At 74.0% G+C, this 55,776-nt stretch carries 53 protein-coding genes and 1 riboswitch (2 of these 54 only partly in view); of the genes, 25 read left to right on the top strand and 28 right to left on the bottom strand.

The features are described 5' to 3' along the window. Nucleotides 1–155, top strand: partial view of a RidA family protein gene (locus tag ACWEPF_RS04010; RefSeq protein ID WP_452171307.1) — the 3' portion only. Its footprint begins 238 nt before the window's first position; only the last 155 of its 393 coding nucleotides appear in the window; its start codon lies beyond the left edge, outside the window; it ends in the stop codon at nucleotides 153–155. Between the two features lie 12 nt (nucleotides 156–167). Here ACWEPF_RS04010 and ACWEPF_RS04015 read toward each other — a convergent pair whose 3' ends face one another. Continuing rightward, nucleotides 168–587: a DUF3224 domain-containing protein gene (locus ACWEPF_RS04015; RefSeq protein ID WP_345281177.1), complete on the bottom strand. Its 420-nt coding sequence runs from the start codon at nucleotides 585–587 to the stop codon at nucleotides 168–170. After that, entirely contained in the window at nucleotides 577–1,203 is a 627-nt protein-coding gene (locus ACWEPF_RS04020; RefSeq protein WP_452171308.1) for an exonuclease domain-containing protein, read from the bottom strand. Before ACWEPF_RS04020 ends, ACWEPF_RS04015 begins: the two co-directional genes overlap by 11 nt. 104 nt (nucleotides 1,204–1,307) lie before the next feature. Between ACWEPF_RS04020 and ACWEPF_RS04025 the strand changes: the two genes are divergently transcribed. Next, nucleotides 1,308–2,303, top strand: a complete 996-nt coding sequence (locus ACWEPF_RS04025) for a phosphotransferase family protein (protein WP_452171309.1) — start codon at nucleotides 1,308–1,310, stop codon at nucleotides 2,301–2,303. On the opposite strand, the gene ACWEPF_RS04030 is transcribed toward ACWEPF_RS04025, so the two are convergent. Continuing rightward, a complete protein-coding gene (locus ACWEPF_RS04030; RefSeq protein WP_452171310.1) occupies nucleotides 2,285–5,536 on the bottom strand; it encodes a BTAD domain-containing putative transcriptional regulator in 3,252 nt (1,083 codons plus the stop codon). The genes ACWEPF_RS04025 and ACWEPF_RS04030 overlap by 19 nt on opposite strands. 137 nt (nucleotides 5,537–5,673) lie before the next feature. Here ACWEPF_RS04030 and ACWEPF_RS04035 point away from each other — a divergent pair, with 137 nt between their 5' ends. Together ACWEPF_RS04035 and ACWEPF_RS04040 are read left to right on the top strand one after the other, a co-directional pair. Continuing rightward, nucleotides 5,674–6,705 (top strand): NADP-dependent oxidoreductase, encoded by a 1,032-nt coding sequence (locus ACWEPF_RS04035; protein WP_452171311.1) that lies wholly within the window; start codon nucleotides 5,674–5,676, stop codon nucleotides 6,703–6,705. A gap of 133 nt (nucleotides 6,706–6,838) precedes the next feature. Next, nucleotides 6,839–7,771, top strand: coding sequence for a S1 family peptidase (locus ACWEPF_RS04040; protein WP_452171312.1), 933 nt, complete (start codon nucleotides 6,839–6,841; stop codon nucleotides 7,769–7,771). A 24-nt stretch (nucleotides 7,772–7,795) separates the two neighbouring features. Here the strand turns inward: ACWEPF_RS04040 and ACWEPF_RS04045 are convergent, their stop codons facing one another. From ACWEPF_RS04045 to ACWEPF_RS04080, 8 genes are all read right to left on the bottom strand, one after another. Further along, the gene (locus ACWEPF_RS04045; RefSeq protein WP_452171313.1) at nucleotides 7,796–9,343 is read right to left on the bottom strand and encodes a S8 family peptidase; all 1,548 of its coding nucleotides are present in this window, start codon (nucleotides 9,341–9,343) and stop codon (nucleotides 7,796–7,798) included. Nucleotides 9,344–9,479: 136 nt separating this feature from the next. Continuing rightward, nucleotides 9,480–11,018 (bottom strand): phosphatidylinositol-specific phospholipase C domain-containing protein, encoded by a 1,539-nt coding sequence (locus ACWEPF_RS04050; RefSeq protein WP_452171314.1) that lies wholly within the window; start codon nucleotides 11,016–11,018, stop codon nucleotides 9,480–9,482. A gap of 147 nt (nucleotides 11,019–11,165) precedes the next feature. Further along, complete coding sequence (locus tag ACWEPF_RS04055; RefSeq protein WP_345281195.1) at nucleotides 11,166–11,486, bottom strand: DMT family transporter; 321 nt, start codon at nucleotides 11,484–11,486, stop codon at nucleotides 11,166–11,168. After that, on the bottom strand, nucleotides 11,486–12,226 hold the full coding sequence (locus tag ACWEPF_RS04060; RefSeq protein WP_452171315.1) for an HAD family hydrolase: 741 nt from the start codon (nucleotides 12,224–12,226) through the stop codon (nucleotides 11,486–11,488). The genes ACWEPF_RS04055 and ACWEPF_RS04060 overlap by 1 nt, the downstream gene beginning before the upstream one ends. Before the next feature lie 24 nt (nucleotides 12,227–12,250). Then, on the bottom strand, nucleotides 12,251–13,312 hold the full coding sequence (locus ACWEPF_RS04065) for an ABC transporter ATP-binding protein (RefSeq protein WP_452171316.1): 1,062 nt from the start codon (nucleotides 13,310–13,312) through the stop codon (nucleotides 12,251–12,253). A 22-nt stretch (nucleotides 13,313–13,334) separates the two neighbouring features. After that, nucleotides 13,335–14,150, bottom strand: coding sequence for an ABC transporter permease (locus ACWEPF_RS04070; RefSeq protein ID WP_452171361.1), 816 nt, complete (start codon nucleotides 14,148–14,150; stop codon nucleotides 13,335–13,337). After that, the gene (locus ACWEPF_RS04075) at nucleotides 14,150–15,106 is read right to left on the bottom strand and encodes an ABC transporter permease (protein ID WP_452171317.1); all 957 of its coding nucleotides are present in this window, start codon (nucleotides 15,104–15,106) and stop codon (nucleotides 14,150–14,152) included. The genes ACWEPF_RS04070 and ACWEPF_RS04075 overlap by 1 nt, the downstream gene beginning before the upstream one ends. A gap of 8 nt (nucleotides 15,107–15,114) precedes the next feature. Continuing rightward, the gene (locus ACWEPF_RS04080) at nucleotides 15,115–16,290 is read right to left on the bottom strand and encodes an ABC transporter substrate-binding protein (RefSeq protein ID WP_345281203.1); all 1,176 of its coding nucleotides are present in this window, start codon (nucleotides 16,288–16,290) and stop codon (nucleotides 15,115–15,117) included. A gap of 265 nt (nucleotides 16,291–16,555) precedes the next feature. On the opposite strand from ACWEPF_RS04080, the gene ACWEPF_RS04085 reads away from it, so the two are divergent. Together ACWEPF_RS04085 and ACWEPF_RS04090 are read left to right on the top strand one after the other, a co-directional pair. Next, nucleotides 16,556–17,323, top strand: coding sequence for a GntR family transcriptional regulator (locus ACWEPF_RS04085; RefSeq protein ID WP_345281205.1), 768 nt, complete (start codon nucleotides 16,556–16,558; stop codon nucleotides 17,321–17,323). Between the two features lie 228 nt (nucleotides 17,324–17,551). Next, complete coding sequence (locus tag ACWEPF_RS04090) at nucleotides 17,552–18,382, top strand: inositol monophosphatase family protein (protein ID WP_452171318.1); 831 nt, start codon at nucleotides 17,552–17,554, stop codon at nucleotides 18,380–18,382. Nucleotides 18,383–18,517: 135 nt separating this feature from the next. Here ACWEPF_RS04090 and tmpA read toward each other — a convergent pair whose 3' ends face one another. The 5 genes from tmpA to ACWEPF_RS04115 form a co-directional block, all read right to left on the bottom strand. After that, complete coding sequence (gene tmpA, locus ACWEPF_RS04095; RefSeq protein WP_452171319.1) at nucleotides 18,518–20,125, bottom strand: 2-trimethylaminoethylphosphonate dioxygenase; 1,608 nt, start codon at nucleotides 20,123–20,125, stop codon at nucleotides 18,518–18,520. 114 nt (nucleotides 20,126–20,239) lie between these two features. Beyond that, nucleotides 20,240–21,241 (bottom strand): zinc metalloprotease, encoded by a 1,002-nt coding sequence (locus tag ACWEPF_RS04100; RefSeq protein ID WP_452171320.1) that lies wholly within the window; start codon nucleotides 21,239–21,241, stop codon nucleotides 20,240–20,242. Nucleotides 21,242–21,464: 223 nt separating this feature from the next. Then, entirely contained in the window at nucleotides 21,465–21,875 is a 411-nt protein-coding gene (locus ACWEPF_RS04105) for a DNA-binding protein (RefSeq protein WP_452171321.1), read from the bottom strand. After that, complete coding sequence (locus ACWEPF_RS04110) at nucleotides 21,857–22,147, bottom strand: hypothetical protein (protein WP_452171322.1); 291 nt, start codon at nucleotides 22,145–22,147, stop codon at nucleotides 21,857–21,859. The genes ACWEPF_RS04105 and ACWEPF_RS04110 overlap by 19 nt, the downstream gene beginning before the upstream one ends. Before the next feature lie 51 nt (nucleotides 22,148–22,198). Continuing rightward, on the bottom strand, nucleotides 22,199–23,311 hold the full coding sequence (locus ACWEPF_RS04115; protein WP_452171323.1) for a pyridoxal-phosphate-dependent aminotransferase family protein: 1,113 nt from the start codon (nucleotides 23,309–23,311) through the stop codon (nucleotides 22,199–22,201). Between the two features lie 88 nt (nucleotides 23,312–23,399). On the opposite strand from ACWEPF_RS04115, the gene ACWEPF_RS04120 reads away from it, so the two are divergent. The 5 genes from ACWEPF_RS04120 (at nucleotide 23,400) to ACWEPF_RS04140 (ending at nucleotide 28,816) form a co-directional block, all read left to right on the top strand. Beyond that, nucleotides 23,400–24,485, top strand: a complete 1,086-nt coding sequence (locus ACWEPF_RS04120) for an amidohydrolase family protein (protein ID WP_345281217.1) — start codon at nucleotides 23,400–23,402, stop codon at nucleotides 24,483–24,485. 33 nt (nucleotides 24,486–24,518) lie between these two features. After that, the gene (locus ACWEPF_RS04125; RefSeq protein WP_452171324.1) at nucleotides 24,519–25,196 is read left to right on the top strand and encodes a uracil-DNA glycosylase; all 678 of its coding nucleotides are present in this window, start codon (nucleotides 24,519–24,521) and stop codon (nucleotides 25,194–25,196) included. Between the two features lie 254 nt (nucleotides 25,197–25,450). Beyond that, complete coding sequence (locus ACWEPF_RS04130) at nucleotides 25,451–26,374, top strand: SCO1860 family LAETG-anchored protein (RefSeq protein WP_452171325.1); 924 nt, start codon at nucleotides 25,451–25,453, stop codon at nucleotides 26,372–26,374. Nucleotides 26,375–26,558: 184 nt separating this feature from the next. After that, entirely contained in the window at nucleotides 26,559–27,581 is a 1,023-nt protein-coding gene (gene glnII / locus ACWEPF_RS04135; RefSeq protein ID WP_345281242.1) for a glutamine synthetase GlnII, read from the top strand. Nucleotides 27,582–27,688: 107 nt separating this feature from the next. Continuing rightward, nucleotides 27,689–28,816: a M48 family metalloprotease gene (locus ACWEPF_RS04140; protein ID WP_452171326.1), complete on the top strand. Its 1,128-nt coding sequence runs from the start codon at nucleotides 27,689–27,691 to the stop codon at nucleotides 28,814–28,816. A 15-nt stretch (nucleotides 28,817–28,831) separates the two neighbouring features. Here ACWEPF_RS04140 and ACWEPF_RS04145 read toward each other — a convergent pair whose 3' ends face one another. Further along, nucleotides 28,832–29,131, bottom strand: coding sequence for a hypothetical protein (locus ACWEPF_RS04145; protein WP_452171327.1), 300 nt, complete (start codon nucleotides 29,129–29,131; stop codon nucleotides 28,832–28,834). A 257-nt stretch (nucleotides 29,132–29,388) separates the two neighbouring features. Here ACWEPF_RS04145 and ACWEPF_RS04150 point away from each other — a divergent pair, with 257 nt between their 5' ends. From ACWEPF_RS04150 to ACWEPF_RS04165, 4 genes are all read left to right on the top strand, one after another. Beyond that, entirely contained in the window at nucleotides 29,389–29,571 is a 183-nt protein-coding gene (locus tag ACWEPF_RS04150) for a hypothetical protein (protein WP_452171328.1), read from the top strand. A gap of 41 nt (nucleotides 29,572–29,612) precedes the next feature. Beyond that, nucleotides 29,613–30,443, top strand: coding sequence for an ammonia-dependent NAD(+) synthetase (gene nadE, locus ACWEPF_RS04155; RefSeq protein ID WP_452171329.1), 831 nt, complete (start codon nucleotides 29,613–29,615; stop codon nucleotides 30,441–30,443). An 85-nt stretch (nucleotides 30,444–30,528) separates the two neighbouring features. Continuing rightward, nucleotides 30,529–32,013, top strand: a complete 1,485-nt coding sequence (locus ACWEPF_RS04160) for a VWA domain-containing protein (RefSeq protein ID WP_452171330.1) — start codon at nucleotides 30,529–30,531, stop codon at nucleotides 32,011–32,013. Between the two features lie 89 nt (nucleotides 32,014–32,102). Further along, entirely contained in the window at nucleotides 32,103–32,684 is a 582-nt protein-coding gene (locus ACWEPF_RS04165; protein WP_452171331.1) for a hypothetical protein, read from the top strand. Nucleotides 32,685–32,691: 7 nt separating this feature from the next. On the opposite strand, the gene cobC is transcribed toward ACWEPF_RS04165, so the two are convergent. After that, the gene (cobC, locus tag ACWEPF_RS04170; RefSeq protein ID WP_452171332.1) at nucleotides 32,692–34,254 is read right to left on the bottom strand and encodes an Rv2231c family pyridoxal phosphate-dependent protein CobC; all 1,563 of its coding nucleotides are present in this window, start codon (nucleotides 34,252–34,254) and stop codon (nucleotides 32,692–32,694) included. A gap of 29 nt (nucleotides 34,255–34,283) precedes the next feature. After that, nucleotides 34,284–34,760 (bottom strand): OsmC family protein, encoded by a 477-nt coding sequence (locus tag ACWEPF_RS04175; protein ID WP_345281235.1) that lies wholly within the window; start codon nucleotides 34,758–34,760, stop codon nucleotides 34,284–34,286. A gap of 210 nt (nucleotides 34,761–34,970) precedes the next feature. On the opposite strand from ACWEPF_RS04175, the gene ACWEPF_RS04180 reads away from it, so the two are divergent. The 6 genes from ACWEPF_RS04180 (at nucleotide 34,971) to ACWEPF_RS04205 (ending at nucleotide 40,858) form a co-directional block, all read left to right on the top strand. Continuing rightward, nucleotides 34,971–37,661, top strand: a complete 2,691-nt coding sequence (locus ACWEPF_RS04180; protein WP_452171333.1) for a nitrate- and nitrite sensing domain-containing protein — start codon at nucleotides 34,971–34,973, stop codon at nucleotides 37,659–37,661. Further along, on the top strand, nucleotides 37,658–38,098 hold the full coding sequence (locus ACWEPF_RS04185; RefSeq protein ID WP_380149045.1) for a roadblock/LC7 domain-containing protein: 441 nt from the start codon (nucleotides 37,658–37,660) through the stop codon (nucleotides 38,096–38,098). Before ACWEPF_RS04180 ends, ACWEPF_RS04185 begins: the two co-directional genes overlap by 4 nt. Nucleotides 38,099–38,142: 44 nt before the next feature. Beyond that, a complete protein-coding gene (locus ACWEPF_RS04190) occupies nucleotides 38,143–38,499 on the top strand; it encodes a DUF742 domain-containing protein (protein WP_452171362.1) in 357 nt (118 codons plus the stop codon). 1 nt (nucleotide 38,500) lies between these two features. Further along, entirely contained in the window at nucleotides 38,501–39,064 is a 564-nt protein-coding gene (locus ACWEPF_RS04195) for a GTP-binding protein (protein WP_452171334.1), read from the top strand. A 43-nt stretch (nucleotides 39,065–39,107) separates the two neighbouring features. Further along, entirely contained in the window at nucleotides 39,108–40,241 is a 1,134-nt protein-coding gene (locus tag ACWEPF_RS04200; protein ID WP_452171335.1) for an FAD-dependent monooxygenase, read from the top strand. Nucleotides 40,242–40,312: 71 nt separating this feature from the next. Next, nucleotides 40,313–40,858, top strand: a complete 546-nt coding sequence (locus tag ACWEPF_RS04205; RefSeq protein WP_452171336.1) for a GNAT family N-acetyltransferase — start codon at nucleotides 40,313–40,315, stop codon at nucleotides 40,856–40,858. Nucleotides 40,859–41,015: 157 nt separating this feature from the next. On the opposite strand, the gene ACWEPF_RS04210 is transcribed toward ACWEPF_RS04205, so the two are convergent. Genes ACWEPF_RS04210 through ACWEPF_RS04230 form a run of 5 tightly spaced genes read right to left on the bottom strand, consistent with a single transcriptional unit; the run spans nucleotide 41,016 to nucleotide 47,501 of the window. Beyond that, a complete protein-coding gene (locus ACWEPF_RS04210) occupies nucleotides 41,016–42,383 on the bottom strand; it encodes a cobyrinate a,c-diamide synthase (protein WP_452171337.1) in 1,368 nt (455 codons plus the stop codon). A gap of 16 nt (nucleotides 42,384–42,399) precedes the next feature. Continuing rightward, complete coding sequence (gene cobO / locus ACWEPF_RS04215; protein WP_380149053.1) at nucleotides 42,400–42,996, bottom strand: cob(I)yrinic acid a,c-diamide adenosyltransferase; 597 nt, start codon at nucleotides 42,994–42,996, stop codon at nucleotides 42,400–42,402. Nucleotides 42,997–43,000: 4 nt separating this feature from the next. Beyond that, nucleotides 43,001–45,031: a putative cobaltochelatase gene (locus tag ACWEPF_RS04220; RefSeq protein WP_452171338.1), complete on the bottom strand. Its 2,031-nt coding sequence runs from the start codon at nucleotides 45,029–45,031 to the stop codon at nucleotides 43,001–43,003. Continuing rightward, nucleotides 45,028–46,548, bottom strand: coding sequence for a cobyric acid synthase (locus tag ACWEPF_RS04225; RefSeq protein WP_380149057.1), 1,521 nt, complete (start codon nucleotides 46,546–46,548; stop codon nucleotides 45,028–45,030). Before ACWEPF_RS04225 ends, ACWEPF_RS04220 begins: the two co-directional genes overlap by 4 nt. Further along, nucleotides 46,545–47,501 carry a cobalamin biosynthesis protein gene (locus ACWEPF_RS04230; protein WP_380149059.1) on the bottom strand — a complete coding sequence of 319 codons (957 nt, stop codon included), beginning with the start codon at nucleotides 47,499–47,501 and terminating at the stop codon, nucleotides 46,545–46,547. The genes ACWEPF_RS04225 and ACWEPF_RS04230 overlap by 4 nt, the downstream gene beginning before the upstream one ends. A 69-nt stretch (nucleotides 47,502–47,570) precedes the next feature. Then, nucleotides 47,571–47,752: riboswitch (cobalamin riboswitch) on the bottom strand. 33 nt (nucleotides 47,753–47,785) lie between these two features. On the opposite strand from ACWEPF_RS04230, the gene ACWEPF_RS04235 reads away from it, so the two are divergent. The 4 genes from ACWEPF_RS04235 (at nucleotide 47,786) to ACWEPF_RS04250 (ending at nucleotide 52,388) form a co-directional block, all read left to right on the top strand. Then, a complete protein-coding gene (locus ACWEPF_RS04235) occupies nucleotides 47,786–48,313 on the top strand; it encodes a YidB family protein (RefSeq protein WP_380149061.1) in 528 nt (175 codons plus the stop codon). A gap of 321 nt (nucleotides 48,314–48,634) precedes the next feature. After that, nucleotides 48,635–49,327: a helix-turn-helix domain-containing protein gene (locus ACWEPF_RS04240; RefSeq protein ID WP_345290800.1), complete on the top strand. Its 693-nt coding sequence runs from the start codon at nucleotides 48,635–48,637 to the stop codon at nucleotides 49,325–49,327. Between the two features lie 111 nt (nucleotides 49,328–49,438). Then, nucleotides 49,439–50,557 (top strand): alpha/beta hydrolase family protein, encoded by a 1,119-nt coding sequence (locus ACWEPF_RS04245; RefSeq protein WP_452171339.1) that lies wholly within the window; start codon nucleotides 49,439–49,441, stop codon nucleotides 50,555–50,557. 340 nt (nucleotides 50,558–50,897) lie between these two features. Further along, nucleotides 50,898–52,388, top strand: a complete 1,491-nt coding sequence (locus ACWEPF_RS04250; RefSeq protein WP_452171340.1) for a hypothetical protein — start codon at nucleotides 50,898–50,900, stop codon at nucleotides 52,386–52,388. Between the two features lie 73 nt (nucleotides 52,389–52,461). Here ACWEPF_RS04250 and ACWEPF_RS04255 read toward each other — a convergent pair whose 3' ends face one another. From ACWEPF_RS04255 to ACWEPF_RS04270, 4 genes are all read right to left on the bottom strand, one after another. Next, nucleotides 52,462–53,346, bottom strand: a complete 885-nt coding sequence (locus tag ACWEPF_RS04255) for a CDP-alcohol phosphatidyltransferase family protein (RefSeq protein WP_380149066.1) — start codon at nucleotides 53,344–53,346, stop codon at nucleotides 52,462–52,464. Continuing rightward, nucleotides 53,333–54,022, bottom strand: a complete 690-nt coding sequence (locus ACWEPF_RS04260) for a phosphatidylserine decarboxylase (protein WP_345290797.1) — start codon at nucleotides 54,020–54,022, stop codon at nucleotides 53,333–53,335. Before ACWEPF_RS04260 ends, ACWEPF_RS04255 begins: the two co-directional genes overlap by 14 nt. A gap of 381 nt (nucleotides 54,023–54,403) precedes the next feature. Beyond that, entirely contained in the window at nucleotides 54,404–55,606 is a 1,203-nt protein-coding gene (locus ACWEPF_RS04265) for an acyl-CoA dehydrogenase family protein (protein ID WP_345290796.1), read from the bottom strand. A 117-nt stretch (nucleotides 55,607–55,723) separates the two neighbouring features. Beyond that, nucleotides 55,724–55,776, bottom strand: partial view of a MaoC family dehydratase gene (locus ACWEPF_RS04270; RefSeq protein WP_452171341.1) — the 3' end only. Its footprint extends 445 nt past the window's final position; the window shows 53 of its 498 coding nt (coding positions 446–498); its start codon lies beyond the right edge, outside the window — the gene reads right to left on this strand; its stop codon occupies nucleotides 55,724–55,726.

Consider the following 55,776-nt stretch of genomic DNA (forward strand, 5'->3'; position numbering starts at 1 on the left):
TCACCGACATCGCCCACCTGGAAGCCGTCCGCACCGCCTGGGACGAACACCTCGACCCCGCCCACGCCCCGGCCTCCTCCGCCGTCCAGGTCGCCGCCCTGTTCCGCCCCGACCTCCTCCTGGAGATCGAAGCCTTCGCGGTCGTCCCGGAGTAGGGCGGCCGGGCGTCAGGCCCCTGCGCCGCCGAGCTCGTACTCGAAGGTGACGCGGTGGGTGCCGTCCTGGTCGACGGTGAGGGAGCCGGCGCCGGTGATGCCGGTGAGGGCTCCGGTGCCGCTGCCGGGGACGATGACGAAGAAGGGGGAGAGCCGGTCACTGCCGGTGGTGCTGGCGGAGTGGGCGAAGTTGAAGGTGCCCTCGCGGCCGTGCAGGGTGCCCTCGAAGGACTCCAGGGCGAGGTAGGTGCCGACGCCGGTGGCGTGGTCGAAGGCGGAGGTGAAGATCGTCGCGGAGCGGCCCGCGGCCTCCCCCTCGAAGAGCTTCTCCATGGTGGCGACCCCGGCCGGGGCGCCGGTGGTGACCTCGAAGGCCGGGGTGACCTCGGCCGGGACGAAGGACTTCACGGTGAACGTCGCGTCAGCTCTCATGGGGCGGATGGTAGTCAGCCCCACCGACAGATCCGGACGCCCAGGGCGGCGGCGCGTCGGCCGGCCAGCCGCCGCGGGCCGCCACCTCCAGGACCAGGGCCCCGATGTTCCACGCGTCGTCCTCGCCCCGGTGGTGGCGCCCCTCCAGGGGGAGCCCGGCGAGCTGCAGGGCCTGTGCCATTCCGGGCCGCTTGCGCAGCCCGTACGCCTCGGTGAAGGCGGCCTTGGCGTTCACGTGCCGGTGCCCGAACGGGTACCGCACCCCGGCGGCCCGGCACTGCCGGGTGAACTGGTGCCGGTCGTAGTCGCCCCAACTCGCCCAGACCCGCTGCCCGCTGAGGTGCTCGGCGGCCAACAGGCGGCAGGCCTCGGCGAATTCGACCCCCCGCATGACCTCCGCCTGGGTCAGGCCGGTCAGTTCGGTGCAGAACGCGCTCACCGCGGACCGGGCCGGCCGCACCAGGATCCGGTGCCGCGCCACCCGCCGCCGGGCGGCCAGGTCCACCACCGTCAGCCCGATCTCGATGATCTCGCTCACCGCCCCGGGCGGCGGCTGTCCGTCCCAGCAGGTCGCCTCGACGTCGACCACGTTCAGAAGCTGCGCGTCCTCGCTCATCCGACGGAGCGTAGCCGCCGTGCCCGGCCGGATAATCCCCTTTTCCGGGGGCGGGGTTCCTCTAGAATCGCGCCCTTGCCCACCGGAGGAAGAGGGTCGAGGACGTGACGGTCGGTCAGTTGGCGGGGGTGGCCCGGGCCGTGTTCGGGCCGGAGCGACGGCTGCGGAGCGTCGAGCGGCTGCGGGGCGGCAGCAAGAAGGGCGTCTACCGGCTCCGCCTCGACGACGGCGGCACGGCCGTCGCCTACCTCTGGCACGCCTCCGAGAACTACTGGCCGACGACGCCGGACGCCGCCGAGGACCACACGGATCCGTTCTCGCACGCCTCGGGCATCGACCTCTTCCTGGCCGCCCACCGCCAGCTGACCGCCCTCGGGGTGCGCACGCCCGGCCTGCTGGCGGCGGACCGCTCCAGGACCCTCCATCCGGCCGAGTTCGCCGTGGTCGAGGACGTCCCCGGCGAGAGCCTGGAGGTCCTGCTCGAACGGGACCCGGAGGCCGCCGCACCCGTCCTGGCCCGCCTCGCCGACAGCCTCCGGCTGATGCGGCGGCAGACCGCCCCGGCCTTCGGCAAGGCCGCCCTGATCGACGGCGGCGGCCTCTCGCAGGGCAGTTCCTGCGAGCAGCTGGTCCTCGACCGGGCCCTCGCCGACCTGGCCGAGGCGGCCGCCCGCGACCCCCGGGCAGCCGCCGTCCGCGACCGGGTCGAGGCCGAGCTGCACGCGCTGGCCGCCGAGGTCCGCCCCCGGGAGCGGTACGCGCTGGTCCACGGCGAACTCGGCCCCGACCACGTGCTGGTGGACCACCGGGGGCAGCCGGTGCTGATCGACATCGAGGGGTTGATGTTCTTCGACCTGGAGTGGGAGCACGTCTTCCTCCGCCTGCGCTTCGCCGAGCACTACCCCGCCCTCCACGCCGAGGACCTCGACCCGCAGCGCCTGGCGCTCTACGACCTGGCGATGAGCCTCTCCCTGGTGGCCGGCCCGCTCCGGCTCCTCGACGGCGACTTCCCCGACCGCGCGTTCATGCTCGCCGTCGTCGAGCACAACCTCGCCCGGGTCCTCGCTGCACTGCCCCCGGATCAGTCGGCGATCGCCTGATCCGGTGTCAGGCCGGTGCCCTCCGCGAAGGCGGCGGTGAAGGCCTCGGGGCCGAGGGCGGTGCGGACCGCCGCCGTGATCCGGTCGACGTCGGCGCGTTCGGCCCTCGGCAGCGGCGCGCCGGTCCCCGCGCGGGCGGCCGCCGCGGCGCCGAGCAGGACGGCCGCCCGCCGGTACGCCGACGGCTCGGCCGCCCCCGCGAGCGCCGCCGCCCCGGCCAGGCCCTCCAGGGCGAGGGCCAGGGCCCGCGGGTCGCCGGTGGTGCGGGCGGCCGCCAGGCCGGCCAGGTGGTGGGAGTGGGCGGCCCCGGCGTCTCCGCGCAGCTCGGCGACGTAGCCCAACTCGGCCAGCACCAGCGCGTTGGCGCTCTCCAGGCCGGCCTCCCGGTGCCAGGCCAGGACGGCCAGCAGGTGGCCCTCGGCGGTGTCCAGGTCGCCCTCGCGGCGGGCGCCGAGGGCGAGGCCGAGCTGGGCGTTGACCTCACCGGCCCGGAAGTCGTGCTCGGCGCTGCGGCGCAGTGCCCGCCCGTGCAGTTCGCGGGCCCCGGCGAGGTCGCCCGTCAGCAGGGCGATCCGGCCGAGCCCGGCCATCAGGTCCCCGGCGGTGGTGGCCAGCCCCAGCTCCTCCGCCATCCCCAGGCCGTCCCGTAGCCGTTCGGCGGCCTGTGGGTAGTCCCCGAGGATCTCGGCCCGGGCGGCGAGCGGGTAGACGGTGCGCAACTCGCCCCAGCGGTCGCCGAGTTCGCGGAAGGTGGCGGCGCTGCGTTCGCCGTGGAGCCGGACGCCCTCCAGGTCGCCGCGGGCCAGCAGCTGCACCGACCGGTCACCGAGCGCGGCGGCGGTGCCCCAGCGGTGGCCGAGCCGTTCGAAATCGGCCAGGGCCAGCGCGGTCAGCTCCTCGCCGGCCACCAGGTCGCCGATGCTGCTCACCGCGTGCCCGAGGAACCACCGCGCCTCGGCCAGCGCGAGCCCGTCGTCCCCCGCCCCGGCCCCGGCCCCGTCGCTCCCGCCGTTTCCCCCGTTCCCGTCGGCTCCGGCGGACAGGGCGGGGCGGTGGGCGGCGAGGGCGGCGGCGTACCGGCTGGTGCGGTCCGCCGTGGCGCCGCTGAGCACCGCCGTCCCGGCCTGCCAGGCGGTGGCCCGGGCCCGGTCGAGCGGCTCGCCGCCGGGCAGCGCCAGGGCCGCGTCGAGCGCCCGGCGCAGCTCGCCGAGCCGTCCGCGCAGCACCCAGCACCAGGCCAGCGAGTCGACCAGCCGCAGTGCCTGGCCGGTGTCCCCGGCCCGGACGGCCTGGTCCAGACTGCCCGTCAGATTGGCGCTCTCGGTGCTGAGCCGGTCCAGCCAGTGGCGCTGCTCGGGCCCGCGCAGCCGGGCCGAGGCCCGGGCGGCCAGCTCGGTGTAGTGCGCGCGGTGCAGCGCCCGCACCTCCTGCGACTCCCCGGCCAGTTCCAGCTGTTCCAGGGCGTAGGCGGCCACCGACTCGTAGGGCCGGTAGCGCACCGCTCCGTCGGTACCGGTGCGGACGGTGAGCAGCGAGCGGTCGACCAGCCGAGCCAGGACATCGACCACCTCGGCCTCCGTCACCGCGCCCCCGGCGCAGACCCGTTCGGCCGCGTCCAGGGTGCACCCCTCCGCGTGCACGGCCAGGCGGCGCAGCACGGTCCGCTCGGCTTCGCCGAGCAGGCCCCAGCTCCAGTCGATCACGGCCCGCAGGGTCTGCTGGCGGGCGGGTGCGCCGCGCCGGCCGGTGGTGAGCAGCCGGAAGCGGTCGTCCAGCCGGGCCAGCAGCTCCGCCGCGCCGAGCGCACGGATCCGGGTGGCGGCCAGCTCCAGGGCCAGGGGCAGGCCGTCCAGCCGTCGGCAGATCGCCGCCACGGCGTCCCGTTCGGCCGGGTCGGGGGCGAAGCCCGGGGCGGAGGCGGCGGCCCGGGCGGTGAAGAGCGCCACGGCGTCCGGCTCGGCCAGCGGGCCGACCGTCCAGAGCGCCTCGCCGTCCACGGCCAGCGGCTCCTGACTGGTGGTCAGCACCACCAGGCCGGGTGCGGCCCGCAGCAGCGTGCCGACCAGCAGGGCCACCGGCTCCACCAGGTGCTCGCAGTTGTCCAGCACCAGGAGCGTCCGCCGCCCGCGCAGAGCACCGGCGAGCCGCTCGGTCGGAGTGGTGCCGCGGCCCGGGGCGGGCCCCCAGCTGCCGTCGTCGCGGATGCCCAGGGCGGCGCAGACCAGATCGCCCGGGTCGGAGCCGGGGCCGTGCCCGGCCAGCTCCACCAGCCACGCGCCGTCCGGGTACCGGTGCCGGGCCTGCTCGGCGGCGGCCAGTGCGAGCCGGGTCTTGCCGACGCCGCCGGTGCCGGTCAGCGTCACCAGCCGTCCGTCGTCGAGCAGCCGCCGGATCCCGGCGAGGTCGGCGTCCCGCCCGAGCAGTCCGGTGACCGCTGCCGGGAGGCCGCCCGGCCGCCGAGGGGCCGGCAGTGCCGGCGGTGCCGGTGTCGCAGAATCGTCCTGTCGCAGCAACTCCTGGTGCAGGGAGGCGAGTTCGTGGCCCGGATCGGTGCCCAGCTGATCGGCCAGCAGTTCGCGGTACTCCTGGTACCCGTTCAGCGCCTCGGCCGTCCGGCCGGTGCGGTGGAGCGCCCGCCAGTGCAGCGCGCGCGGGCGTTCCCGGAACGGCCGACTGTCGATCAACTCGGCGGTCTCCGCGATCAGTTCGGCGTACTCGCCGAGGCGCAGGCGGGCCTCGGCCAGCTCCTCCCGGGCGGTGAGCCACTGCTCGGTAAGCCGGGTGGCGGCGGTGCGGGCGAACGGCTGCTCCTCGAAGCCCGCGAAGGCCGGGCCGCGCCAGAGCTCCAGTGCCTCGGCCAGCAGCGCCCGCTGCTCGCCGGGGTCGGCCGACTCCCGTGCCCGCCCGGTCAGTTCGCCGAAGCGTGCGACATCGTGGGCGGTCGCGGCCAGCCGGTAGCCCGCGGGGACGGCCTCGACCAGGGCGCGGGCGCCCGGTTCCGCCTCCTCCAGCGCCCGGCGCAGCTGGGAGACCTTGGCCTGGAGCGCCCGCCCCGGATTGGCGGGCAGCGGCTCCTCCGGCCAGAGGGCGTCGACCAAGCGCTCGGCGGAGGCGGGGCGGCCGTCGGCGGCGAGCAGGGCGGCCAGCAGGGTGCGGACCTTCGCCTCCGGCACGGCGACGGGCCGCCTGTCGTCCGTGCGCACCTCGACCCCGCCCAGCACCCCGAATCGCATGCCTCCACCGTAGTGCAGATGATCAACACCGCCGGGGCCCCGGGCCCGCCCCGAACCGGACCCGAACGGTTCCCGAACATCCCGCCCGCAGAGTGGTCCCCGTCAGCAGGAACCTTGCGAACCCCGAGGAGCACCCCATGTCCGCCAAGGCCGGCACCGTCGTCACCAGCCGTGAGATCCGCCTCGCCGCCCGCCCGGTCGGAGCCCCCGGCCCCGAGCACTTCTCCCTCGCCACCGTCGAGCTCTCCACCGATCTGGCGGAGGGTCAGGTCCTGGTCCGCAACACCTGGATGTCGGTGGATCCGTACATGCGCGGCCGGATGGACGACGTCGAGTCCTACCTCCCGCCGTTCGCCCTCGGCGCGGCCCTCCAGGGCAGTGCGGTCGGCGAGGTGATCGCCTCGCGGGCGGCGGCGGTGCCGGTCGGCGCCACCGTGTCGCACTTCCTCGGCTGGCGCGAGCACGCCGTGCTGGACGAGGCCGCCGTCACCGTCATCGATCCGGAACTCGCCCCGGCCCAGGCCTACTTGGGCGTGCTGGGGGCCACCGGGCTGACCGCGTACATCGCGCTCACCGAGACCGCCCCGGTCCGCCCCGGCGACGTGGTCTTCGTCTCCGGGGCGGCGGGCGCGGTTGGCAGCGTGGCCGGCGGGCTGGCCCGGGCGCTGGGCGCGTCCCGGGTGATCGGCTCGGCCGGGGGCCCGGTCAAGGCGGGGAAGCTGCTCACCGAGTTCGGCTTCGACGCCGCGATCGACTACCGGGCCGGCGCGGTGGCCGACCAACTCGCCGAGGCCGCACCCGAGGGCATCGACGTCTACCTCGACAACGTCGGCGGCGACCACCTCGAAGCCGCCCTCGCCTCGATCCGCCACGACGGCCGGATCGCCCTGGTCGGCGCCATCAGCACCTACAACGCCACCACCCCGCAGCCCGGCCCCGCCAATCTGTTCCGGGCCGCCGCCCAGCAGGCCACCCTGCGCGGCATGCTGGTCACCCACTGGTTCGACCGCTTCGCCGACTACGTCCCGCGCGCCGCCGCCTGGCTGGCCGACGGCACCCTCACCAGCCGTGAGACCGTGGTCGAGGGCATCGAGAACGCCCCGGCCGCCTTCCTCGGCATGATGAACGGCGCCAACACCGGCAAGATGCTGGTCCGGCTCGGCTCCTGACGGACCGGGGGGTAGCCCCACCGTGCCGCGGGTGGCTGCCCGGAGCGCGGATCCAGGGGTTACCCCCGTGGTGCGGTGGATCTTGGGCGGAGAGGCTGGGCACGTACCGATTCCCGGACAGAAGGAACGATTCGTGCTCAATCCGAAGCCCTCCCACCGCCGCACCGTCCGCACCGCCGTCGTGGGCGCGGTTGCCGCCCTCGCCTGCGCCACCGCCCTGGCGGGCACCGCCGGAGCCGTCGTCAACGGTGGCGACTCCAAGGAGAGTCACCCCTTCATGGCGACCATCCCGGAGTCCGCCCCGAGCCTGGGTCTGCTCGACGGCAACTGCGGGGCCTCGCTGATCGACCGGCAGTGGGTGCTGACGGCGGCCCACTGCGTGACCGGCGACGGGCTGGTCCTGGACGGCACGGTGCGGATCGGCAGTGACAGGCGCAAGGAGGGCGGCACGGTGCGGAAGATCGACCGCAGCTTCGTCCACCCCGGCTACCGCAACGGCGAGGGCCAGGGGGCCAACCAGGACGACATCGCCCTGGTCCGCCTGGACCGGCCGGTCGGCGAACGGCCCGTCAGGATCGCCGACGCGGCGGGCCCGGCCGGCACCCCGACGCGCCTGCTCGGCTTCGGGACCACGGTCTTCGGGGAGTGGCGCTTCCCGGAGCAGCTCCAGGAGTTGGACACCCGCCTGGGCGCCGAGACCGAGTGCGCCCCCGGCTACGCGGGCCCGACCCGGCTGTGCACCGTCAGCACCAAGCCCAAGGCCATGGCCTGCGCCGGGGACTCCGGCGGCCCCCAGCTGCAGAAGGGCCGCGACGACCGCTGGGAGCTCGTCGGCGTCACCTCGGGCCCGGGCGCCCCGAAGGTCCCCTGCCAGGACGGCCCGGGCCTCTACACCAGCGCCCCCGCCTACGCCTCCTGGATCCGCACCACCATGGCCGAGAACCCGGCTCCGGCGGCGGCGGAGGACCACACCCGTACCCTCGTGCTCGGTGCCGGCCTCGTCCTCGCCGCCGGTGCGGGCACCGCCTTCGCGCTGCGCCGCCGGGCCGGGGCCGCAGCGCGGTAGGCGGGGGCGCCGGGGGACGGGGCGTCAGAACTTCAGCGCCCAGCCGTTCAACTGTCCTTCGAGGTACTCCCACGGGTCGGTGATCCGCAGGGTCCAGACGCCGTTGGCGGTCTCGGAGGAGACGTCGGCGCCGAGGGTGGTCCTGATGGCGTCGTCGCCCCAGGCGAAGTCGCCGTCCTTGAGGCGGTAGGGGGTGCCGTCCGGGGCGATCAGGTCGATCAGGAGGTCGCCCATGAAGTCGTGGGTGACGTCGAGTTCGACGTCCAGCTCGGTGGGGGCCCGGCCCGGGACGCCGGTCACGGTGATGGTGGAGTCGAGGACGCCCGGGTCGGGGATCGGCCGGACGGCCGGGTTGGCGAAGCGCGGGTGGGGGCCGGTGGTGGCGGGCGGGCCGAGGTAGAGCAGGCGGTCGGGCGTGCCCTCCTCCAGGTCGCGCAGGGAGCCGGAGGTCGCCGTGGAGGTGAGGGCGGCGGCCACCTGGGCGGGAGTGGCGGTGCGGTGGCCGGCCAGGTGGAGGGCGGCGGCGCCCGCCACGTGCGGGGCGGCCATCGAGGTGCCGGAGAGCGTCGCCTCGGCCTCGTCGTAGCCGTTGGAGGCCGAGACGATCTCGTCGCCCGGGGCGTAGAGGTCCACCAGCGGGCCGTGGTTGGAGTACCAGGCCGCCCGGTCGTCGATGTCGCTCGCCCCGACGGTGATCGCGGTGGAGACCCGGGCGGGGGAGTGCTCGGCGGCGTCGATGCCCTGGTTGCCCGCCGCGACGGTGTAGGTCAGCCCGGAGGCGATGGAGGCGCGGACGGCGGCGTCCAGCGTCTCGTCGGGGTCGCCGCCGAGGCTCATGTTCACCACGGCGGGCTTGACCGCGTTGCGGGTCACCCAGTCCACGCCCGCGATCACCTGCTCGTACGTCCCCTCGCCGTACTCGTCGAGGACCTGGACCGCGACCACCGAGGCCTGCTTGGCCACCCCGTAGGTCGTGCCCGCCGCGGTGCCCGCGACGTGCGTCCCGTGGCCGTGCCGGTCCTCGGCCACCGCGGAGCCGTCGATCGCGTTGAAGCCGTACCGGGCCCGCCCCCCGAAGTCCTGGTGCTCGATGTTCACCCCGGTGTCGACCACGTAGACCGTCACCCCGCGCCCGCCCGTGTCCGGCGAGACGTAGCGGTTGTCGAGCGGCCGCCGGTGCCGGTCGATCCGGTCCAGCCCCCAGGACGGCGGCTCGTTCTGGGTGGCGTCCAGCTTGACCCGCCGGTCCTCCGAGACGCTCGCCACCGCCGGGTCGGCCGCCAGCCGACGGGCCTGACGGTCGGTGAGGCGCGCCGAGAAGCCGTGCAGCGCGGAGTCGAAGCTCCGCTTCACCTGCCCGCCGTAGCGGGAGGCCAGCGCCGGGGCCGAAGTCCCCCGGAACGCCGTCTCCTTGAGCACCACCAGGTAGCTCCCCGGCACCGCGTCGGCCGCCCCGGCGTGCAGCACCGCGCCCTCCCGCTCGGCCGCGGTGGCGGGCGAACCGCCCGCCACCGCACCCGTCAGCAGCAGCGCGGCCACCGCCCCCCGGCAGGCCTGAACCCATCCGTTCATTCCGAACCCCCCTGGTCCGTCCGGGGGCTCCGTGCCCCCGGCACCCCGTTCCCAGAGAGTGACGGACCGTCAGTTCGCATGCAAGGAAGGTGAGTTGAAATACCTCAGTGGAGGTAGGCGCCGACCGCCGAGGCGACTACGCCTGGCGCGGGCAGCTGCCCTGGACCACCTTGCCGCCCGACTGGGCGGCGGTGGACGGGTCCACCATCAGGCACAGGCCGGTCCAGTGGTTGACGAACCGGTAGCCGGTGCCGTCCGGGAGCGGGGTGGGGAGGATCTCCCACATCTGGTTGCCGGAGAACCAGCGGGTCTCGCAGGGCCACCAGAACAGCTGGGTGCCGGCGCCGGGCGGGGTGCCGTCGTTGTACGGGACGGTGAGGCACCTGCCGTTGGCGGCCTTGATCCAGAAGTAGTTCTTGCCGGGGTCGTCCGCCTTCAGGCCGACCGCGCTCCACTGGTGGCTGCTCGGCGCGGAGCTCTGGCAGGCGCGCTGGGTGACCACGCCGCCGTCCGCGGTGTCGTCGAACTCGGGGCCGCGGACCATGCAGCGGCCGTACTTGCTGTCGACGTAGGTCTTGTCGGGCTTGACCCGCCAGATCGCCGGGTCGCCCTCCCGGGAGACGTTCGGCCGGTTGCTCATGATGATGTCGTAGACCGGGGCCCAGCCGGGGAAGTCCATCATGACGATGCCGAGGCGGCCCTTCCCGTTGCCGCCGTTGAACCAGTCCATCAGCCGCTGGTTGACCCCGGGCGTCCAGACCAGGTCCTTGCCCTTCAGGACGCCGGTCCCGCCGGCGATCGAGTCGGGCCCGTTGCCCGTGGGCACCGCGGAGGCGGAGGTGTAGGTGACGAAGGTCTGGCCGGGGTCACCCGCGAGCGCCGCGCCGAGGTTCTTCTTCACCAGCGGCCACTTGGCGTCCGGCGTGGGGGAGCTCCAGGTGTCTTCGGTGTGGTCACCGAACCCCTTGATGCCGAACTTCGCGGCGTCACCGCCGTCCAGGCCGTCGAAGGCACCGAGCACGATCTTGCCCCGGGCCTCGCCCAGGGTGGGCATGGTGGTGCGCTTCCCGTCGTTGAACAGCAGGTTCTTGTAGAGGTACGCGTACTGCTGGAAGATCCCGGCCCGGACCGCGCTGCTGGCGGTGTCCGGGTCGTCGGTGCAGCTGCCGATCTCGCCGTTGCACTCGGCCTTGAGCCGCATCACGATCGTCTCGCCCGGGTGGGCCTTGAGGAAGGTGCGGGCCTTGTCGAGCACGTCGTCGAAGTTGGCGTTCTGGTAGAAGGCGCCGTGGTGCACGGTGAAGGATCCGCCGATCACCCGTACGCGGATGTCGATGGCCCGGATGCCGCGGTCCAGCTGGGCGGTGAGGGTCCGTGCGCTGTCCCCGAAGTCCTGCTGGGTCTGCACGTCGTTGCCGCCGTGCAGGGAGAGCGTGTCGTGCGTGCCCGGGATGGACAGCGCGGTCAGCGGGGTGTCCGGCCCGAGTTGGGACATCCAGTCGCCGAGCGGGGCGTCGCCCAGGTTGCGGTAGGCGTCCCGGTTGTCCGTGCCGCTGGCCTGCGCGGTGCCGGCCGAGAGCGGGAGGAGGGCGGCCGCGGTGACGACGGCCACGGCGGCGGTCCGGGTCAGCCGGCGCAGGCCGCGGCGGAGCGGGGTGGGGGGAAGGAGGTGCATGGGTGACTCTTCATCATCGGGGAACCAGCGAAGGGCGCTGGTGCGGTGGGACCGCACCAGCGCCCTTTCCCCTCCATGCTGTCCGGCCCGGCAGCGCGCTGACCAGGGACGGAAGGGCAGCGTCGTGGTGGCCTGCGGGGCCGCCTGTCAGTGGCTGCCGCGCAGGTTGAGCACCACCACGCCGACGATGATCAGCACCAGGCCGAGCCACTGGGCCTTCCCGAGCTGCTCGCCGAAGGCGACCACGCCGATGCCCGCGACCGCGGCGGTCCCGGCCCCGGACCAGACGGCGTAGGCGACCGAGACCGGTATGTGCTTCAGGGCCTTCCCGAGCAGGGCGAAGGAGAGCACGTAGCCGATCCCCACCCCCAGGCTCGGCCAGAACCTGCTGAAGCCCTCGGTCAGTTTGAGGCAGCTGGTGGCCGCCACCTCGCTGATGATGGCCAGGGCGAGCAGCACGTACGGCATCAGCGGTCGCCCGGCGCGGCCGCGGTGAGCGAGGCCAGCAGCGGCAGGTCCGCGTGCACCAGGCTGTCCAGCACGGTGACCCGGTCGGTGGCCTGGATCGGCACGGCGGAGGGGACGGCCAGCACCGCGCAGCCCGCCGCGTGGGCGGAGGCCACGCCGGTCGGGGTGTCCTCGACCGCCACGCAGGCGGCCGGGGCCAGGCCGAGGCGGGCGGCGGCGGCCAGGTACGGGTCCGGGGCGGGCTTGGTGCGCGGGGTGTCCTCGGCGGCCAGCACGGTGCGGAACCAGTCCCGGCCCAGGGTGGCCAGTACCAGGTCGATCACCCGGCGCGGCGAGGCCGAGACCAGGGCCATCGGGACCTCGGCCGCCCGCAGGCTGCCCAGCAGGTCGAGCGCGCCGGGGCGGGGGACCACCTCGGTGGCCACCCGGGAGGCGAAGGCCTCGTCCAGACGGGCCGTCAGCTCGGCCAGACCGGTGCCGCCGGAGGTGCCGGTGGCACGGCGGTGCAGGTGCGCGGCGGTGTGCTCGACGGCCTGGCCGAGCACCTCCGGCAGGTCGTCCTCGGTGAGGGTGAGGCCGAGCCCGGCGGCGCACTCGACGGCGGCCTGCCACCAGAGTTCCTCGGTGTCGACCAGCGTGCCGTCCATGTCGAACAGCACGGCGGCCGGGCGGGGCAGCGGCTCGCTCCGGGGTGAACTCCCGTCGTCGGTGGATGAGTTGTCGGTCGAGAGGGCAGGCATGGCGGTACCTTCGGCAGAGACGGATCAGGCGGTGCGGCGGTCGACCAGCACCGGGCGGTCGGGCAGCGTGACGTCGGCGTTGCCGCCGACCGGCAGGCCTGCGGCGGCCTCCGTCGGCAGGTCGGCCTTGATCTCGGTGCCGTCGGACAACCGTACGGTGATCCGGGTCGCGCTGCCCAGGAACGAGGCGCCGACCACGACCGCAGCGCCCGCGTCGTTCGAGACCAGGCCGACGTTCTCCGGCCGCACCAGGACGTCGAGTTCACCGTCGGCGGGCAGCTCGCCGTCCACCGGGAAGGTCCGGCCGAGCAGCTCCACGGAGGAGCCCGCGCGGGTGCAGGGGATGCGGCTCATGGTGCCGACGAACTCCGCGACGAAGGCGGTGGCGGGGCGGGAGTACAGCTCGGCGGGCGCCGCGCACTGCTCCAGCCGGCCGGCCCTCAGCACGGCGACCCGGTCGGCCATCGAGAGCGCCTCCTCCTGGTCGTGCGTGACGAACAGGGTGGTGATGCCCAACTCCTGCTGGAGGCGCCGGATCTCGTCCCGGAGGTTGAGCCGGACCTTGGCGTCCAGCGCGGAGAGCGGCTCGTCCAGCAGCAGCACCCGCGGCTGCAGGGCCAGCGCACGGGCCAGCGCGATGCGCTGCTGCTGGCCGCCGGAGAGCTGGTGCGGGTAGCGGTCGGCGTGCTGCGGCAGGCCGACCAGCTCCAGCAACTCCTGTGCGCGGCCGCGTCGTTCGGCCTTGCCGGCGCCGCGCATCCGCAGGCCGAAGGCCACGTTGTCGGCGGCGGTCAGGTGCGGGAACAGGCTGTAGGACTGGAAGACCATGCCGGCGTCGCGGCGGTGGGCCGGCACCCCGGTGATGTCCTGGCCGTCCACCAGCACCTGGCCGGAGTCGTGGGTCTCGAAGCCGGCCAGGATGCGCAGCGCGGTGGTCTTGCCGCAGCCCGAGGGGCCCAGCAGGGCGAGCAGCTCGCCCGGGTTGATGGTGAGGTCCAGGCCGTCCAGCGCGGTGGTGGGGCCGAAGGCGCGGCGCAGGCCGCGGAACTCGACGGTGGCGCCGGTGGTGATGGTGGCGGTGCTCATGGGGGTTGTCTCCAACGTGGTGTCAGGAGGCGGCGGCGGTCTTGGCCCGGCGCTCGCGGCCCGCGGAGGCGAGCAGGAGCAGCAGGACCCAGGTGATCAGCAGGCTCAGGATCGAGACCGCGACCGACATCTGGCCCTCGCTGTTGCCGACGGTGTAGATCCACACCGCGAAGGGCTGGTAGCCGAGGATCGAGGAGGCGGTGAACTCGCCCAGGACCAGGGCCAGGGTGAGGAAGGAGGCGTTCAGCAGCGCCCCGCGCAGGTTCGGCAGCACGACCGTCACCACGGCGCGCGGCCAGCTCGCCCCGCAGTTGCGGGCGGCCTCGACCAGGGTGCGCACGTCCACCGCGCGCAGGCCGGCGTCCAGCGCCCGGTAGGCCAGCGGCAGCGACATCAGCACGTACGCGATGACCAGCACCAGCGGGAAGGCCGGGTCCTGGACGAACACGAAGGTCTGGAAGAACGGCGTGTCCATCAGGTAGTCGGGGCCCCAGCGCAGCACGCCGATCAGACCGGCGGTCAGCGCGACCGGCGGCACCACCAGCGGGAGGGTGCAGACCACTTCGAGCACCGGCCGGAGCCGGGGCGAACCGAGGCGGACGGCGATCAGCGCGGGCACCAGCAGGAGCAGCAGCACCACCACGGTGACGGCGGCCAGCTCCAGCGTGAGCACCAGGCTCTCGGTGAAGCCGGGGGCGCTCAACAGGCCGGTGTAGGCGGCGAAGTCGATGCCCTCGTTGGTGTCGATGGAGAACCAGAGCGAGGCGGCCATCGGCACCAGGAAGTAGATCCCGGCGACCAGCAGGACCAGGCCGCGCCAGACGCGGAGGCGAGAGATCAGCTGAGCCACTTTGCACTCCGGCGCTGGAGGGGCAGGTAGACGGCCATCACCAGGACGGCGACCAGGATCATGTCCAGGCTGAGCGCGAGCGCCAGGTTGCCCTGGCCGACCAGCACGTTGCCGGAGAGCGCGTCGGCGATCGAACGGCTGATCAGCGGCACGGTGGCGCCGACCATCGCGGCGGCGGTGGCGTACGCGGCGAAGGCGCTGCCGAAGAGCAGCACGAAACCGCCGAGCAGCGAGGGCAGCAGGATCGGCAGCGCGACGTGCCGCCAGTACTGCAGGGCGGTGGCGCGGTTGTTCTGCGCGGCCTCCCGCCACTGCACCCGCAGGCCGTCCAGCGCCGGGGTGATGGTGAGCACCATCAGCGGCACCAGGAAGTACAGGTACACGATGGTGAGCCCGGTGAACGAGTAGAGCGTCCAGCCGTGGTCGGTCAGGTTGAACAGCTTGGTGATCTCACCGGCGTTGCCGAGGGTGGCGACGAAGGCGAAGGCCAGCGGCAGGCCGCCGAAGTTGGCCAGCACGCCGGAGGCGGTGAGCACCGCCTCGCGCAGCGCGCGGAACCGGGAGGTGACGACCGCCTGGGCGATCGGCAGGCCGATCAGGGTGCCCAGCAGGGCGGTCAGCGCCGAGAGCTTGAGGCTGCTCAGCAGGGCGGTCCAGTAGGCGCCCTGGACCGAGTCGGTGAGGTTGGCGGTGGTGAACGCACCGGCACCGGACTCGGCGTCGCTGGAGGCGGTGAAGGCACCGCTGACGATCGCCACGGCCGGCAGGCCGAAGGAGACCAGGAAGAAGAGCAGCAGCGGCACGGTGGCCAGCCAGCTGCCGCCGAACCGGCGGAGGCCGGCAACGCGCTTGCGGGGGGCGGGGGTTGTGGCGGTGAGGACCCCCGCGCCGCCACCGTTCTCGGTGGCGGCGGGGGTCGGCACCGGGGTGGGAGCCGTAGTCATCTCGGTGATCAGCCCGCGATCGCCTTGGTCCAGTTCTCGGTGATGACCTTCTTGGCCGCCGTGATCTGGTCCTGGGTCGGGAAGGTGGTGAAGGGCTTCTCGACGGTCGGCAGCTTGGCAGCGGCGGTGGCGTCGAGCGAGCCGTCCTTCTTCATGGCCTCGAAGGTGGAGGGGGTGGCGTAGCCGCCCATGAAGAGGTTCTGGCCCTCGGCGCTGAACAGGTACTCCTGCCACAGGCGCGCGGCGGCCGGGTGCGGCGCCCACTTGTTGACGGCCTGGTTGTAGTACTGGGCGTAGGAGCCGTCGACCGGGATGGCGACCTGCCAGTCGATGCCCTTCGGCTTGAACTTGTCGGTGTAACCGGCGTTCAGGTACGACCAGTCGATCGAGATCGGGGTCTCGCCCTTCTCGATGGTGGCCGGGGTCGACTCGACCGGGTTGAAGTTGCCGGACTGCTTCAGCTTGCCGAAGAAGTCGATGCCGGGCTGGATGTTGTCCAGCGAACCGCCGTTGGCCAGCGCGGCGGCGTAGACGCCACCGAAGGCCGAGCCGGACTTGGTCGGGTTGCCGTTGAGGGCGACCTTGCCCTTGTACTCCGGCTTGAGCAGGTCGGCGAAGGTCTTCGGGCAGGTCGGGATCTTCTTGGCGTCGCAGCCGATCGAGATGTAGCCGCCGTAGTCGTTCACCCGGGCGCCGGTGGCGTCCTTCATGCTGTCCGGCACCTTGTCGAAGGTGGCGACCTTGTAGGGGGCGAGCAGGCCGTCCTTGACCGCCTGGAGCGCGAAGGCGCTGCCCAGGTCGACCACGTCGGGGGCGCGGTCCTGGCCCTTGCGGGAGTTGATCGCGTTGATCTCGTCCTGGCTGGAGCCGTCCGGGTTCTCCTCCTCGATCTCGATGCCGTACTTGGCCTTGAAACCGTCGAGGATCTTGCCGTAGTTCGCCCAGTCGCGGGGGAGCGTGATGACGTGCAGCTTCCCCTCCTTCTTGGCGGCGGCGACGAGGGCGTCCATGCCGCCGAAGTCGGCGGCCGAGGTGGCGTCCTTGGCCTCCTTGGTGGCGCCGCCCTTGGCAGCGGTGTCGCCGGACTTGGCGGTCGAGCCGGCCGAGCCGCAGGCGGTCAGGGAGAGCGCGGCGGCGGTGAGCACGGCCGCGAGGGCGGCGGCACGGGAGCGGTGCACGATCACGGGTGGATCTCCTGAGGAAGGGGAGTTCACGAGCGAAGGAGGGGGCGTAGCTGACGCTGCGCCAAGTTGGCCAGCCAACTTGGCTGCCGGGGTAAGTACGCCCGAGTACGGTGACGGGAAGGTGAACGGATGGCCCAGTACAGGGGGCGGATGCGGGAACGGTGACCACGGCCCGCTGCGGGGTGATCCACAGCGGCTACAGTCGGCTACGTCCTGGCGTGCTCCAACGGTCCAGGGCCCAACGCGGGGAAGGACTTTGAGGCACGTGGCACTCGACCAGGACAGCACGGCCGGCTCGCTCTACCGCAAGGTGGCCGCCGACCTGCGGGAGGCGATCACCTCCGGCTCGTACGGCGACTCCGGCCGGCTGCCCGCCGAGGGTGCCCTGGCCGAGCAGTACGGCGTCTCGCGCGGCACCGTCCGGCAGGCCCTCTCCGTGCTGCGCGCGGACGGCCTGGTCACCTCCCGCCGCGGCACCCGCCGGGTGGTGCTCGGCACCGCCCGGGTGCAGAGCTTCTCCGAGCTCCTCTCCTTCACCCACTGGGCCCGCTCCATGGGCGAGGAGCCCGGCGGCCGGCTGGAGTCCTTCACCCGCCGGCCGGCCGACGCGGCGGAGCGCGAGCAGCTCCGGCTGGAGCCCGGCACCGAGGTGTACGTGACGCTCCGTCTGCGCACCCTCTCCGGCACGCCGGTGATGGTCGAGCGCACCGTCTACCCGCCCCGGGTCGGCGAGTTGGTCGCCCAGCTCCCGCCGGACGTGGTCTCCCACACCGAGCCGCTGCGCGAGCACGGCATCCTCTTCACCGACGCCGACCACACCATCGACGTGGTGGCCGCCAACGCCGACGACGCCCGGCTCCTCGGCTGCCGCCGCGGCTCCCCCCTGCTGCGCGAGAAGCGCCGCACCACCGACCCGACCGGCACCCCGGTCGAGTGGTCCCAGGACCGCTACCTGCCGGGCACGGTGGCCTTCAGCATCCACAACTCGCTGGCCTCCTCGGCACTTTCGCGGCACACCCGGCAGAACGACTGAGGTAGGACGACCGAGGCGCGACGGCAGGGCAGCGACCCAGGGGCGCGAGGCTGTGACATGTGCGGCTCCGCCGCGTGGGCGCGGGCAACCACCTCCCACCGGTCAGATCGCGGCAGTTGCCGCCGACCCTCGTGGGTGCGGTTCCCGTGAGTGGCCTCACGCCCCGGACCTCCGCCTTGTCGGCCGCAGTTCGTCCGCTGGCCGCCCTCGCTGTGGTCTGATGGGCCCGTGATCGACGAACGCGTACTCGCCGCCCTGCTCCCCCGTGTCGAGGAGGCGGTCCGGGAGGCCGCCGCCATCGAGATCATGCCCCGGTTCCGCCACCTGGCCCCCGGCGAGGTGTCCGAGAAGAAGGGCCCGTACGACCTGGTCACCGCCGCCGACCGGGAGGCCGAGGCGTACCTGACCCGGGCCCTGACCGCGATCCTGCCGGGCTCGGCGGTGGTCGGCGAGGAGGGCGTGCACGCCGAACCCGCCCGCTACGCCGCGCTGGCCGGCGAGGCCCCGGTCTGGATCGTCGACCCGGTGGACGGCACCCGCCCGTTCGTCCACGGCAAGACCGGCTTCTGCACCCTGGTGGCGCTCGCCCACCGCGGCGAGACCCTCGCCTCCTGGACCCACGCCCCGGCGCTGGAGCAGTTCGCCACCGCCGTCCGCGGCGGCGGGGCCTGGCTGGACGGGGAGCGGCTGAGCACCGGATCCGCCGTCCCCGGAGCCGAGTTGGAGGTCTCGTCCTCGCACCACGAGTACACCACCCCGGAGCGGCGCCGGGCCCTGCTCGGCCTGCGGGTGCCGGGGGTGCGGATCCGGCCCTCCGCCGGTTCGGCGGGGCTGGAGTACCTGGCACTGGCCCGCGGCGAGTTCGACGGGACCGCCTACGACTGGGAGAACGCCTGGGACCACGCGGCCGGCCTGCTGCTGGTCACCGAGGCCGGCGGCGCCCAGACCACCGTGAGCGGCGAACCGTTCCGCCTGGCGGGCGGCAACGCGCTGCCGTTCACGGCGGCCCGGGACGCGGCCACCGCCGAGCGGATCCGCCGGCTGCTCTCCGGCGGCTGAGCGGGCGTCAGCCGGGTGCGGAGGCTCACGTGCGGCGGGCCCGGTCCTCACCCGGCACCATGGTCCGTGCCTCCCGCCGCGCGCAGTTCCCCGCGCCCCGGGCGCGGCGCGTTTCTCCGTCAGCCCGTCACCTCGTCAGCCCATCAGCCGGGCCAGCAGCGGGCGGTAGTGGTCGAATCCGGGCACCTCGGCTCCGGCCTCCTTGGCCTGCTCGTCCCAGCGCCGCACCGTCACCGCGTCCACCGCGCCCGGCCGGGCGGCGAACGCGGCCGCCTGCTCCTCGGTCATCGGACCGCCCTGCACCCGGAGGGTGAACTCCGAGGCGGGGGAGAGGCGCTCGCGGTAGCCGGGCTCGGCGGTGCACAGGTAGCGCTTGGCGGCCACGTGCAGCCGGACCGGCTCGGTCACCTCCGGGCCGAACCACTGGGCCAGCCAGTCGGCGCCGGAGGAGCTGTGGCGGTTGTCCCGGCCCTCCATCAGCTCCAGCCCGGTGCCGCCGAAGTGGCCGACGTCGTGCAGCAGGGCGGCGGCCACCAGGTGCTCGGGCGCCCCGGCCGCCTCGGCCAGCGCGCCCGCCTGGAGCATGTGCTCGGCCATGGTGACCTCCTCGCCGAGGTACTCCCCGGCGCCCTCGCCGGCGAACAGCCCGGCGATCCGGTCCAGGGCCTCCTCCTGACGGTGCAGCAGGGCCAGGGTGGAGGCCAGGGAGTCCAGGTCGGCGTAGCAGCCCTGGAGGTGCCGGGCCCCGTCCGCCTCGAAGGCCGTCCGGGCGTGCAGCAGGCGGGTGTTGTCGAAGACCAGGCAGTCGCCGGGGCCGAGCCGGAACTCCAGCTGGAGCTCCGGCCGCAGGGTGATCGCGGCGAACCGGCGGTAGGCGGTGTAGAAGGCGTCCAGCTCCGGCACGGAGAACCCGCGCAGGGTGGAGATCGAACGGTTGTTGAAGCGCACCTCGCGGATCCGGCCGAGCGGGTCGGTCTCGATCAGCGGCCGGTCGGCGCGCAGCTCGGTGCGCCGGTCCCGGAAGACGAAGGGCACCGGGGTGCGGGTGAGCACCGCGAAGTCCTCCGGGTGCTCCTCGCGCAGCAGGGCGGCGGCCCGGAAGCCGTCCACCAGGCCGGAGTCGCCGCCCTCGGCCTCGTTGCGCAGGCAGTGCAGCAGCTGGAGGGTGGGCACCGGGTCGCGGTAGGGGTTGTCGGTGTGCGGGGCGATGGCCGCGTTGGTGAAGGCCAGGTTGTTCGGGTCGGGCTCGACCCGGACGTCGAACAGCTCGCCGTAGTTGGTCACCCGGACGTGGCCGAAGCTGCGGGCCACCGCCAGCACCTGGCCCTCCACCAGCGGTACCCCGCGCAGCAGCGCGAAGCCGAACCGCCGCACGGCTCCCAGCACGGCGGCCCGCTCGGCGGGATCGGCCAGGTAGGCGGACCACTCCGCCTCCGGCGGCCCGGCCGCGAAGTCGGCGGCGGTCCAGAGCGGGCGGCCCTGCTCGGTGCGGCCGTCGTCGCCGGGGGTGCCTTCGGCGGTGAAGCCGGACGGGTACGCCGACAGGTGCCCGTCGGACCACTCGACGGTGCGCCGGCCGTCCTCCTCCACCTCCCTGCGGATCGTCAACTCCTCGGGCAGGTCGTTGATCTGGAACAGCTTCTGGCCGGTGCGCGGATCGCGGCACTCGGCACAGGGGCAGTTGTCGCGGAGCCAGTACAGGGACGTGTCCATCTCACCCTCCGGGTCAAGTTGTACAGACAACTCTCAGCGGCCCGGGTGAGATCCAGACATCCGGCAGCTGTCCGGCCCGCGAACGGCGGCCGACATGCCGGAGCCCCCGACCGCGGGTCGCGGCCGGGGGCTCCTGGTGTCCGGTCAGGCGCGGTACGAGGCCCAGGCGTTGGTCATCCGGGTGACCTGGCCCGGGGTGAACTGGGTCATGCAGGAGTCGTAGGTGTAGTCCATGAAGTTCTTGATCGGGTCCAGGCCCGGCTTGCTCGTGCAGGAGTCACGGCCGGTCGGGCACTCGAAGGCGGCGCTCTTCTCGGCCGGCGTGTCGCTGACCTGGTCGCCCTGGCCGTTACAGCCGCCCTGGAAGGTGTGGTAGAGCCCCAGCCAGTGGCCGACCTCGTGGGTGGCGGTGTCGCCCTCGTTGTAGTTGGTGGCCGAGCCGCCCGGCAGCGAGGAGTCCAGCATCACGACGCCGTCGTCCTTCGGGTTGGAGCTGTAGGAGCTCGGGAAGGTGGCCCAGCCCAGCAGGGACTGGCCCAGCTTGGCGGTGTAGAGGTTGAGCGCGTTGGCGCCGCCCTTGCGCAGCGAGGTCTTCATCGACTTCTCGGCGGTCGAGCCCGGGGTGATCCCGTTGTACCAGCTGGAGTTGTCGGTGTAGTCGGTGGCGACCAGCTGGAAGGTGAACGGGGTGGCGGTGTTGCCCGAACCCTGGCCGCCGTAGGCCGCGTTCAGCACCGCGATCTGCTTGCTGATGTCGGTGGCGGTCAGCTTGCCGGTGGTCCCGGCGTGCACCACGTGGAAGTACACCGGGATGGAGGTGGCCGCCAGCGCACCGCTGCCCGCCAGCAGGTTCTGCCCGTTGACGCTCGACTTCAGGTGCGCCACCCGGGCGTCCAGGTCGGCGTTCATCACCTTGGCCTGTGCGTCGGTGACCGCGTTCGGCTCGGCCGTGTGCGCGGGCGCGCCCTTGGCCACCCGCGCGGCCGCGTCGCCGGAGTCGGAGCTGCACGCGGCGGCACCCGGCGCGGCCAGCACCCCGAACGAGCCCGGTACGACGAACTGACCCGCCGTCAGCAGGCCCGCCAGTGCGGCGACGCCGAGCACCCGGCTGGAGGTGGCGGAGAGGGAACGGACCGGAAGACGCATCTGCTGCTCCTGTGGTCTGTGGGGGTGCGGCGGTGAGGGGACCGCCGTGCAGCAGAGGCTACGCAGGCTCGACGTGAACGTGTCAGACCTGTTCCGGCCGTAAAATATTCTGATAGACCGTCAGTTAGCCGCAGATCTTCCCTGGTCGCGGGTCGGGTGCAGTCACTTGTTACCCGTACGCAATCCGCCACGCTGTCCGAAAACCGCCCTTCGGGGGCGGCTCCTACAGCTGGACCAGGGTGACCCGGTCTCCGCAGAGCTTGGCCATGTCGTCCATGTCCGAGGTCAGCATCACCACAGGCCCCGGCTGATGGAGCGCGGTGACCGCGACCATCGCGTCGATCGCGTACTTGTGTCCGTGCAGCCCGGTCTCCTGGAGCAGCACGGCGGCGGCCTTCGCCCACTCGACGTGCAACGGCTCGATCCTGAGCTGGGAGAGGACGAAGTCCCAGTGCGCCTTCTTGATGCCCCGGTGCTGGACTTCGATGAGGGTGGCCCCGCTCACCACGCGGGTGGCGCCGCGCTCCACCGCAGTCCGGGTGATCCGCCCGACCAGTCGGTCGCCGGCGATGTACTGCGACAGGCCCTGGCTGTCCAGGACCAGAGTGCCACCGCTCAGCCGGCCTTTCGCCACTGGGCCTCCCCGGCGTCGGCGGCCGCCCAGATGTCGGCGGCCTCCTGCAGCTCCTCGGCGGTGGAGGGGCCGTGCTCGGCCTCGATCCGGTCCAGGTACTCCAGGGTCGCGAGATCGCGCAGGCGCTGCTCCATGGCGGCCGTGATGAAGGCCGAGAGCCCGCGCGCACCGGCCGCCTCGCGCAGCGCGAGCAGCGTCCCTTCGGGTACGGAGATGCTCACGACCTTCGCGGCGCCTTCGCCGATGCCGGGCACAGCGTCGTCTTCTGCCATGCCCGGATTTTAACAATCGGATTGCCAAAGCGGCAGGGCCGTCGCCCGGCTTCACCCGATCGAGGCCTCCGACCAGGCCTTCTCGGCGGCCGTCAGGAAGCCCTCGTCGCCCGGGGCGTGCTCGGCGAGGGCGGTCAGGACGGAGAGCACCGTCTCCAGGGAGGCGTGCGGGCCGTAGTGGTTGACCCGGAGCATGGTGGTGGCGAGGGCTCCGCCGCCGGACTGGACCGGGAGGGAGCGGGCGGCGAGGGCGGCGGCCAGGGTGGTGGCGTCCAGGCTGAACGGGGTGAGCAGGGTGGTGGCGACCGGGGCCGCGGCGTAGTCCTCGATGACGTAGGGGGAGAGCGAGCCGAGGGCGCGGACGCCCGCGCGCAGGGCCGCGGCGGCGGCGCGGTGCCGGGCGACGGTCGCGTCCAGGGTGTCGGCCTCGATCCGGTCCAGGCAGGCCTCCAGCGCGAGCATCTCCAACTGGGCCGGGGCGTGCGGCAGTACGGAGCGCCCGGCGTCCGTCCAGCGCTCCTTCCAGTCCAGCAGCGAGAGGTAGGAGCGGCGCGGCGCGGCCGGGTTGGCGGTGATCCGCTCCCAGGCCCGGTCGCTGACCGAGACGGCGGACACCCCGGCGGGGCCGCCCATCGCCTTCTGGCCGCCGATCACGCAGAGGTCCACGCCCCAGGCATCGGTGTACAGCGGCTCGGCCGCGACCGAGGCGACGGCGTCCAGCATCAGCAGCGCGCCGTGGTCCCGGACCACCTCGGCGATCTCGGCGACCGGGTTGGTGTTCCCGGTGGCCGCCTCGGCGTGCACCAGCGAGACGAAGTCGATCTCCGGACGGGCCGTCAGCGCCTCGGCCACCTGAGCGGCCGTCACCGCGCCGGTGAACGGCACCGCCAGGTCCACGACCTCGGCGCCGCAGCTGCGCAGCCACCCGCCGAAGGTCTGCCCGTACGGGCCGGTGACCACGTTCAGCGCGGTGGAGCCCGGCCGCACCGCGCCGCGGATGGCCGCCTCCAGCGGCAGCAGCGCCTCGCCCTGCATGACGATCACGTCGGCCCGGGTGTGCAGCAGGGCCGCGACCCGGTCCTCGATCGCGGCGAACCGGGCCGCGCCGAGCGGCGGCAGGTCGAGGAACGGGCTCGCGGGGCTGACGGGGCTGGCGGGACTCACGGAACGGCCTTTCGTCGGGAGCGCTTCGTGGACAGTCTGCCCTGTTCGTCCCCTCGGCAGTGGGTTTCCCCGTCGGTAGAGTGCGCCCATGAGCGATGGTGCGGTGCTGCACGTCAAGGGTCGGGTGCTGGTCGGTCCGCAGGACGTCCGGGACGAACTCTGGGTGGTGGACGGCCGGGTGACGTACCGGCGGCCCGCCGCCGAGGCCCGCACGGTGCGCGGCTGGGTGCTGCCCGGCCTGGTGGACGCGCACTGCCACGTCGGACTGGACGCGCACGGCGCGGTGGACGCCGCGACCAGCGAACGCCAGGCCGTCACCGACCGGGACGCCGGCACCCTGCTGATCCGGGACGCCGGTTCGGCCGCCGACACCCGGTGGATCGACGACCGCGAGGACCTGCCGAGGATCATCCGGGCCGGCCGCCACATCGCCCGGACGCGGCGTTACATCCGCAACTACGCCCACGAGATCGAGCCCGGCGACCTGGCCGCCTACGTCCGGGACGAGGCCCGGCGCGGGGACGGCTGGGTCAAGCTGGTCGGCGACTGGATCGACCGGGACCGCGGCGACCTGGCCGCCTGCTGGCCCGGGGACGCGCTGAAGGAGGCGATCGCGGCGGCGCACGAGGAGGGCGCGCGGGTCACCGCGCACTGCTTCGCGGCCGAGTCGCTGCCGGACCTGCTGGCCGCCGGGATCGACTGCGTGGAGCACGCCACCGGCCTGACCGAGGAGTTGATCCCGGCCTTCGCCGAACGCGGCGTCGCCATCGTGCCGACCCTGGTCAACATCGCCACCTTCCCCAAGCTCGCGGCCGGCGGCGAGAGCAAGTTCCCCGCCTGGTCGGCCCACATGCGGCGGCTGCACGAGCGCCGCTACGACACCGTGGCGGCCGCGCACGACGCGGGCGTGCCGGTCTACGTCGGCACCGACGCGGGCGGCTCGCTGGCGCACGGGCTGGTCGCCGACGAGGTGGCCGAGCTGACCAAGGCCGGGCTGACCGCCGTCGAGGCGCTCTCCGCCACCACCTGGGGAGCCCGGGAGTGGCTCGGCCGCCCCGGTCTGGACGAGGGCGCCCCGGCCGATCTGGTGGTCTACGCGGAGGACCCGCGCGCGGACGTCCGGGTGCTGGCGGACCCTCAGCTGGTGGTGCTGCGGGGGCGGATCGTGCGCTGAGCGCTGTCCGCCGGTACGGATAGGCTGGGCCGTATGGGTGCACGTCCGCTGAACGAGATCGTCGAACCTGGCTGGGCCAGGGCGCTGGAGCCGGTGGCCGGCCGGGTCGCCGAGATGGGGGGCTTCCTGCGTGGCGAGCTCGCCGCCGGGCGGACGTACCTGCCGGCCGGGCCGGACGTGCTGCGGGCCTTCCAGCAGCCCTTCGACGCCGTCCGGGTCCTGATCGTCGGTCAGGACCCTTACCCCACGCCGGGGCACGCGGTGGGGCTGAGCTTCTCGGTGGCGCCGCACGTGCGGCCGATCCCGGGCAGCCTGATCAACATCTACCAGGAGTACGGCCGCGACCTCGGCTTCCCGCCGCCCGCCAACGGCGACCTGACGCCGTGGACCCAGCAGGGCGTCCTCCTCCTCAACCGCGCCCTCACCACCGCCCCGGGCAAGCCCGCCGCGCACCGCGGCAAGGGCTGGGAGGAGGTCACCGAGCAGGCCATCCGCGCCCTGGTCGCCCGCGGCGGCCCGCTGGTCGCCATCCTCTGGGGCCGCGACGCCCGCAACCTCCGCCCCCTCCTCGGCAACGTCCCCGCGGTGGAGTCGGCCCACCCCAGCCCGATGTCCGCCGACCGGGGCTTCTTCGGCTCCCGCCCCTTCAGCCGCGCAAACCAGATGCTCGCCGACCAGGGCGCCACCCCGGTCGACTGGCGCCTCCCGTAGCGGCCGCCCCGCCCCGCGTGCGGCACCCCCTCGGGAAGCTCCTCCTCCCACCCTCGGCCCGCCGCAGGCGGCAGCCTCGCGGCAGGCGCTCCCATGCCCCGACCCGGCCCGCCGCAGGCGTGCGGCATCTTGCGGGTAAACAACCCCAACGAGTGAACTAACCGACAGTGTTACTGATGTGACGGACTGTTCGGACCAGACTGGGCGGCTCATCCAGTCCGGCCAACTCCACAGGGGTCTCGTTCGTCATGCCCGTGCCCAGCACTGTTCTCCGTACCGCCGCCGCCACCGCCCTCGTCGCTTTCCTGACGGTGCCCGCCGCACACGCCGCCGAGCCGAGCCCCGGCAAGGCCAACGCCGTCACGGCCGAACTCGACCTCGACGTCAGCGTGCTGGGCCGGACGGCCGCCGTGCCGGTGAACATCTCGCTGAACAAGGTGCAGTCCCCGGCCAGCAAGGACGGCACCGCGCTGACCGCCACCGTGGCGGGCGTGGACCAGGGCCGCCCGGTCGAGCTGGTCCGCGCCGAGGTGGGGCGTTCGACCACCAAGGCCGACGGGAGCGGCGCCTCCGCGCGGGTGCAGCTGACCAAGGCCGACCTCGGGGTGCCCGGCCTGGTCGGGGCCCCGCTGCTCGCGGTCGAGGCGCTCACCGCCGAGGCGACCTGCCCGGTGGACGGGCCGCCCACCGCCAAGGTGGACTCCCCGGCCAGGATCACGGTGCTGGGCAAGCCGGTCACCCTCAAGGTCGAGGGCCCGACCAAGGTGGACGTCCCCGGCGTCGGCAAGCTGGACGTCACCTTCTCCAAGCGCGCCACCACGAGCAGCACCGCCGCCGCCTCCGCCCTGGAGGTGGAGCTGGACCTCAACCCGCTCCAGCTGAACGTCGCCAAGGTCACCGGGAAGATCACCGTCGCCTCGGTCAGCTGCGAGAAGCCCGCCCCGCGCCCCTCCGCGAGCGCCTCGCCGAGCAGCGGGCCGAGCGCCGAGCCGAGCAGGGCCAACCGCGCCGTCCCGGCCGTGGCGAGCCAGAGCCCCACCCGGCCCGGCGAGCAGCTGGCCGCCACCGGCAGCAGCGGCACCGGCACGACGGTGGCCGTCGCCGGCACCCTGCTGCTGGTCGGCGCGGTCGCGCTCCGCCTCACCCGCCGCCGCCGGGCGCACGCCCGCAGGCACTGAGGTCCCGGAATGTGCCCGTCTGACGGAATCGTCGGCCCACATTCCGGACCTGACACTGTCGGACCGTGCCGGTGCCGCTGCGGACGGTTGGTTCACATGGGCGTTACATCGGAGGAACAACCGGGAAACGGCGGCTTGCGACGCTACGCGGGCACCCACCACCCAAGCAGTGAGGTTCACCGCAATGGCGATCAAGGCCGAGTACATCTGGATCGACGGCACCAAGCCGACCGCGAAGCTCCGTTCCAAGACTCGCGTCCTGCCGAACGCCGACAAGATCCCGACCTGGGGCTTCGACGGTTCCTCGACCAACCAGGCCGAGGGCCACGCGTCGGACCGCGTGCTCGACCCGGTGAAGGTCGTCAAGGACCCGATCCGCGGCGGTGACAACATCCTCGTCCTCTGCGAGGTGCTGGAGACCAACGGCGACGCCCACGAGTCCAACACCCGCGCCGCGCTGCGCGAGGTCGCCGAGAAGTACGCCTCGCAGGAGTCGATCTTCGGCATCGAGCAGGAGTACACCTTCTTCAAGGGCTCCCGTCCGCTCGGCTTCCCGGAGGGCGGCTACCCGGCCCCGCAGGGCGGCTACTACTGCGGTGTCGGCGCCGAGGAGGTCTTCGGCCGCGAGATCGTCGAGCTGCACCTGGACCGCTGCCTGGACGCCGGTCTGGCGATCTGCGGCATCAACGCCGAGGTCATGCCCGGCCAGTGGGAGTTCCAGATCGGCCCCGTCGACGCGCTGACCGTCTCGGACGACATGTGGATCGCCCGCTACCTGCTCTACCGCACCGCCGAGGAGTTCGGCATCGACGCCACCCTGGACGCCAAGCCGGCCCGTGGTGACTGGAACGGTGCGGGTGCCCACACCAACTTCTCCACCAAGGCGATGCGCGAGGGCTACGACGCCATCATCACCGCCTGCGAGTCGCTCGGCGCCTCGCAGGAGATCGTCCTGGAGCACGTCAACCAGTACGGCGACGACATCCAGTCCCGCCTGACCGGCAAGCACGAGACCGCCCCGTGGAACGTCTACTCCTACGGCGTCTCCGACCGCGGCGCCTCGGTGCGCATCCCGTGGCAGGTCGAGGTGGACCAGAAGGGCTACATCGAGGACCGTCGCCCGAACGCCAACGTCGACCCGTACGTCGTGACCCGCCTCCTGATCAACACCTGCTGCGAGGCCCTGGAGAAGGCCGGCCAGGTCTGATCCGGCTGACGCCGCGTCACGGCTGACCGAGTGTCACGGAGACCCGCTCACCCCCGGGGGGAGAGCGGGTCTCCGCCGTTCCCCGCCATCCCTGCCATCCTTGCCGCATGGACGACTTCACCCCCGAGCAGCTCGCCCGAGGCCGGGCCCTGCGCCGGGCCCAACTGCCGTGGGCGCTCGGCGCCCGCGCGGTCGGCCTGCTGCTCCCGCTCGCGCTCGGCCTGACCTCCGCCGGGGCCGGGCTGGTCTCCTGGGCCGGGGGCCTGTTCGGGGGCTCGCGCACCGCCGAGGTGCTCGCCGGGGTGGCGGCCCTGGTGCTGCTCTCCCAGCTCGCCGGGCTCCCGTTCGGGGCGCGGCTGCGGGAGGTCCGCCGCGGGTACGGGCTGGTCACCCAGGGCTGGGGCGGCTGGGCGGTCGACCAACTGCGCGGCCTGGCGCTGAGCCTGCTGCTCGGCCTCCCGCTCGGGTACGGCCTGTACGCCCTCACCGACCGTTCCCCGGACGGCTGGTGGCTGCCCGCCGCCGGGGCGGCGGCCGTGCTGGTGGTGCTGCTGTCCTTCCTCTTCCCGCTGCTGGTGGAGCCGCTGTTCAACCGCTTCACCCTGCTGCCCGAGGGCGAACTGCGCACCGCGCTGCTGGAGTTGGCGCGCCGGGACGGCATCCGGGTGCGCGAGGTGCTGGTCGCCGACGCCTCCCGGCGCACCACCGCGCTCAACGCCTACGTCTCCGGCTTCGGCGCCACCCGGCGGATCGTCTGCTACGACACCCTGCTGGCCACCGCCGACCCGCGCGAGACCGAGCTGGTGGTCGCGCACGAGCTCGGCCACGTGAAGCACCGGGACGTCCTCACCGGCACCACCCTCGCCGCCCTCGGCGCCGCCCTCGCGGTCGGCCTGCTCGGCCTGCTGACCTCCTGGCAGCCGCTGCTCACGGCCGCCGGGGCCGACTCGGCGGCCGACCCGCGCTCGCTCTTCCTGTTCGCCGCCTGCGGGGCACTGCTCTCCGCCCTGGCCGGGCCCGCCCAGTGCGCCGCCAGCCGCCGGATCGAGACCCGGGCCGACCGGCACGCCCTCGAACTCACCGGCGACCCGGCGCAGTTCATCGCCATGCAGCGCCGCCTCGCGGTCACCAACGTCGCCGACGTGGACCCGCCGCGCTGGGTCGTCCTGCTCTTCGCCACCCACCCCACCACCACGGCCCGGATCGCCGCCGCCCGGGCCTGGACGGCGGCGTAGCGGCCTCGAGTGGGGTCAGCGCAGGTCGACCGAGCGGATCGGGGTGGAGTTCAGCAGCGAGGCCAGCTGGCCGTCGCCCTCGGAGAGCGCGTGCGCGGTGCAGTTGCCCAGCACGCGGCCGCCCGGCAGGTCCGGGGTGAGGAAGGCCGCCATCGCCAACCCCTGCTGGGTGCCCAGCTTGCCGACCTCCTCGCAGGAGGTGTCCAGCGCACCCTGCAGCCCGTTCTCCTCCTGCACGGCCTGGGCGGTGGCGGGAGCGAAGGCCAGCGCGGCCAGGGTGGCGGCGGTCACGGCGGTCGCGGCCTTACGGATCATCAGAGCAGCCTCTCGGAAAGCGGTTCGCGGTCGCCCCCGATCATCCCGCCCGCCGCACCCCCGTCCCCCCGAAGTCCGGCCCTCCCGGCCCGACTTCGCCGTCAGGGGTGACGCTCCCTCACCCGTACGGTGGATCCCCGGCCGCCGCCGCCACCCACCCGCGTTGACCACCACGGCCGGCCCGGGCACCATCCCGTGAACTCGGCACACGGCCCTGCACTGCGCGCCCTGCCGTACAGGCCGGTCCGGTGCAGCAGTTGGCAGCAGGCCGGCCGCCCGGGGTGGACGACGAGCTGGAGCCGCGGGATGCCGAGTGGATCGCCGCGCACCATCCGGGGCCCGCGCTGACGGTGTGGGTGGACCACCGCCACGGGCTCGGCGAGGCGCACTTCGGGCTGCTGGCGGAGTGGGCCGGAGGGCTCCGTGGCGGGGCTGAGTAGGGTGGGTGGGACAGAGTGTCGGGACAGCAGTGGGAGCAGACGTGAGTGAGCCGGCCGGCAGTGCCCTCCAGCGGGAGATCGCCCGGGAGCTCGAGGTCGCGGAGGCGTTCGAGGCCGAGGCGGAGATCGAGCGGCGGGTGGCCTTCCTGGCCGAGCGGATGACCTCCACCGGGCTGCGGTCGCTGGTGCTGGGGATCAGCGGCGGGGTGGACTCGACCACCGCCGGCCGGCTCTGCCAGCTGGCCGTCGAGCGGGCCCGGGCGGCGGGGCACCAGGCGGAGTTCTACGCGATGCGGCTGCCCTACGGGGTGCAGGCGGACGAGAAGGACGCGCAGCTGGCGCTCTCCTTCATCGAGGCCGACCACGTGCTGACCGTGGACGTGAAGCCCGCCAGCGACGCCATGCTGGCCGCCGTGCTGGCCGGCGGCACCGCCTTCCGGGACGCCCACCACCAGGACTTCCTGCTCGGCAACGTCAAGGCCCGCCAGCGCATGATCGCCCAGTACGCGGTGGCCGGTGCCCACGACGGCCTGGTGGTCGGGACCGACCACGCGGCCGAGGCGGTCTCCGGCTTCTTCACCAAGTTCGGTGACGGCGCCGCCGACCTGGTGCCGCTGACCGGCCTGACCAAGCGCCGGGTGCGCGCCGTCGCGGACGCCCTCGGCGCCCCGGCCGAGCTGGTCTGGAAGGTGCCGACCGCCGACCTGGAGAACCTCGACCCGGGCAAGGCCGACGAGGACGCGCTCGGCGTCACCTACGACGAGATCGACGACTTCCTGGAGGGCAAGCCGGTCGACGCGGCCTCCTTCGAGAAGATCGTCAACCGCTACCGGCTGACCGACCACAAGCGCCGCCTCCCGATCGCCCCCTGAAGTCCCGGGCCCGCCGCCTCCCTTGACGCGCCGTCCGCCCGGCCGTGACCCTGTGACCTCCGCAGGAACGACACGGGGGACCCAGATGCCCGACACCAGAAGCCTCGCCAAGGGCGCCAACGCCCCGCTCACCGGACCGGAGGTGACCGTCACGGTCACCTCCGGCGGGGTGGCGGTGGACGTCTCGGCGCTCCTGGTCGACGAGCGGGGCAAGGTCAGGACCGACCAGGACCTGGTCTTCTTCAACAACCCGCACCGCGACGGCGTGCGCCTGGACGGGGCGCGGATCACCGCCCGGCTGGCCGAGCTCCCCGCGGAGGTGGCCGCCGTGGTGGTGGTCGCCAGCGTGGACGTGGAGCTGCCCGGCACCACCTTCCGGCCGGAGACCACGCCCTCGGTGCGGATCGGCGACGGCACGGCGGCGGAGCTGGAGTTCGTCCCGCCGGGGATGGCGGACGGCGAGACGATCCTGGTGCTGGCCGAGCTCTACCGGCGCGGCACGCTCTGGAAGGCCCGCGCCGTCGGCCAGGGCTACGCGGGCGGGCTGGCCGCGCTGGCCACCGACTACGGCGTGAGCGTCGAGGACGAACCCGCACCGGCCGCTCCCGAACCCGCCGTCGCCCCCACCCCCGCTCCCGCGGTCCTCCCCGCTCCTGCGGTCGCCCCCGCTCCTGCGGTCGCCCCCGCTCCCGCGGTCCTCCCCGCTCCTGCGGTCGCCCCCGCTCCTGCGGTCGCCCCCGCTCCTGCGGTCCTCCCCGCTCCTGCGGTCGCCCCCGCTCCTGCGGTCGCCCCCGCTCCCGCGGTCCTCCCCGCTCCTGCGGTTGCCCCCGCTCCTTCCGCCGCTCACACTCCCGCCCTCGCCGCCCCCGCGATCAGCCTGGAGAAGGTCGCCGCCGTCGCCCCCGCGCTGCTGACGAAGTACCAGAGCGCCGGGGCCTCCCTGCAGCGGCTCGGGCTCGCCGGACAGCGGGCGGCCGTCTACCTGGTGCTGGACTACTCGGGAAGCATGGGGCGGTTCTACGACCGCGGCGACGTCCAGGTCTTCGCCGAGCAGGTGCTCGGCCTGGCGGCCAACCTCGACGACGACGGCACCGTCCCGCTGGTGCTCTTCTCCCACACCATCGCCAAGACCACCGAGCTCGAACTCGCCACCCACCAGGGCCGGATCAACGAGGTCCGCGAGGGCGTCTTCATGGGCGGTACCAACTACGCCCCGGCCATCAAGGCCGTCACCAAGCTGCACGAGCGCCGCGCCCCCGGCACCCCGGCGCTGGTGGTCTTCCAGACCGACGGCGACCCCTCGGACGGCGGTGCCACCCGGCGGGCCCTGAAGTCGGCGTCCAAGCAGCCGCTGTTCTGGAAGTTCGTCGGCTTCGGCCGCCGCGAACAGCTCGGCTTCCTGGCCGGGTTGGACGACCTGGACGGCCGCAAGGTGGACAACGCCGACTTCTTCGCGGCCGGCGACGACCCGCGCTCCTGGCAGGAGGACGCGCTCTACGACGCGCTGCTGGAGGAGTACCCGCGCTGGCTGGCCGAGGCCACGGCGCTGGGGATCGTGCGCCGGACCTGAGCTGGGCAGGGGTACTCACGACCGCCGTCGGACGGGTGCGGCATGATCGGCACGACCGTGCCGCACCCCTCGTGAACCGGAGCCCCGCCGTGAGACGCCTCCTGCTGCCCGCTGTCGCCGGCCTGCTCCTGACCGCGGCCGCCTGCGGCAGCCGTCCGGCACCGTCCGGCCCCGGGGCGATGGTGCCCCCGGTCCAGGCCTCGGCCGCGCAGCGGGCGACCGAGGCGCTGGCCGCGCACGACGCCCGCTTCCCGGAGGTGGCGCAGCGCTGTGCCGCCGTCACCGACGCCACCGCGACGCCCTCCGCGGCCACCGGCGGCGGCCCCGCGCCGGAGAACCCCAAGTACGCGGAGAACCACGCCTTCAAGACCACCCTCGGGCTCTCCGCCACGGCCCGCTGCCGGGGCGAGGCGCACGCCGCCCGCCTGGTGGCGGCGCTTCCGCGCGACGGGATGGCGGCGGGGGAGGCCTCGGTGCGGGCCACGGTGGAGAACCTCGGCTACCCGCGCGAGATCGTCCAGGTCCAACTGGACTACGCGCCGGGGCTGCTGGCCCTCTTCGTCCCGGGCGTCGGGCCGTGCGTGACGGTCCGGTTCGGGCCGACCGTGAACGCCGAGGTGCACGGCGTCTACATGGAGGGCGGCTGCCTCGAACCCAAGGGCGGGCACTGACCACCCGTCAGGGCAGCAGCTCCCGGAGCACCGCGACGAAGGCGTCCGTGGTGGCCTCGTCCCGGACCGCGATCCGCAGCCAGTCCGGGCCCAGGCCCGGGAAGGTGTCGCCGCGGCGGAGCGCGTAGCCGGCCCCGCGCAGGCGCTCGCGCAGCGCGGCGGCGCCGGGGACGTGGACGAGGAGGAAGGAGGCGGCCGGCTCCCCGTGCACGGTGACGGCCGGGAACTCCGCCAACCGGGCCAGCAGATGGGCGCGTTGGGCCGCGATGGTGTGGGCGGCGGCCTCCGCCTCGGCCAGCGCGGCGGGGGTGCTGCACGCCTCGGCGGCGGCCAGCGCGGGGGTGGAGACCGGCCAGAGCGGCTGGGCGGCGGCGAGGCGGGCGATCAGCCCGGCGGGGCCCAGTACGTAGCCGATCCGCAGTCCGGCCAGGCCCCAGGTCTTGGTCAGACTGCGCAGCACCACCACCTCACCGGGCAGGTCGCGCAGGCCGGCCAGGCTCTCGCGCTCGCCGGGGACGGTGTCGACGAAGGCCTCGTCCACCACCAGGGTCCGGCCGGGGCGGGCGAGGGCGGCGAGGGTGGCGGCGGGGTGCAGGACCGAGGTGGGGTTGGTCGGGTTGCCGACCACCACCAGGTCGGCCTCCTCGGGGACGGCGCCGGGGGTGAGGCGGAAGCCGTCGGCGGGGGAGAGCAGCACCCGGCCGACGCGGTGCCCGGCGTCGCGCAGTGCCGCCTCCGGCTCGGTGAACTGCGGGTGCACCACCACGGCGTGACGGGGCGCCAGCACCCGGGCCAGCAGCACGAACGCCTCCGCCGCCCCCGAGGTCAGCAGCACCTCCTCCACCGGCCGCCCGTGCCGCCCCGCGACGGCGGCCCTGGCCCGGCTCCCCTCGGGGTACGCCGCCAGGTCGCCCAGGGTCGCGGCCAGCCGCTCCCGCAGCCACTGCGGCGGCGTCCCGGTCCGCACGTTCACCGCCAGGTCCACCAGCCCGGCCGCCCGCACCTCCGCGTCCCCGTGATGCCGCAGATCCGGCTCCCCGCCGGGCCCTCCCGGGGGGAGGGCTGTGCCGGGCTCCGCCGTGTCAGGCCCGGTCCCCGTCGCGGTGCTTCCGTGCCCGTTCCCCTCGGCGGCCCTGGCCGGGCCCGGCGTCGCGATGGCGACGGTGGCGCGGGCGGAGCGGTGCTTGGGGGCGAGCAGGCGGGCGCCGGTGCCGGCGGCGAGCAGGGCGGCGGCTTCGGCCACGCTCGGGGTGCCGACCGCCGCCGCGGCCGTCCCGGAGGGGTGCGGGACCGGGACGGCGGCGAGCTCCTCGGCGGGGTAGCCGGAGAGCGGGACGGCGAGGGCGGCGGCCGCGGCGAGCAGCCCGGCCTCGGCGGTCTTGGCGCTGACGGTGGCCAGCCGGGCCACGTCGCGGCGGTCGCGGCCGAGGCCGGCCAGGGTGGCGTCGATCAGGGCCAGCACCTCGGCTCCCGGCACTCCGCTGCCGCCGCCGACGCCGATGACCAGGGAGGGCTGCTGCACGGGGGCTTCTCCGGACTCCTGACGACCGATGGACCGCCGGAATCCCATCACGCCTGGCCAGAGGCGGTCAATGCCGCTCAGTCGGCCGTGGCGACCGTCACCTCGGGCCGGTGGTGCACCGGGAAGTTGACCGAGTTGGCGATGAAGCAGGCCCGGTTGGCGTCGGCGTGCAGGGCGATCGCCTTCTCCACCATGCCGGGCTCGGTCACCACCACCCGGGGCCGCAGCTCCGCCTCGGTGAAGCGCCCGTCCCCGGCCCCCTCGACCATGGTGCCGACCGGCTCGTCCACGTAGGCGGTGACCACCACCTTGTTCACGGCGCAGAGGTGCAGGTACGAGAGCAGGTGGCACTGGGAGAGCGCGGCGAGCAGCAGCTGCTCCGGGTTCCAGCGGGAGGGGTCGCCCCGGAAGAGCGGGTCGGAGCTGCCGATGATGGTCGGCAGGCCCTCGGCCGCGACTTCGTGGGAGCGCTCGTAGGCGCGGTAGTTCGCGGTGCCGGCGCCGGTGTTCCCGGTCCAGGTCACGGCGAGGGTGTAGGTGTGCTGACGGCTCATCACGTCTCCGGAGGGTGCGGGGTGGTCGTGAGGTCTGGACCTGTCGGCCCTGGTCGCTGCATCAGTTCAGTTGTGTGGAACGGCAGTTCAGAGGGGGTGTGACGGTCTGTCGTTCACGAGACCGCCATGGGGGTTTCACCCGTCGATATGCGGTACGACTAATATCCATCCGTCAGAGTCCTATCAGATTCGACCAGTTGTGAACGACTGGTGCCACGTCCGAAGGAGCTAGCCCTGCGCACGCGCGCTTCCAGCCGGATCGTCACGGGCCGACTGTCGCTCCGCGCGACCCTGCTCGTGCTGGCCATTGTCCCCGGGCTGGCGCTGGCCGCCCTCTGGGCGGTCACCAGCGGACAGCTCCTCTTCGACTTCCAGCGCCAGGCGGCCCAGGGCCTGCTCGCGCAGGAGGCCGGTCAGCCGTCCAACATCGTGTACTACAACCTCCAGGAGGAGCGGCGCCTGAGCGCCGACGTCCTGGCCACCCACAGCGGGGTCAACGACGCGCTGCGGGCGCAGCGGGTCAAGACCGACCAGGCCATCGCCGACTTCCAGAAGCTCTCGGGCGTGTCGGCCGACGACGCGCCCGAGGAGGTCCGCGAGGCGGTCCGGGAGGCCCGGCAGGCCATCACCCAGCTGCCCGCCCAGCGGGCCCTGGTGAACAGCGGCAGTGAGCAGCAGCAGGCCGCCGTCTACGGCTACTACACCGACCTGATCGCGGTGGACCTCAAGCTGTTCTCCGCGCTCAGCCACGTCGACAACGGCCGGATCACCACCATCTCCCAGCCGCTGGTGAACCTGTTCTGGGCCAAGGAGATGGTCTCCCGCTCGGACGCCCTGCTGGCCCGCGGCTGGCCGAGCGGCTCGCTCGCCCCCGAGGACCACCTCCTGCTGCGGCAGGCGATCGCCGAGCAGACCTTCCAGTACAACACCCTGGTCGCGCCCTACCTCCCGGCCGAAGAGACCGCCATGTGGCAGCAGATCGCCACCGGGCAGTCCTGGCAGGCCAAGACCCGGGCCGAGCAGGAGCTGCTCAAGCAGGCCGCCCCCGGCCGGGACGGCCGGATCGCGCTGACCGCGGACCGGGACGTCTGGCGCCAGTCGATCGACGCCATCACCCCGCAGCTGGTCGCGCTGATGGAGCACCGCACCGGTCTGGTGGTCGAGGAGGGCAAGGGCAGCATCATGACCCTGGCCCTGCGGCTGCTGCTGACCACCGTGGTCGGCCTGATCGCGGTGGTCGCGGTCGCGGTCACCTCCTGGCGGCTCACCCGCACCCTGCGCCGCCGGATCGGCCGGCTCCAGGAGCAGGCCGAGGAGCTGGAGAACACCCTGCCCGCCGTGGTCGAACGCCTCGGCAACGGGGAGCAGATCGACGCCGAGGAGCAGGCCCGGGCGATCGAGCCCGACCCCTGGGCCCGCACCGAGGACGAGCTGGCCAAGCTGGCCGAGGCCTTCAACCTGGCCCGTGCCAGTGCGATCCAGGCCGCCGTCGCCCAGGCCGAGCAGCACCGCGGCTTCGAGCGGCTGCTCCAGCGGATCGCCCGCCGCACCCAGCTGCTGATCGGTCAGCAGCTGAAGAAGCTGGACGAGTTGGAGCGCCGGCACGAGGACCCGGAGATCCTGGAGGGCCTCTTCGACCTCGACCACCTCACCGCGCGCCTGCGCCGCTACGAGGAGAACCTGGTGATCCTGGCCGGCGGCACCCCGCACCGCCGCTGGCGCAAGCCGGTCCCGCTGCTGGACGTGATGCGCGCCGCCCAGGGCGAGGTGCAGGACTACCGCCGGGTCGTCATCGACCTGGACGGCAGCCCCTGGCTCTCCGAGCGCGCCGTCGGTCCGGTGGCCCACGTGCTCGCCGAGCTGATCGAGAACGCGCTCAGCTTCTCCCGCCCGCCGAACCCGGTCGAGCTCCGGGCCGGCCGGGTCAGCCGGGGCGTGGCGATCGAGGTCGAGGACCGCGGCCTCGGCATGGACGAGGACCAGATCGACGAGGCCAACCGCCTGATGACCCGTCCGCCCCGCACCGACGTGCTGGCCCGCGGCGACGACATCCGGCTCGGCTTCTACGTGGTGGCCCGCCTGGCGGCCCAGCACGGCCTGCGGATCGAGTTCCGCCAGTCGGCCTTCGGCGGCACCCGGGTCGTGGTGCTCGTCCCCGAGGAGCTGATCGTCCCGGACCCGACGGTCCGCCCGCTCGCCGTCGCCCCGCAGCAGGACGGCGGCCTGCCCACCCGCTCGCGCGGCCAGGCGCTGGCCGGCGTCACCGCCATCGGCGGCGCCGACCGGTACGCCACCGTCGAGCCGCTCCCGCAGCTCGGCGGGCCGCCGGCGGCACCGCTCGGGGAGCAGGTGACGGTCCGTCACGACCTCCCCGCGCTGCCCGCGGGGTTCGCCGCCCCGGAGCCGTTCCGCGCGGAGCCGTTCCAGCCGGAGCCGTTCCAGCCACAGGCCCACCAGCCGCAGCCCTACGAGCCCGCGCCGTTCCAGCCGGAGCCCCACCGCCCCGAGCCGCAGTGGCAGGCCGAGCCGTACGGGGCGGAGTCGTACGGGACCGAGCCGTACGCGGCGGAGCCGCACCGCACCGACCCCGAGCACGTCCGGCCCGAGCCCCACCAGCCGGAGCCGTACCACCCGGAGCCGGTGTCCGACCTTCCGGGCGGCGAACCGCCGCTGCCCCGCCGGGTCCGCCAGGCCAGCCTGGTGGACGAGCTGCGGATCGACCTCGACGGTCCGCAGCCCGCCCCCGTGCCGCCCCGTTGGGACGAGAACCCGCTGTTCCGACCGGCCCCCCGACGGGCCGGAGCAGCCATCGGTGCGTTCCAGCGGCGGTCCCGGGAGGCCCGCTCCGGTGACACCGGAAACCACCACACCACCATCCCGACGAGAGAAGACCGGACATGACGACGCGTACAACCGCCACCCACCAGGACCTCGACTGGCTGCTGGACGGCCTGGTGGACCAGGTGGCCGGGACGAGGCACGCCGTCCTGCTGTCCGACGACGGCCTGGTGGTCAGCCACTCCCGCACCATCGACCGCTCCGACGCCGAGCGGCTGGCCGCCGTCGCCACCGGCCAGCAGAGCCTGGCCCGCGGCGTCGGTCAGCTGTTCAACGGCGGGCCGGTGCACCAGGTGATCGTCGAGCTGGCCGAGCTCTGGCTGTTCGTCATCGCCGCCGGGCAGGGCACCCACCTGGCCGTGGTCGCCTCCCAGGACGTCGACGCCGAGGTGATGTCGCTGGCCATGCACAACCTGGTGCAGCAGGTCGGCCAGAAGCTCGGCGCCGCCCAGCGCGGCGAGTTCGACGCGTTCGCCGCCCGGAGCGGGCAGCGCGGGTGACCTCCTACTGGGACGAGGAGGAGGGCGACGACGGTGCGGACAGCATGGTCCGGCCGTACACCATCACCTCCGGCCGCACCGTGTCCGAGCGGGACGACCTCACCCTGATCACCCTGCTCACCAGCGCGCCGGCGCCGGTCGACGCCTACGGCGCGCCGGCCCGGCCCGGCCGGCTCCAGCCGGAGCACCGGATGATCCTGGACCGCTGCCGCCGCCCCGCCGCGGTGGCCGAGGTCGCCGCCGACCTGGACCTGCCGGTCTCGGTGACCAAGATCCTGCTCGGCGACCTGGTCGAGCAGGGGCTGCTGACCGCCCGCGCCCCGATCTCGGTGGCCCGGGCCGCCGGCGGGGCCGACCGGAGTCTGCTGGCCGCCGTACGCGAAGGCCTGAGGAGGCTTTGAGATGACGACCACTCAGGCGGGCGCCAACGCCGTCAAGATCCTGATCGCCGGCGGCTTCGGCGTCGGCAAGACCACCATGGTCGGGGCCGTCAGCGAGGTCGCCCCGCTGCGCACCGAGGAGTACCTCACCACCGCCAGCGTCGGCGTGGACGACCTGGCCGGGGTCGGCCAGAAGGAGACCACCACCGTCGCCCTGGACTTCGGCCGGATCACCGTCAGCCCCGAGCTGGTGGTGTACCTGTTCGGCACCCCGGGCCAGGAACGGTTCTGGTTCATGTGGAACGACCTGGTCAACGGCGCGCTCGGCGGGGTGGTCATCGCCGACACCCGCCGGCTGGAGACCAGCTTCGCCTCGATCGACTTCTTCGAGAGCCGCGGCATCCCGTTCGTGGTGGCGATCAACTGCTTCCACGGCGTCAACACCCGGACCCCGGAAGAGATCCGGGCCGCGCTCGACCTCGACCCGCACGTCCCGATGCTGGTCGGCGACATCCGCGAACGGCCCTTCGGCCGGGACGTGCTGCTCGCCCTGGTCGACCACCTGATGGCCCTCCCCGTCGCCTGACCCCGTCCCCCGCGAACCTCCCCCGAACCAACGGAGACACCCCATGGCACAACCCCTGCGCGTCCTCGTCCACGGCGGCGGCATCGGCGGCCTGAGCCTCGCCGTCGCCCTCGCCCGCCGCGGCCACACCGTCGAGGTCGCCGAGGTGCGCGATGAGCTCGACGCGCTCGGCGTCGGCATCATCCAGCCCTCCAACGCGCTGCACGTGATGCGCGAACTCGGCGTCCTGGACGACTGCCTGAAGGCCGGCTTCGAGTGGGAGGTGCTGACCATCTGCGACCCGGCCGGCGCCACCCTGGCCAAGATCCCCCAGCCCCGGATGGACGAGGCCCCCGCCAACAACGGCATACCCCGCCCGGCCCTGGCCGAGCTGCTCGGCCGGGCCGCCGCCGAGGCCGGCGCCACGGTGCGCTTCTCCACCACCGTCGCCGAACTCGCCGACGACGGCGAGGGCGTGGACGTCACCCTCTCCGACGGCACCGCCGGCCGCTACGACCTGGTGGTCGGCTTCGACGGGATCGGCTCCCCGCTGCGCACCCGCCTGTACGGCGAGCGCTACCGCCCCGAGTACACCGGCTTCGCCAACTGGCGGGTCACCGTGCCCCGGCAGCCCGAGGTGCAGGGCGTGGTGATGAGCACCGGGAACCAGGCCGCCAAGGCCCTGCTCACCCCGATCACCGACGAACTCATGTACCTGGGCGCCGTGTTCGCCGAGACCGAGGACTTCCGCCCGGACCCGGAGCGGGCCCACGAGCAGCTCGCCGAGCGCCTGGCCGGCTTCTCCGGCCCGGTCGCCGAGGCGCTCGGCCACGTCACCGACCCGGCCGCCGTGGTCTACTCCCGGATCTCCCAGGTCACCGTCGACGAGCCCTGGCACGTCGGCCGGGTGGTGCTGGCCGGCGACGCCGCGCACGCCTCCACCCCGCACCTCGCCCAGGGCGCCGCGATGGCCGTCGAGGATGCCCTGGTGCTCGCCCAGGAGCTGGACGCCGCCGAGTCCGTGCCCGCCGCCCTGGCCGCCTGGGAGGCCCGCCGCCGCCCGCGCGCGATGTTCGTCCAGTCGCTCTCCCGCGCCGTCCTCAAGCAGGAGACCGGCACCCCCACCACCCCCGAGGAGGACGAGCTCCTCAAGATCGGCATCCCCGGCGCCGCCCACGTCCTGGTGAAGCCCTACTGACGCACCCTCGCGCGGGGCTGTCCGGCGGATAACCGCTGGACAGCCCCTGCAGGGTGGGCGAGCATCCGTGCGTGACAGAACGATCAGCTCCGTGGACCTCCGCCCCCGACGCCCCGCTCCAGGTCAGCCTGGTGCAGGTGCCCCGCCCCGTGATGGGCCTCCTGATGGAGGGTGACCTCACCGCCGCCGTCGCCGAGTTGGGCCTGCCGTTGGCCGACTACGCCGCCGACGAGAGGATGCGCGGCACCTGGCGCCGCCGCTACCACCAGATCGCCGACGACCCCACCAGTGCCGACTGGGTCACCCGGGCCGCGCTCTCCGGCGAGGTGCCGATCGGCGCCGCCGGCTTCCACGGCCCGCCGGACGAGCGCGGCATGGTCGAGGTCGGCTACGGGGTCGACCCCGCCCACCGCCGCCGCGGCTACGCCAAGGCCATCCTCGCCGCCCTGATCCGGCAGGCGGAGGCCGAACCGGAGGTGACCGTCGTCCGCGCCACCATCAGCCCCGACAACGAGGCCTCCCTCGCCACCGTCGCCGCCTTCGGCTTCACCCACGTCGGCGAACAGTGGGACGACGAGGACGGCCTGGAGCTGATCTACGAACTCCCGCTCCGGTAGCGCCCCTTCGGGAGAACGTGATGCTTCGGGGGCGCGAGGAACTGCGCGAAGCGGAAGGCGCGGACCCGTGTGCCGGGTACGGAGATTCACGTGTACGTGAGCGTCCGCACCCGGCACACGGGCCGCCGCCTCCCGTCTCGCGCAGTTCCTCGCGCCCCTAGACCCCCTGCCGGGTGGCCGCCGCCGCGCGGACGAAGCGGACCGCCAACTCCGGTGCCCCCGCCCAGTGCAGGTGCAGGTACGACGCGTGGACCGAGCCCTCGACGAAGCCCTCGGTCTGCGGTCCGGTCGGGCTGCGCCAACCCCAGGCCGGGGCCGGGCCCGCCCCGGGCTCGCAGACCGTCCGGTGGAACTCGTGCCCCCGCAGCCGGGTCCCGGCCGGGGCGAGCACGCTGTCCGTCAGCGCCACCGCCTCCCGGTAGCCCAGGGTCAGACGCTGCGTCATCCGGGAGGTGGTGTCCACCACCCCGCACATCGCGACGCCGTCCAACTCCCGCCCCAGGTACAGCAGTCCGGCGCACTCCGCAGCCACCGGCGCCCCCGAGGCGGCCAGCTCCGCGATCGCCTTCCGCAGCCCCTCGTTGGCGCTGAGCTCCCCGACGTACATCTCCGGGAAGCCGCCCCCGATCACCAACCCGGCCGTGTCCGCCGGGAGTTCGGAGTCCCGCAGCGGGTCGAACGGGACCACCTCGGCCCCGGCCGCCGCCAGCAGCTCCGCGTTCTCGGCGTACGAGAAGGAGAACGCCGCCCCGCCCGCCAGGGCGATCCGCGGGCGCCCCGGCACGACCTCGACCTCGTCCTCGGCGGACCACGGTGCTTCCGTCAGCTCGGGGGCCGTCCGCGCCAGCTCCAGCACGGCGTCCAGGTCCACCGAGGCGGCGATGAGTTCACCCATGTCCCGGACGGCCGTCAGGGCCGCCTCCGAGCGCTCCACGGCCGGGATCAGGCCGAGGTGCCGCGACGGGGTGGCGACCGAGGCCGAGCGTCGGACGGAGCCGAGCACCGGCACGCCGCCGCCCTCCTCCAGCGCCTCCCGCAGCAGCTGCTCGTGCCGGTCGGAGGCGACCCGGTTGAGGATCACCCCGGCCAGCCGGACCTCCGGGTCCCAGGAGGCGAAGCCGTGCACCAGCGCGGCCACCGAGCGGGACTGCGAGGAGGCGTCGACCACCAGCACCACGGGTGCCCGCAGCAGCTTGGCCACGTGCGCGGTGGAGGCCAGCTCCCCGCGCCCGGCGGCGCCGTCGTGCAGGCCCATGACGCCCTCGACCACGGCCACGTCGGCCCCGGCGGCGCCGTGCAGGAAGAGCGGGGCGATCCGCTCCGGCCCGCACATGAAGGCGTCCAGGTTGCGCCCCGGCCGCCCGGCGGCCAGCGCGTGGTAGCCGGGGTCGATGTAGTCGGGGCCGACCTTGTGCGGGGAGACGGCGAGCCCGCGCGCGGCGAGCGCGGCGATCAGGCCGGTGGCGACGGTGGTCTTGCCCGCCCCCGACGAGGGGGCGGCCACGACCAGACGGGGGATGTTCACAGACTCGGGCTTCCTACTACCACTCGATGCCGCGCTGGCCCTTGCGGCCGGCGTCCATGGGGTGCTTCACCTTGGTCATCTCGGTGACCAGGTCGGCGAGTTCGAGGAGCTCGTCCTTGGCGTAGCGGCCGGTGATCACCACGTGCTGGTTGCCCGGGCGGTTCTTCAGCACGTCCACCACCTCGGCCACGTCCACCCAGCCCCAGTGCATCGGGTAGGTGAACTCGTCCAGCACGTAGAAGCGGTACTTCTCCGCCGCCAGGTCGCGCTTGACCTGCTCCCAGCCCTCCTTGGCGGCCTCCTCGGAGGACTCGATGTCGCGCTGGACCCAGGACCAGCCCTCGCCCATCTTGTGCCAGTCCACCGTGCCGCCCTCGCCGGAGGCGCCGAGCACCTTGAGCGCGTTCTCCTCGCCGACCTTCCACTTGGCCGACTTCACGAACTGGAACACCCCGACCGGCCAGCCCTGGTTCCAGGCCCGCAGCGCCATCCCGAAGGCGGCGGTGGACTTGCCCTTGCCGGGGCCGGTGTGCACAGCGGTGATCGGCTGGGTGCGGCGCTGACGGGTGGTCAGGCCGTCGTCGGGGACGGTCTCGGGCTGGCCCTTGGGCATGGGTTCAGGCTGCCTTTCGCAGGGAGGAGGAGGGGCGGTGCGCGTGCACCAGGGCGGCGACGCCCTCGGCGCGGAGTTCGTCCAGGGTGACGGCGGGGCCGCCCAGCTGGCCCGCCAGGGTGCGGGCCAGGCCGAGCCGGACGTGGCCGGACTCGCAGTCCAGCACCACGCTGGCGGTGCCCTGGGCGGCCAGCAGCCCGGCCGCCCGGCCGGCCTGCGCCAGCGCGTCCTTGCCGCCGGTGGCGCGGCCGTCGGTGACCACGACCAGGAGCGGGCGGCGGTGCGGATCGCGCATCCGCTCGATCCGCAGGGTCTCGTGGGCCCGCAGCAGCCCGGCCGCCAGCGGGGTGCGGCCGCCGGTCGGCAGCTGCTCCAGCCGGGCCGCGCCGACCTCCACCGAGGAGGTGGGCGGCAGCGCCAACTCGGCCCCGGCGCCGCGGAAGGTGACCATGCCGATCTTGTCCCGGCGCTGGTAGGCGTCCATCAGCAGGGAGAGCACGGCGCCCTTGACGGCGGTCATCCGCTGCCGGGCCGCCATCGAGCCGGAGGCGTCCACCACGAACAGCACCAGGTTGGACTCCCGCCCCTGGCGCACCTGCTCGCGGAAGTCGTCCTTGCGCAGCCGCAGCGCCCGCGAGTCACGCCCCCGGGCCACCTGGTGCGGGGCGGCCGCCCGCAGGGTGGCGCTCAGGTGCAGCCGGGCCAGCTGGCCCTGCGGGCGGCGGGCCCGGATGGTGTGCCCGCCGTCGGTCTCGGCGGGGGAGCGGCGCCCCTGGGCGCCCTTCCCGGTGCCGGGCACCTTGAACAGCCTGGTCCGGTACGGCTCCCCGGCGGAGGCCACCGGCGCGTTCGAACTCCCGCCCTGGGAGGGCACGTTCGGCTCGGCCTCGGGAGCCTCCGAGGGGGCCTCCGGGGCGGCGCTGCCGTCCGGCGCGTCCCCCTGCGGCTCGGGAGCGCCGCCGCCACCGTCCGGGCCGCCACCGCTGTCGTCCGGCCCGTCGCCCTCCGGCGGCTCGGGCTCGTCGCGGTGCTCGTCCAGGGTGCGGTCCAGCTGCTCCTCGTCCAGGCCCGGCGCGTCGAAGGGGTTGCGGCGGCGCCGGTGCGGCAGGGCCAGCTGGGCGGCCTTGCGGACGTCCTCCTCCAGCACCTCCGTCCGGCCCTCCCAGGCGGCCAGTGCGACGGCCGTGCGGGCCATCACGATGTCCGCCCGCAGGCCGTCCACCTCGAACGCGGCGCAGACGGCGGTGATCTGACGCAGCGCCAGGTCGGTCAGCTCCACCTGCGGGAGCAACTCCCGCGCGGTGGTGATCCGTTCGGCCAGCGCCGTCTCCTCGGCGTCGAACCGCGCCGCGAAGCCCGCGGGGTCGGCGTCGTAGGCCAGCCGCCGCCGGACCACCTCGGCCCGCTCCTCCGGGTCCCGGGTGGCCGCGATCTCCACCGTGAGGCCGAAGCGGTCGAGCAGCTGCGGACGCAGCTCGCCCTCCTCCGGGTTCATCGTGCCGACCAGCAGGAAGCGGGCCGCGTGCCGCACCGAGACGCCCTCGCGCTCCACGTAGGAGCGGCCCATCGCGGCGGCGTCCAGCAGCAGGTCCACCACGTGGTCCTGGAGCAGGTTCACCTCGTCGATGTAGAGCACGCCCCGGTGCGCCCTGGCCAGCAGGCCGGGCTCGTACGCCTTCACGCCCTCGGCCAGTGCCCGCTCCAGGTCCAGCGAGCCGACGATCCGGTCCTCGGAGACGCCGACGGGCAACTCGACCAGGTACGCGGGCCGTTCGTCACCCGCCACCTCGGCGTGCGGGCCGTCCGGGCACTGCGGGTCCGGGCTCGCCGGGTCGCAGGCGAAGCGGCAGCCGGGCACGGCGGCGATCGAGGGCAGCAGCCCGGCCAGCGCGCGCACCATGGTCGACTTGGCGGTGCCCTTCTCGCCGCGCACCAGCACCCCGCCGACGGCGGGGGAGACGGCGTTCAGCAGCAGCCCGAGCCGCAGGTCGGGCATCCCGACGATCGCGGTGAAGGGGTAACGCACGTCGGTCATCGCTCGGTCTCCACGGTGTGCGGCGCCCCCGGCGGGACGAAGGGCAGGCCGGCGGGTGCGCCGGATTCGATCATTCTCCACAGGGCGTCGGTGTCGGCGTGCTCCTCAATCAGGTCACCGAGCCGGTCCAGCCGCTCCTCGCGGGCCGCCGCGAAGGAGGTGTCCGGCGCGGGCACGAACGCCCGTCCGGCCAACTTCGCGACCATCCGCAGCAGTTCGCGCCGGAAGCCGTCGTTCTCCAGCGCCCCGTGCCAGGTGGTGCCGTACACCGGGCCGACCCGGCAGCCGTCCAGGAAGGCCTCGGCGCTCTCCTCGACCGTCACCACGCCGTGGTGGATCTCGTACCCCTCCACCCGCTCGCCGAAGGCCTCGCCGACCGGCCGGGCCAGCACCTTCTCCCGGCCGAACACCACCCGGGTCGGCAGCAGCCCGAGACCGTCCACCCGCCCGGCCCTGGACTCCACCTCGTCCTCGATCTCCCGGCCGAGCATCTGGTACCCGCCGCAGACCCCGAGCACCGGCAGCCCCGCCGCCACCCGCTCCCGCAGCACCGGCTCCAGGCCGCGCTCGCGCAGCCAGGCCAGGTCCGCCACGGTGGCCCGGGTGCCGGGCAGCACCACCAGGTCCGCGTCGGCCAGCTCCTCGGCCCTGGTCGCCCAGCGCACCAGCACGCCCGGCTCCTGGGCCAGCGCGTCCAGGTCGGTGAAGTTGGACAGCCGGGGGAAGCGCACCACGGCCACCCGCAGCACGTCCTTGCCGACCGGCCCGCGCACCGCGCCCCGGTCCACCACCGTGGTCAGGTCCAGCGAGTCCTCGGCGTCCAGCCACAGGCCCGGCAGCATCGGCAGGGTGCCGAGCACCGGACGGCCCGTCAGCTCGTGCAGCATCCTCAGCCCGGGCTCCAGCAGCCGCGCGTCGCCCCGGAACTTGTTCACGAACCAGCCCGCCACCAGCGCCTGGTCCTCGGCCGAGAGCAGCGCCAGCGTCCCGTACATCGCGGCGAACACCCCGCCCCGGTCGATGTCGCCGACCACCACCACGGGCAGCTTCGCCGCGGTGGCCAGCCCCATGTTGGCGATGTCCCGGTCCCGCAGGTTGATCTCGGCCGGCGAACCGGCGCCCTCGCAGACCACCACCTCGAACCGGCTGCGCAGGTCCGCCAGGCACTCCAGCGAGCGCTCCAGCAGGTACGGCTTGCGCTCCCGGTAGTCCAGCGCGCCGACCTCGGCCACCGGCTTGCCCAGCAGCACCACCTGGCTGCGCGCATCCGCCCCGGGCTTGAGCAGCACCGGGTTCATCGCCGCCTCCGGCTCCACCCGGGCCGCCTGCGCCTGCATCGCCTGGGCCCGGCCGATCTCGGCGCCGTCGGCGGTGACGAAGGAGTTCAGCGACATGTTCTGCGCCTTGAACGGGGCGACCCGCACCCCCTGCCGGGCCAGCCAGCGGCAGATGCCCGCCGTCACGACGCTCTTCCCGGCGTCCGAGGTGGTCCCGGCGACCAGCAGCGCGTTGCTCACGTTGTCCTCCTCTTCCGGCCCGCACCGGAGATGACGGCCCGTCCGACCAGTGCGACGCCCAGCGCCAGCACGCCCACCCGGCGCGACAGGGCGCAGGCCCGCTCGATGTCCCGCACGCCCACGGGGCGCAGCTCCGCCCCGAGCACCGGCCGGTGCTCCACGCGCTCCCCGTACTGCAGCGTGCCCCCGAGGCGCACCCCCAGGGCCCCCGCGAAGGCCGACTCCGCCTGCCCGGCGTTCGGGCTCGGGTGTGACGAACCGTCACGCCGCCACACCCGCCAGGCCGTCCCCGGCTCCGGCGCGGCCGCCACCGTCAGCAGCGCGGTCAGCCGCGCCCCCGGCCAGCCCGCCACGTCGTCCAGCCGCGCCGAGGCCCAGCCGAACCGCAGGTACCGCGCCGAGCGGTGGCCCACCATGGCGTCCAAGGTGTTGACGGCCCGGAAGGCCAGCAGCCCGGGCGTCCCGGCCAGCGCCCCCCAGGTGAGCGCGTTCACCACGGCGTCGGCGGTGTTCTCGGCCACCGACTCCACCACCGCGCGGGCGATCTGCTGCCCGTCCAGGCCGCTCGGATCCCGCCCGCACAGGTGCGGCAGCCGCTCCCGGGCCGCCGTCAGGTCCCCGGCCTCCAGCGAGGCCCCGATGGTCCGGGCCTCCTTGGTCAGTGAGCTGCCGCCCAGCACCGTGAAGGTCGCGGCGGCGGCCAGCGCGGCACTCGCCACCGGGCTGCGGCGCGCGGCCCGCCCGGCCAGCGCAGCCCCCGCGGCGACGGCCCCGACGCAGACGGCGGTGTACGCGGCACCCACGGCGCGGTCGTCGCGCCAGATCCGGCGCTCCAGCCGCGTCGCGGCCGTACCGAACAGCGCCACCGGATGGCCGCGCCGGGGATCGCCGAAGCGGGCGTCCGCCAGGTAGCCGGCGGCGGCGCCCAGCAGAAAGGGGGTCAGACGGCGCACGGTGCGGGCGAGTCGGCGTGGCTCCGGGCAGGCGGCATCAGTGCGTGTCCTCACTCAGGGTCCGCGCCCTGGATCGACGTAGCGGGGGCGAGAGTCTCCTGGCTTCCGGGTCGGACACACCCTCGGGCCTTCCAACAGCCGCCTGGGCGGGCCGTCGTGACCATGGTTCGAGCGTGCTCCCCGGTGACAGTGGCGGGACCGCGCCGGATTCGCACCGGCTTCCTCTCCTTGCCTCCGATTGGCTGAAAGATCCCACCACGCCCCTCGACCGGGCGTCAACAACGGTGGCGGAGGGGTTGGTCACACGGTTGTCCGCCCCGCCGTGCGGCGCGCCTGCGGCGGCGGCAGGCTGGCCGTGGCACGGCACCGTCGCCGTACCGGACCCGGAAGAAACAAGAGGGACGGCGATGACCGATCTCGGCAAACTCCTCAGCGGCCTGCTCGGCGGCAGCGGCGGTGGGAACGCCAGCGCGGGGAACCTGCTCTCCATCCTGCTCGGCTCGCTGGCCGCGAACGGCGCCGGGCGGGGCAACGGGCTCGGCGCCCTGCTCCAGCAGCTGACGGAGGGCGGTCTCGGCTCCCAGGCCCGATCCTGGGTCGGCACCGGCGACAACCACCCCGTCACCGGCCCCGAACTCGCCGCCGCCCTCCCGCCCGGCGAACTCGAGATGCTCGCCCGCAACGCCGGCATCACCCCCGACCAGGCCGCCGACACCCTCGCCACCCACCTCCCGTCGACGGTCGACCGCCTCACCCCCAACGGCGAACTCCCCACCCCGGCCACCATCGAGGAGCTCTTCGGCAAGATGTAGCGACCAGCGCGCGGGGGACGTAGGTGGTCACCCCGGGGGCGCGAGACTCTGCTGATCTGCGGCTCCGCCGCGCGGGCGCGCGGGGGAACGGCAGCAGGTGCAACTGGCTGACGGCGGTTCAGTTGCCGGTGGGCCGCCTTCCGACCCGCGCAGTTCCCCGCGCCCCTGCGGGGCGCTCCTCGCCGTCGTTATCTCCGAGCGGCCCTGGGTGATCACCCGTCAGTAGTGGTAGGAAACTCCAGCGCCGCGCCCCGGGCCGGGAATCCGGTTCGTGCGTTCAGCGGGTGCAGGCGGCAGCCGGGCCGCACCTACGGTCTGGGCATGCGCCGCAGACCGCCCACCCCCACGCCGGTCCCGTTCTCACCCGCCGCCGCGAGGGCCCACCGGGTGGGCCTCGGGCTGACGCCCGATCAGGTCGCGGCCGGCATGGCCGCGCACGGGGTGCGGCTGCTGCCCACCCACGTGATCGGCTGGGAGACCGGGGAGTACCGCCCGGACGAGACCGAGTTCATCGCCCTGGCCCGCGCCCTCTGGTGCCCGCCGGCGCAGCTGATGGGCACCGCCCCGTCGAGCCTGCGCGACTTCCGGGTGGCCCGGGAGCTCACCCAGGAGCAGGCCGCCCGCCGGATCGGCGTGGCCCTGCGCGTCTACGAACAGGCCGAGCTGACCGGCAGCTGGCCCGGAGACCCGGAGCAGTCCTGGGAACTCGCCCAGGTCCTCGGCCTCACCCTCCGGGCCTTCGCCTGGGTGACCAACCGTCAGGACGCCCTGGAGAAGTGCCTGCGGCAGTGCGTGGACGGCCGCTGGCAGAGCCAGGTGAAGCCGGTCGCCAAGCTGCTGCCGGTGCCCCGCTCCGTCCTGGAGAGCGTCCTCGCCGACCTCCAGCAGGACCACGTCGTGCCGATGCACTGGGGCGCCGCGCCCGCCCCCGTCGCCGAGCAGCAGCCCGACGTGCCGCCGCTCCAGCGCTTCTGGGAACTGCTCGCGGCCCGGCCCACCGACATTCCCGTCTGACGCACCGTCCGCTGCCGTTCCCGTACGGCGGCACTCCGGTGGCACCCCGCTCCCGCCCCCGGTCGAATGGACCGCAACGTCCGAGACCCGCCCTCACACCCGGGAGCGCCCATGCGTTGGGGAACCGCGGCCATGGTGGCCGCCGCCGTCGTCGGAGCCGGTGGCGCGGCCGTCCTGCTGATCGGCCGCCGGGCCTCCCAGAACGTGGTGCGGCCCGGACGGCCCGAGCCCGGCAGCGCCCCCGAACTGCGGGTGCACGACCTGGCCCCGGGCGCGGTGGTGCTCACCCGCAGCTCCGCCACCGCCCTGCCGGGCCGGTACGCGCTGGAGTGGCCGAACGGCGGGCACGCCGTGGTAGGCGAGGTGCTGGCCACCGGGCCGCAGACCGTCACCCGCCGCCTGGAGCTGGTCGACGGGGGCTCCCTCGACCCGGGCACCAAGGTCGAGTTCACCCCGCGGGTGCTCACCGGCGACCCGCGCACCGCGCTCGGCATCGACCACACCGACACCATCGCCGCCGGCGAGCACGGCGACCTCCCCGCCTGGTACACCCCCGGCAAGCGCGGCACCTGGGTCCTGCTGGTGCACGGCCCCGGCGCCGACCGCACCCAGGCCCTCCCGGTCATCCCGACCCTGCGCGCCCTGGAGCTCCCCACCCTCACCGTCACCTACCGCGGCGACCAGGGCGCCCCCGACTCACCGGACGGCCTCACCCACTTCGGCGAGACCGAGTGGGAGGACGTCGAGGCGGCGATCCGGCTGGCCCTGGAGAGCGGTGCGGGGAAGGTGATCCTCTACGGCTGGTCCACCGGCGCCACCATGGCGCTCCAGACCGCCGCCCGCTCGGCCTTCCGGGAGTCGATCGCCGGGCTGGTGCTGGACTCGCCGGTGCTCGACTGGTCCCGGACGGTCCGCCGCGAACGCGCCCGGGCCGGCGTCCCGGCCGCCGTCGCCGAACTCGGCGCCCTCGCGGCCGAGGGCCGGGCCGGCGTCGACCTGGCCGGCTTCGCCCGCCTCGCCTCCGGCACCGACCTGCACGTCCCCACCCTCCTGCTGCACAGCCCGGACGACTCCATCGCCCCCTGGTCCGCCGCCGCCCGCCTGGCCGACCTCCGCGGCGACCTGGTCAGCCTCCACCCCGTCCCCCACGCCGAACACGCCGCCCTCTGGAACGCCGCCCCCACCCCCTACACCGAATCCCTCCGCCGCTGGCTCACGCCCCTCCTCTGACGGAAGTGGTTACACCAGGGGCGCGGGGAACTGCGCGCAGGGGGACGGCAGCACCTGCAACTGGCTGACGGCGGATCAGGTGCAGGTGAGCCGCCTTCCGTCCTCGCGCAGTTCCCCGCGCCCCCGGAGTGACCACCGCCGCCGGCCAGGCCGGTTCTGCCGCCCGTCGCGTGCCCACGCGGCGGAGCCGCACATCAGCAGAGCCTCGCGCCCCCGGGGCATCCCATGGCCGCTCCAGTGCCTTGTGTGACCGAAGAAATGACCTTCTCGGTCGGGTTTGCACCGCTCGCGCGAAAAGCCGATGTGACAGGAGGCCCGTACACGGGGAAGACTGCACGGCGTGACGTCTCGGAATCCGCGCGACCGTGATGCCCCGCTCCCGCCGAAGACCGGTACCGGTGCGACGGTGACCCGTCTCCCCGGTTCGGCCCGTCGGCCCGACACAGTGCAGCCGGGCGCCCCGCGCCGCCGCACGCCCGCACCCAAGCCCGGCCGGGGCCGGGTGCCGGTTCCCGATGGCCTCCCGGCCCCCTCCGAGCTGGCCCCGCTGGCCCGGCGGATGCTCGCCGACGCGGTCCGGATCGCCCGCTGGGCGGGTGAGCTGGAGCACGTGGACAAGCGTGGGGAGCTCCTCCCCGAGGACGCCCGCGCCGCCGGGAAGGCCCTGGCGATGACCGTGGGGGCCGCTGCCCGCGCCTGGGGCCAGGCACTGCTGGTCGGCCTGGTGGAGGCCCGCGAGGGCGGTGCCGCACCCGGCTGGCGGCTGCACGCCTGGGAGCACGACGACGAGGCCGTGATCCGCGGCTGGTCGGCGCTGTTCGACGCCTGGACGCTGGTCGCCCCGATGCCGCCCGCCGCGATGCGCGGCGTCTTCGCGGTGCTGGCGGGCCAGGCGGTGGACCAGGCCCCGCAGCTGCTGTCCTTCCTGCACCTGGTGGACGGCCCGGTTCCCGACAGCGAGCTGCTGGAGCTGCTCCGCCGGGGCCTGGACGAGCGCCGGGTGGCGGCGGGCACCAGCCCGCTCTCGCCCGTCCCGCACGCCGCCTCCGCCGTCTCGGCGGTCCGCGGCACCTGCCGCGAGCCGCAGATCGACACCCCGCACGCCCCGGCCGAGGTGGCCGCGGTGCTGGACTGGATGCTGGACGGCCTGGCGGCCGTCGGCGCCCTCACCCGGCACGACGAGGCGGCCGAGCTCTCCCCGTTGGGCCACTGGGCGGTGCGGGCCAAGCTGGAGGAGATCTGCACCGTCGCGCAGACCGCCGCCGGGCACATCGAGCAGAGCGCCCTGGAGCTGCTGGACGCCTGCGCCAACTACTCGCCGGGCCCGGCCCGCGCCGAGTACCGGGCCTGGGTCGCGGCCCGGCCGGTGGACCGCGCGGTGGCCGAGCTGCTGGACGCCGCCCGGGGTGAGGACGCGCTGCTGCGCGGTCTGGCCTTCGAGGCGCTCCGGGTGGCAGGCGGCACCGCCGAGCAGGCGGTCCGGGCGGCCGTGGACGAGCCCGTGCTGCGCCCGTACGCGCTGCTCTGGCTGGCCGAGCAGTCGGACGAGGCCGGAGTGCTGCCCTCGGACGTGCTGACGGCGGAGGACGCCGCCTGGCTCTGGGTGGACACCGCCGCGGCGGTGCTGGACCACGGGGAGACCAGCCTGCTGGTCGGTCACGTGGAGGGCGCCTCGGCCGGCGAGCCGGTCCGGCTGTTCCACCGGGCCCGGCAGTCCGGCCACCCCAGGGCGGCCTCGGTGCTGACCGCTGTCGCCTCGGTCCACCCGGATCCGGTGGTGGCCCGGGCGGCCCGCCGCAGCGCCTTCAGCGTGCACAACGGCGGGGCGTAGCCCGCACGACCTGACGGAGAAGGCCCCGAACCGGGATCCGGTTCGGGGCCTTCTCTTCGTGCGTGGGGCGGCGTCAGCAGCCGCTGCGCGACTCCGCGCGGCGGGCCCGGACGTCGCCGACCTTCTGGCCGACCTTGCGGCGGATGACCAGCAGCGGGGCCATCGCGGCCAGCGTGATCTGGGCGACCGCACCGACGTGCATCAGGGTGTTGCCACCGGGCAGGCCGGCCGCCCAGGCGGCGAGGCAGCCGATGGAGACCACGATCCAGCACAGGGTGGCGGTGGCCAGCATGCCCTGCGGCTTCGGGTACTCGATCCGACTGACCATCAGGTAGGCCACGCCGAAGATCATCAGCAGGCCCGGGACGAACGGCGGGTCGAGCAGCACGATGGCGATCACCGTCATGGCGCCCATCGGGCAGGGCATGCCCTGGAAGATCCCGGGTGCCATCTTGACCGCCGAGAAGCGGGCCAGCCGGAGCACCACCGCGAGCAGCACGGTGAGCGCGATCAGCGCCGAGAAGCGCTGGTCCGAGCCCGGGCTGACGATGCCCCAGACCGCGACGAAGTACGCGGGGGCGATGCCGAAGCTGATCAGGTCGGCCAGGTTGTCGAGCTCCGCGCCCAGCGCCGAGGAGCGCAGCTTGCGGGCCACCAGGCCGTCGAACAGGTCGCACATCGAGCCGATCAGCAGCAGCGTCACCGCGGTGGCGGCGCTGTGCTTGTCGGGCCCGGCCGCCGAGGCGCCGGTGATGTGCGGCATCAGGACCCCGGTGGTGATCGAGTAGATCGCCAGGAAGCCGCAGACGGCGTTCCCCAGGGTCAGGAAGTCGGCGGTCGACAGGTGCTGGGGCGAACGGGGAGCGCGCAGCTCCCGGTCGCGGGCCCAGCGGCGACGGCGCAGCGCCGTCTCCTCGTCGTCCAGCCCGACCAGGGTCTCAGGATCAGTCACGGTCAAGGCGCGTCACCCCGGCAGTGGTCTTCTGGCCGACCTCGACGCCGACCTCGACGCCGGCCGGCAGGTAGGTGTCGACGCGGGAGCCGAAGCGGATCAGACCGATCCGCTCGCCCTGCTCGACCTTGGTTCCGGCGTCCACGTACGGCACGATGCGACGGGCCACGGCCCCCGCGATCTGCACCATCTCGATGTCGCCGAGCTCGGTGTCGAAGTGCCAGACGACACGCTCGTTGTTGTCGCTGTCCTTGTTGAACGCCGGGACGAAGTTCCCGGGCACGTGCTCGACGGACGTCACGGTGCCGGGCAGCGGCGCGCGGTTGACGTGCACGTTGAGCGGGCTCATGAAGATGGCCACGCGGGTGCGGCCGTCCGGCCACGCGTCGATGGACTGGACCACGCCGTCGGCCGGGGAGATGACCCGGCCCTGCCCGATCTCCCGCTCGGGGTCACGGAAGAACCACAGCATGCCCGCGCTGAGCGCGCAGGCCGGTACGGCCGCCACGGCCCACTTGCCGCTCCGCCGGGTGAGGGCGGTGGTGATCGCGGCCGTTGCCAGGGTGGGCACGAACCAGGGGGTGGCTCCTCGCGCGATGGTGACGCGCGGGCGTCGACCGTTCGCCGGGGCGAGGGCATCGCCAGCCGGAGCGGAGGAGTGAGGGGACGGGCTGATGGGCATCGAATACCTTAGTCGCGGGCCCCGGCCGGCAGAGCTTGGCACCTGGACGGGGGCCACCGCGGGGATCGAGTGATAAAGGGACGGCATGCTGTCCCGGTGGATGGTATCGGGACCAGGCGGTAGGTGGGCAAGCCGCCTGCTGAGCTGGGTGTCCGGTGCGGTGCCGATCTGTGCCTGCTATGTGTACGACCGTAACGCGGCGGACTGCGGTTCCCCAAGGGTCCGAGCTCGCCTCGTGACCCACGTCTCAATACGAACACGGCTGACGGGTCGTCAATCAAGAGCGTACGGAAGCAGCCGTAGGGCGCATACCCCGGGGGTACACGCCCTACGACCTCACCGGGCTCCGGCCCGCACGCCGGGCCAGGTCGGACGGTGGTCTCAGTCCGCGATGCGGTACTCCTCGAGCAGGCGGCGTCCCACGATCATCTTCTGGATCTCCGCCGTACCTTCACCGATCAGCAGCATCGGGGCCTCCCGGTAGAGGCGCTCGATCTCGTACTCCTTGGAGAAGCCGTAGCCGCCGTGGATGCGGAAGGCGTCCTCGACGACCTCCTTGCAGTACTCGGAGGCCAGGTACTTGGCCATGCCGGCCTCCAGGTCGTTCCGCTCGCCGCTGTCCTTCTTGCGGGCGGCCATCACCATCATCTGGTGCGCGGCCTCGACCTTGGTGGCCATCTCGGCGAGCTTGAACTGGATCGCCTGGTGCTCGGCGATCTTCTTGCCGAAGGTGGAGCGCTGCTGGGCGTAGGAGATGCCCAGCTCGAAGGCGCGGCGGGCCACGCCGCAGCCGCGGGCGGCCACGTTGACCCGGCCGACCTCGACGCCGTCCATCATCTGGTAGAAGCCCTTGCCCGGGACGCCGCCCAGGATCCGGTCGGCCGGGATGCGGACGTCCTGGAGCACCAGCTCGGTGGTGTCGACGCCCTTGTAGCCCATCTTCTCGATCTTGCCGGGCACGGTGAGGCCCGGGACCTTCGGGTTCGGGCCGAAGCCCGGCTCCTTCTCGATCAGGAAGGTGGTCATGTTCTTGTACGGGGTGGAGCCGCCCTCGTCGGTCTTGCACAGGACCGCGACCAGGGTGGAGGTGCCGCCGTTGGTCAGCCACATCTTCTGGCCGTTGAGGACGTAGAAGTCCCCGTCCTTGACGCCCTTGGTGGAGATGGCCGCCACGTCGGAGCCCAGGCCCGGCTCGGACATCGAGAAGGCGCCGCGGATCTCGCCGGCGGCCATCCGGGGCAGGAAGTACTCCTTCTGCTCCTGGGTGCCGTGGGCGTTGATCATGTGGGCCACGATGAAGTGGGTGTTGACGATGCCGGAGACGGACATCCAGCCGCGGGCGATCTCCTCGACCACCAGGGCGTAGGTCAGCAGGGACTCGCCCAGGCCGCCGAACTCCTCGGGGATGGTCAGGCCGAACAGGCCGAGCTGCTTCATCCCCTCGACGATCGCGGTCGGGTACTCGTCCTTGTGCTCCAGCTCGGTCGCGACCGGGATGATCTCCTTGTCGACGAAGTCCCGCACGGTGGCGAGGATGTCCCGCTGGATCTCGGTCAGGCCGTCGGTCTGTGCGAGGCGTCCCATCGTGCGGCTCCAGGAAAGGTCTGAGGGTGGTGGGGAGTTGTGGGGCCCCGCAGGCGTGACTCTGCGGGGCCCCGTGACCGGGAGAGGGGCCGATGACGGCGGCTCCTCGGCCGGGGTCTAGGAGAGGGGCTCGGGGCGGCCGGGCTGGTCGCCGCCGCGCTCCTTCAGGT

It is taken from the genome of Kitasatospora sp. NPDC004289 (genome assembly GCF_053602875.1).

What these genes read in the sequence shown, in the direction of transcription:
- cobO (WP_380149053.1), bottom strand. Translation starts at nt 42,996, where the DNA reads ATGCCCAAGGGCCAGCCCGAGACCGTCCCCGACGACGGCCTGACCACC.
- ACWEPF_RS04175 (WP_345281235.1), bottom strand. Translation starts at nt 34,760, where the DNA reads ATGAGCCGTCAGCACACCTACACCCTCGCCGTGACCTGGACCGGGAAC.
- ACWEPF_RS04160 (WP_452171330.1), top strand. Translation starts at nt 30,529, where the DNA reads ATGCCCGACACCAGAAGCCTCGCCAAGGGCGCCAACGCCCCGCTCACC.
- ACWEPF_RS04100 (WP_452171320.1), bottom strand. Translation starts at nt 21,241, where the DNA reads ATGCGTCTTCCGGTCCGTTCCCTCTCCGCCACCTCCAGCCGGGTGCTC.
- ACWEPF_RS04200 (WP_452171335.1), top strand. Translation starts at nt 39,108, where the DNA reads ATGGCACAACCCCTGCGCGTCCTCGTCCACGGCGGCGGCATCGGCGGC.
- ACWEPF_RS04015 (WP_345281177.1), bottom strand. Translation starts at nt 587, where the DNA reads ATGAGAGCTGACGCGACGTTCACCGTGAAGTCCTTCGTCCCGGCCGAG.
- ACWEPF_RS04260 (WP_345290797.1), bottom strand. Translation starts at nt 54,022, where the DNA reads ATGCCCATCAGCCCGTCCCCTCACTCCTCCGCTCCGGCTGGCGATGCC.
- ACWEPF_RS04110 (WP_452171322.1), bottom strand. Translation starts at nt 22,147, where the DNA reads ATGGCAGAAGACGACGCTGTGCCCGGCATCGGCGAAGGCGCCGCGAAG.
- ACWEPF_RS04265 (WP_345290796.1), bottom strand. Translation starts at nt 55,606, where the DNA reads ATGGGACGCCTCGCACAGACCGACGGCCTGACCGAGATCCAGCGGGAC.
- ACWEPF_RS04045 (WP_452171313.1), bottom strand. Translation starts at nt 9,343, where the DNA reads ATGAACGGATGGGTTCAGGCCTGCCGGGGGGCGGTGGCCGCGCTGCTG.
- ACWEPF_RS04195 (WP_452171334.1), top strand. Translation starts at nt 38,501, where the DNA reads ATGACGACCACTCAGGCGGGCGCCAACGCCGTCAAGATCCTGATCGCC.
- ACWEPF_RS04120 (WP_345281217.1), top strand. Translation starts at nt 23,400, where the DNA reads ATGAGCGATGGTGCGGTGCTGCACGTCAAGGGTCGGGTGCTGGTCGGT.
- ACWEPF_RS04220 (WP_452171338.1), bottom strand. Translation starts at nt 45,031, where the DNA reads ATGACCGACGTGCGTTACCCCTTCACCGCGATCGTCGGGATGCCCGAC.
- ACWEPF_RS04035 (WP_452171311.1), top strand. Translation starts at nt 5,674, where the DNA reads ATGTCCGCCAAGGCCGGCACCGTCGTCACCAGCCGTGAGATCCGCCTC.
- ACWEPF_RS04190 (WP_452171362.1), top strand. Translation starts at nt 38,143, where the DNA reads ATGGTCCGGCCGTACACCATCACCTCCGGCCGCACCGTGTCCGAGCGG.
- ACWEPF_RS04185 (WP_380149045.1), top strand. Translation starts at nt 37,658, where the DNA reads ATGACGACGCGTACAACCGCCACCCACCAGGACCTCGACTGGCTGCTG.
- ACWEPF_RS04075 (WP_452171317.1), bottom strand. Translation starts at nt 15,106, where the DNA reads ATGACTACGGCTCCCACCCCGGTGCCGACCCCCGCCGCCACCGAGAAC.
- ACWEPF_RS04055 (WP_345281195.1), bottom strand. Translation starts at nt 11,486, where the DNA reads ATGCCGTACGTGCTGCTCGCCCTGGCCATCATCAGCGAGGTGGCGGCC.
- ACWEPF_RS04020 (WP_452171308.1), bottom strand. Translation starts at nt 1,203, where the DNA reads ATGAGCGAGGACGCGCAGCTTCTGAACGTGGTCGACGTCGAGGCGACC.
- ACWEPF_RS04125 (WP_452171324.1), top strand. Translation starts at nt 24,519, where the DNA reads ATGGGTGCACGTCCGCTGAACGAGATCGTCGAACCTGGCTGGGCCAGG.
- ACWEPF_RS04145 (WP_452171327.1), bottom strand. Translation starts at nt 29,131, where the DNA reads ATGATCCGTAAGGCCGCGACCGCCGTGACCGCCGCCACCCTGGCCGCG.
- ACWEPF_RS04060 (WP_452171315.1), bottom strand. Translation starts at nt 12,226, where the DNA reads ATGCCTGCCCTCTCGACCGACAACTCATCCACCGACGACGGGAGTTCA.
- cobC (WP_452171332.1), bottom strand. Translation starts at nt 34,254, where the DNA reads ATGGGATTCCGGCGGTCCATCGGTCGTCAGGAGTCCGGAGAAGCCCCC.
- ACWEPF_RS04140 (WP_452171326.1), top strand. Translation starts at nt 27,689, where the DNA reads ATGGACGACTTCACCCCCGAGCAGCTCGCCCGAGGCCGGGCCCTGCGC.
- ACWEPF_RS04050 (WP_452171314.1), bottom strand. Translation starts at nt 11,018, where the DNA reads ATGCACCTCCTTCCCCCCACCCCGCTCCGCCGCGGCCTGCGCCGGCTG.
- ACWEPF_RS04030 (WP_452171310.1), bottom strand. Translation starts at nt 5,536, where the DNA reads ATGCGATTCGGGGTGCTGGGCGGGGTCGAGGTGCGCACGGACGACAGG.
- ACWEPF_RS04245 (WP_452171339.1), top strand. Translation starts at nt 49,439, where the DNA reads ATGCGTTGGGGAACCGCGGCCATGGTGGCCGCCGCCGTCGTCGGAGCC.
- glnII (WP_345281242.1), top strand. Translation starts at nt 26,559, where the DNA reads ATGGCGATCAAGGCCGAGTACATCTGGATCGACGGCACCAAGCCGACC.
- ACWEPF_RS04240 (WP_345290800.1), top strand. Translation starts at nt 48,635, where the DNA reads ATGCGCCGCAGACCGCCCACCCCCACGCCGGTCCCGTTCTCACCCGCC.
- ACWEPF_RS04065 (WP_452171316.1), bottom strand. Translation starts at nt 13,312, where the DNA reads ATGAGCACCGCCACCATCACCACCGGCGCCACCGTCGAGTTCCGCGGC.